At 71.6% G+C, this 55,584-nt stretch carries 57 protein-coding genes (2 of these 57 only partly in view); 27 read left to right on the top strand and 30 right to left on the bottom strand.

Annotation, left to right across the window (positions count from 1 at the left end; genetic code table 11):
• Positions 1–9, top strand: the 3' portion of a protein-coding gene (locus tag OG589_RS26480) for an SDR family NAD(P)-dependent oxidoreductase (RefSeq protein ID WP_405152130.1). It extends 747 nt beyond the left edge of the window; only the last 9 of its 756 coding nucleotides appear in the window; its start codon lies beyond the left edge, outside the window; it ends in the stop codon at positions 7–9.
• 17 nt (positions 10–26) lie between these two features.
• On the opposite strand, the gene OG589_RS26475 is transcribed toward OG589_RS26480, so the two are convergent.
• A complete protein-coding gene (locus OG589_RS26475) occupies positions 27–1,226 on the bottom strand; it encodes a serine hydrolase domain-containing protein (protein ID WP_405140487.1) in 1,200 nt (399 codons plus the stop codon).
• Positions 1,227–1,257: 31 nt separating this feature from the next.
• Between OG589_RS26475 and OG589_RS26470 the strand changes: the two genes are divergently transcribed.
• Positions 1,258–2,181: a cyclase family protein gene (locus OG589_RS26470; RefSeq protein WP_405140486.1), complete on the top strand. Its 924-nt coding sequence runs from the start codon at positions 1,258–1,260 to the stop codon at positions 2,179–2,181.
• Between the two features lie 6 nt (positions 2,182–2,187).
• Here the strand turns inward: OG589_RS26470 and OG589_RS26465 are convergent, their stop codons facing one another.
• Both OG589_RS26465 and OG589_RS26460 read right to left on the bottom strand, forming a co-directional pair.
• Positions 2,188–3,798, bottom strand: a complete 1,611-nt coding sequence (locus OG589_RS26465) for an AMP-binding protein (protein ID WP_405140485.1) — start codon at positions 3,796–3,798, stop codon at positions 2,188–2,190.
• A 19-nt stretch (positions 3,799–3,817) separates the two neighbouring features.
• Entirely contained in the window at positions 3,818–4,879 is a 1,062-nt protein-coding gene (locus tag OG589_RS26460; protein ID WP_405140484.1) for an LLM class flavin-dependent oxidoreductase, read from the bottom strand.
• Between the two features lie 121 nt (positions 4,880–5,000).
• Here OG589_RS26460 and OG589_RS26455 point away from each other — a divergent pair, with 121 nt between their 5' ends.
• Positions 5,001–5,663: a ThuA domain-containing protein gene (locus tag OG589_RS26455; RefSeq protein WP_405140483.1), complete on the top strand. Its 663-nt coding sequence runs from the start codon at positions 5,001–5,003 to the stop codon at positions 5,661–5,663.
• 76 nt (positions 5,664–5,739) lie between these two features.
• Here OG589_RS26455 and OG589_RS26450 read toward each other — a convergent pair whose 3' ends face one another.
• From OG589_RS26450 to OG589_RS26440, 3 genes are all read right to left on the bottom strand, one after another.
• On the bottom strand, positions 5,740–7,728 hold the full coding sequence (locus OG589_RS26450; protein ID WP_405140482.1) for a glycosyl hydrolase family 28-related protein: 1,989 nt from the start codon (positions 7,726–7,728) through the stop codon (positions 5,740–5,742).
• A gap of 284 nt (positions 7,729–8,012) precedes the next feature.
• Positions 8,013–8,645: a MerR family transcriptional regulator gene (locus tag OG589_RS26445; protein WP_405140481.1), complete on the bottom strand. Its 633-nt coding sequence runs from the start codon at positions 8,643–8,645 to the stop codon at positions 8,013–8,015.
• Between the two features lie 52 nt (positions 8,646–8,697).
• Positions 8,698–9,513 carry an SAM-dependent methyltransferase gene (locus OG589_RS26440; protein WP_405140480.1) on the bottom strand — a complete coding sequence of 272 codons (816 nt, stop codon included), beginning with the start codon at positions 9,511–9,513 and terminating at the stop codon, positions 8,698–8,700.
• Positions 9,514–9,839: 326 nt separating this feature from the next.
• Between OG589_RS26440 and OG589_RS26435 the strand changes: the two genes are divergently transcribed.
• A complete protein-coding gene (locus tag OG589_RS26435; RefSeq protein WP_405140479.1) occupies positions 9,840–10,934 on the top strand; it encodes a thiolase C-terminal domain-containing protein in 1,095 nt (364 codons plus the stop codon).
• A gap of 8 nt (positions 10,935–10,942) precedes the next feature.
• Here OG589_RS26435 and OG589_RS26430 read toward each other — a convergent pair whose 3' ends face one another.
• On the bottom strand, positions 10,943–11,626 hold the full coding sequence (locus tag OG589_RS26430) for a DNA alkylation repair protein (protein WP_405140478.1): 684 nt from the start codon (positions 11,624–11,626) through the stop codon (positions 10,943–10,945).
• A complete protein-coding gene (locus OG589_RS26425; protein ID WP_405140477.1) occupies positions 11,623–12,354 on the bottom strand; it encodes a TetR/AcrR family transcriptional regulator in 732 nt (243 codons plus the stop codon). The genes OG589_RS26430 and OG589_RS26425 overlap by 4 nt, the downstream gene beginning before the upstream one ends.
• A 154-nt stretch (positions 12,355–12,508) precedes the next feature.
• Between OG589_RS26425 and OG589_RS26420 the strand changes: the two genes are divergently transcribed.
• The 4 genes from OG589_RS26420 (at position 12,509) to OG589_RS26405 (ending at position 16,669) form a co-directional block, all read left to right on the top strand.
• A complete protein-coding gene (locus OG589_RS26420) occupies positions 12,509–13,660 on the top strand; it encodes an acetyl-CoA C-acetyltransferase (RefSeq protein ID WP_405140476.1) in 1,152 nt (383 codons plus the stop codon).
• A 273-nt stretch (positions 13,661–13,933) separates the two neighbouring features.
• Complete coding sequence (locus OG589_RS26415; RefSeq protein ID WP_405140475.1) at positions 13,934–15,472, top strand: glycoside hydrolase family 3 protein; 1,539 nt, start codon at positions 13,934–13,936, stop codon at positions 15,470–15,472.
• Between the two features lie 288 nt (positions 15,473–15,760).
• Positions 15,761–16,459 (top strand): pentapeptide repeat-containing protein, encoded by a 699-nt coding sequence (locus OG589_RS26410; protein ID WP_405140474.1) that lies wholly within the window; start codon positions 15,761–15,763, stop codon positions 16,457–16,459.
• A gap of 39 nt (positions 16,460–16,498) precedes the next feature.
• The gene (locus OG589_RS26405; RefSeq protein WP_405140473.1) at positions 16,499–16,669 is read left to right on the top strand and encodes a hypothetical protein; all 171 of its coding nucleotides are present in this window, start codon (positions 16,499–16,501) and stop codon (positions 16,667–16,669) included.
• A gap of 155 nt (positions 16,670–16,824) precedes the next feature.
• Here OG589_RS26405 and OG589_RS26400 read toward each other — a convergent pair whose 3' ends face one another.
• The 4 genes from OG589_RS26400 to OG589_RS26385 are packed head-to-tail and all read right to left on the bottom strand — an operon-like array spanning position 16,825 to position 20,262.
• On the bottom strand, positions 16,825–17,898 hold the full coding sequence (locus OG589_RS26400) for an NAD(P)H-dependent flavin oxidoreductase (RefSeq protein ID WP_405140472.1): 1,074 nt from the start codon (positions 17,896–17,898) through the stop codon (positions 16,825–16,827).
• A complete protein-coding gene (locus OG589_RS26395) occupies positions 17,895–18,653 on the bottom strand; it encodes a CoA-transferase subunit beta (RefSeq protein ID WP_405140471.1) in 759 nt (252 codons plus the stop codon). The genes OG589_RS26400 and OG589_RS26395 overlap by 4 nt, the downstream gene beginning before the upstream one ends.
• Positions 18,650–19,513 (bottom strand): CoA transferase subunit A, encoded by an 864-nt coding sequence (locus tag OG589_RS26390; protein ID WP_405140470.1) that lies wholly within the window; start codon positions 19,511–19,513, stop codon positions 18,650–18,652. The genes OG589_RS26395 and OG589_RS26390 overlap by 4 nt, the downstream gene beginning before the upstream one ends.
• Positions 19,510–20,262 carry an enoyl-CoA hydratase family protein gene (locus OG589_RS26385; protein WP_405140469.1) on the bottom strand — a complete coding sequence of 251 codons (753 nt, stop codon included), beginning with the start codon at positions 20,260–20,262 and terminating at the stop codon, positions 19,510–19,512. The genes OG589_RS26390 and OG589_RS26385 overlap by 4 nt, the downstream gene beginning before the upstream one ends.
• A gap of 79 nt (positions 20,263–20,341) precedes the next feature.
• Here OG589_RS26385 and OG589_RS26380 point away from each other — a divergent pair, with 79 nt between their 5' ends.
• From OG589_RS26380 to OG589_RS26350, 7 genes are all read left to right on the top strand, one after another.
• Entirely contained in the window at positions 20,342–21,115 is a 774-nt protein-coding gene (locus tag OG589_RS26380; RefSeq protein WP_405152129.1) for an SDR family oxidoreductase, read from the top strand.
• A 62-nt stretch (positions 21,116–21,177) separates the two neighbouring features.
• On the top strand, positions 21,178–22,092 hold the full coding sequence (locus tag OG589_RS26375) for an SDR family oxidoreductase (RefSeq protein ID WP_405140468.1): 915 nt from the start codon (positions 21,178–21,180) through the stop codon (positions 22,090–22,092).
• 261 nt (positions 22,093–22,353) lie between these two features.
• Positions 22,354–23,790: an MBOAT family O-acyltransferase gene (locus OG589_RS26370; RefSeq protein WP_405140467.1), complete on the top strand. Its 1,437-nt coding sequence runs from the start codon at positions 22,354–22,356 to the stop codon at positions 23,788–23,790.
• Positions 23,791–23,801: 11 nt separating this feature from the next.
• Positions 23,802–24,992 (top strand): hypothetical protein, encoded by a 1,191-nt coding sequence (locus OG589_RS26365; RefSeq protein ID WP_405140466.1) that lies wholly within the window; start codon positions 23,802–23,804, stop codon positions 24,990–24,992.
• 38 nt (positions 24,993–25,030) lie between these two features.
• On the top strand, positions 25,031–25,372 hold the full coding sequence (locus OG589_RS26360; protein WP_405140465.1) for a PadR family transcriptional regulator: 342 nt from the start codon (positions 25,031–25,033) through the stop codon (positions 25,370–25,372).
• 38 nt (positions 25,373–25,410) lie between these two features.
• The gene (locus OG589_RS26355) at positions 25,411–26,298 is read left to right on the top strand and encodes a hypothetical protein (protein WP_405140464.1); all 888 of its coding nucleotides are present in this window, start codon (positions 25,411–25,413) and stop codon (positions 26,296–26,298) included.
• 64 nt (positions 26,299–26,362) lie between these two features.
• On the top strand, positions 26,363–27,301 hold the full coding sequence (locus OG589_RS26350; protein ID WP_405140463.1) for a hypothetical protein: 939 nt from the start codon (positions 26,363–26,365) through the stop codon (positions 27,299–27,301).
• A 123-nt stretch (positions 27,302–27,424) separates the two neighbouring features.
• Here the strand turns inward: OG589_RS26350 and OG589_RS26345 are convergent, their stop codons facing one another.
• Positions 27,425–27,787 (bottom strand): hypothetical protein, encoded by a 363-nt coding sequence (locus tag OG589_RS26345; RefSeq protein ID WP_405140462.1) that lies wholly within the window; start codon positions 27,785–27,787, stop codon positions 27,425–27,427.
• Positions 27,788–27,861: 74 nt separating this feature from the next.
• Positions 27,862–29,256 (bottom strand): FAD-binding oxidoreductase, encoded by a 1,395-nt coding sequence (locus OG589_RS26340; RefSeq protein ID WP_405140461.1) that lies wholly within the window; start codon positions 29,254–29,256, stop codon positions 27,862–27,864.
• A 246-nt stretch (positions 29,257–29,502) separates the two neighbouring features.
• On the opposite strand from OG589_RS26340, the gene OG589_RS26335 reads away from it, so the two are divergent.
• Entirely contained in the window at positions 29,503–30,414 is a 912-nt protein-coding gene (locus OG589_RS26335) for a RimK family alpha-L-glutamate ligase (RefSeq protein WP_405140460.1), read from the top strand.
• Positions 30,415–30,461: 47 nt separating this feature from the next.
• On the opposite strand, the gene OG589_RS26330 is transcribed toward OG589_RS26335, so the two are convergent.
• From OG589_RS26330 to OG589_RS26305, 6 genes are all read right to left on the bottom strand, one after another.
• Positions 30,462–30,863, bottom strand: coding sequence for a type II toxin-antitoxin system VapC family toxin (locus OG589_RS26330; RefSeq protein WP_405140459.1), 402 nt, complete (start codon positions 30,861–30,863; stop codon positions 30,462–30,464).
• The gene (locus tag OG589_RS26325; RefSeq protein ID WP_405140458.1) at positions 30,860–31,093 is read right to left on the bottom strand and encodes a hypothetical protein; all 234 of its coding nucleotides are present in this window, start codon (positions 31,091–31,093) and stop codon (positions 30,860–30,862) included. The genes OG589_RS26330 and OG589_RS26325 overlap by 4 nt, the downstream gene beginning before the upstream one ends.
• A gap of 211 nt (positions 31,094–31,304) precedes the next feature.
• Positions 31,305–32,063 (bottom strand): SDR family oxidoreductase, encoded by a 759-nt coding sequence (locus OG589_RS26320; RefSeq protein ID WP_405140457.1) that lies wholly within the window; start codon positions 32,061–32,063, stop codon positions 31,305–31,307.
• 69 nt (positions 32,064–32,132) lie between these two features.
• A complete protein-coding gene (locus OG589_RS26315; protein WP_405140456.1) occupies positions 32,133–32,906 on the bottom strand; it encodes an SDR family oxidoreductase in 774 nt (257 codons plus the stop codon).
• Between the two features lie 33 nt (positions 32,907–32,939).
• The gene (locus OG589_RS26310; protein WP_405140455.1) at positions 32,940–34,094 is read right to left on the bottom strand and encodes an acyl-CoA dehydrogenase family protein; all 1,155 of its coding nucleotides are present in this window, start codon (positions 34,092–34,094) and stop codon (positions 32,940–32,942) included.
• A complete protein-coding gene (locus OG589_RS26305) occupies positions 34,091–34,543 on the bottom strand; it encodes a flavin reductase family protein (RefSeq protein WP_405152128.1) in 453 nt (150 codons plus the stop codon). Before OG589_RS26305 ends, OG589_RS26310 begins: the two co-directional genes overlap by 4 nt.
• Positions 34,544–35,217: 674 nt before the next feature.
• Between OG589_RS26305 and OG589_RS26300 the strand changes: the two genes are divergently transcribed.
• Positions 35,218–36,381: a thiolase C-terminal domain-containing protein gene (locus tag OG589_RS26300; RefSeq protein WP_405140454.1), complete on the top strand. Its 1,164-nt coding sequence runs from the start codon at positions 35,218–35,220 to the stop codon at positions 36,379–36,381.
• Position 36,382: 1 nt separating this feature from the next.
• Positions 36,383–36,769: a Zn-ribbon domain-containing OB-fold protein gene (locus OG589_RS26295; RefSeq protein WP_405140453.1), complete on the top strand. Its 387-nt coding sequence runs from the start codon at positions 36,383–36,385 to the stop codon at positions 36,767–36,769.
• Between the two features lie 120 nt (positions 36,770–36,889).
• Here OG589_RS26295 and OG589_RS26290 read toward each other — a convergent pair whose 3' ends face one another.
• The gene (locus OG589_RS26290) at positions 36,890–37,231 is read right to left on the bottom strand and encodes a hypothetical protein (protein WP_405140452.1); all 342 of its coding nucleotides are present in this window, start codon (positions 37,229–37,231) and stop codon (positions 36,890–36,892) included.
• Between the two features lie 149 nt (positions 37,232–37,380).
• Between OG589_RS26290 and OG589_RS26285 the strand changes: the two genes are divergently transcribed.
• The 4 genes from OG589_RS26285 to OG589_RS26270 all read left to right on the top strand — a co-directional run bounded on the left by OG589_RS26285 (position 37,381) and on the right by OG589_RS26270 (position 40,942).
• Positions 37,381–38,130 carry a GntR family transcriptional regulator gene (locus tag OG589_RS26285; RefSeq protein WP_363912184.1) on the top strand — a complete coding sequence of 250 codons (750 nt, stop codon included), beginning with the start codon at positions 37,381–37,383 and terminating at the stop codon, positions 38,128–38,130.
• A gap of 200 nt (positions 38,131–38,330) precedes the next feature.
• The gene (locus OG589_RS26280; protein WP_405140451.1) at positions 38,331–38,951 is read left to right on the top strand and encodes a GNAT family N-acetyltransferase; all 621 of its coding nucleotides are present in this window, start codon (positions 38,331–38,333) and stop codon (positions 38,949–38,951) included.
• Positions 38,952–39,081: 130 nt separating this feature from the next.
• The gene (locus OG589_RS26275) at positions 39,082–39,762 is read left to right on the top strand and encodes a copper homeostasis protein CutC (protein ID WP_405140450.1); all 681 of its coding nucleotides are present in this window, start codon (positions 39,082–39,084) and stop codon (positions 39,760–39,762) included.
• A gap of 1 nt (position 39,763) precedes the next feature.
• Entirely contained in the window at positions 39,764–40,942 is a 1,179-nt protein-coding gene (locus tag OG589_RS26270) for a DUF6986 family protein (RefSeq protein WP_405140449.1), read from the top strand.
• On the opposite strand, the gene OG589_RS26265 is transcribed toward OG589_RS26270, so the two are convergent.
• From OG589_RS26265 to OG589_RS26240, 6 genes are all read right to left on the bottom strand, one after another.
• Positions 40,939–42,675, bottom strand: a complete 1,737-nt coding sequence (locus OG589_RS26265) for a pyruvate dehydrogenase (protein WP_405140448.1) — start codon at positions 42,673–42,675, stop codon at positions 40,939–40,941. The two genes, OG589_RS26270 and OG589_RS26265, sit on opposite strands and share 4 nt — an antisense overlap.
• A 221-nt stretch (positions 42,676–42,896) precedes the next feature.
• On the bottom strand, positions 42,897–44,216 hold the full coding sequence (locus OG589_RS26260; protein WP_405140447.1) for an FAD-dependent oxidoreductase: 1,320 nt from the start codon (positions 44,214–44,216) through the stop codon (positions 42,897–42,899).
• Positions 44,217–44,330: 114 nt separating this feature from the next.
• Complete coding sequence (locus OG589_RS26255) at positions 44,331–45,995, bottom strand: AMP-binding protein (RefSeq protein ID WP_405140446.1); 1,665 nt, start codon at positions 45,993–45,995, stop codon at positions 44,331–44,333.
• A gap of 47 nt (positions 45,996–46,042) precedes the next feature.
• The gene (locus OG589_RS26250; protein ID WP_405140445.1) at positions 46,043–47,113 is read right to left on the bottom strand and encodes a hypothetical protein; all 1,071 of its coding nucleotides are present in this window, start codon (positions 47,111–47,113) and stop codon (positions 46,043–46,045) included.
• A complete protein-coding gene (locus tag OG589_RS26245) occupies positions 47,110–48,177 on the bottom strand; it encodes an LLM class flavin-dependent oxidoreductase (protein WP_405140444.1) in 1,068 nt (355 codons plus the stop codon). The genes OG589_RS26250 and OG589_RS26245 overlap by 4 nt, the downstream gene beginning before the upstream one ends.
• Positions 48,178–48,298: 121 nt before the next feature.
• Positions 48,299–49,372, bottom strand: coding sequence for an acyl-CoA dehydrogenase family protein (locus OG589_RS26240; protein ID WP_405140443.1), 1,074 nt, complete (start codon positions 49,370–49,372; stop codon positions 48,299–48,301).
• A gap of 134 nt (positions 49,373–49,506) precedes the next feature.
• On the opposite strand from OG589_RS26240, the gene OG589_RS26235 reads away from it, so the two are divergent.
• Complete coding sequence (locus OG589_RS26235; RefSeq protein ID WP_405140442.1) at positions 49,507–51,270, top strand: proline--tRNA ligase; 1,764 nt, start codon at positions 49,507–49,509, stop codon at positions 51,268–51,270.
• 142 nt (positions 51,271–51,412) lie between these two features.
• Here OG589_RS26235 and OG589_RS26230 read toward each other — a convergent pair whose 3' ends face one another.
• The 3 genes from OG589_RS26230 to OG589_RS26220 all read right to left on the bottom strand — a co-directional run bounded on the left by OG589_RS26230 (position 51,413) and on the right by OG589_RS26220 (position 52,672).
• Positions 51,413–51,604, bottom strand: a complete 192-nt coding sequence (locus OG589_RS26230) for a DUF4236 domain-containing protein (RefSeq protein ID WP_405140441.1) — start codon at positions 51,602–51,604, stop codon at positions 51,413–51,415.
• Between the two features lie 79 nt (positions 51,605–51,683).
• Positions 51,684–52,160 (bottom strand): ferritin-like domain-containing protein, encoded by a 477-nt coding sequence (locus OG589_RS26225; RefSeq protein WP_405140440.1) that lies wholly within the window; start codon positions 52,158–52,160, stop codon positions 51,684–51,686.
• Positions 52,157–52,672, bottom strand: a complete 516-nt coding sequence (locus OG589_RS26220) for a twin-arginine translocation signal domain-containing protein (protein WP_405140439.1) — start codon at positions 52,670–52,672, stop codon at positions 52,157–52,159. Before OG589_RS26220 ends, OG589_RS26225 begins: the two co-directional genes overlap by 4 nt.
• 185 nt (positions 52,673–52,857) lie before the next feature.
• Between OG589_RS26220 and rimP the strand changes: the two genes are divergently transcribed.
• The 4 genes from rimP to infB all read left to right on the top strand — a co-directional run.
• Positions 52,858–53,373, top strand: a complete 516-nt coding sequence (rimP, locus tag OG589_RS26215; protein ID WP_405140438.1) for a ribosome maturation factor RimP — start codon at positions 52,858–52,860, stop codon at positions 53,371–53,373.
• Between the two features lie 23 nt (positions 53,374–53,396).
• Positions 53,397–54,398: a transcription termination factor NusA gene (gene nusA, locus OG589_RS26210; RefSeq protein WP_405140437.1), complete on the top strand. Its 1,002-nt coding sequence runs from the start codon at positions 53,397–53,399 to the stop codon at positions 54,396–54,398.
• Positions 54,364–54,675, top strand: coding sequence for a YlxR family protein (locus tag OG589_RS26205; protein ID WP_392831439.1), 312 nt, complete (start codon positions 54,364–54,366; stop codon positions 54,673–54,675). The genes nusA and OG589_RS26205 overlap by 35 nt, the downstream gene beginning before the upstream one ends.
• A 151-nt stretch (positions 54,676–54,826) precedes the next feature.
• Positions 54,827–55,584, top strand: partial view of a translation initiation factor IF-2 gene (infB, locus tag OG589_RS26200; protein WP_405140436.1) — the 5' end (the start) only. 2,539 nt of this gene lie beyond the right edge of the window; only the first 758 of its 3,297 coding nucleotides appear in the window; the start codon lies at positions 54,827–54,829; its stop codon lies beyond the right edge, outside the window.

The raw sequence follows: 55,584 nt of genomic DNA, 5'->3' as shown, positions 1-55,584 counted from the left end.
ATGCAGTGAACACGCGGGCCCCCGTCTCAGGGGAGGGAGTCGTAGACGGCCTCCGCCAGGTGGTAGGCGCGGAGGCTGCCGCTGACGGTGTTCGACATCTTGTTCATGGTGTAGCCCATCGCGAGCCCGTGCCGCACGTCCCCGAGCCCGAGGAACCCGCCGAGCCCGGTGTGACCGAAGGCCGTCTCGGCGCCCCTGGCCGGGGTGAGGAAGGTCATCGCGGGGCGCATGTAGCCGAGGCCGAAGGCGCTGTCGACGAACATCACCCGGTCGGGGCCGCCGACCCGTCGCCGCACGGCGTCGGCGAGGGTCTCGGGCTTGATGATGTCGCCCGCGACCAGATCGCGGTAGAACCCGGCCAGCCCGCGCGCCGTGGTGACGACGCCCATCGCGGGCCAGCCCGCCCGCAGGATCACCGGGTGGTTGGCGCCGCCCTTCAGCCTGGCGGCGCTGGGGTTGCCCATGGCGCGGTTCATCAGGCTGTCCCTGTCGAGCGCGGCCTTCGACATCTCGTACAGCGGGTCGCCCGGCCCCTGCCCGGGCAGCTCGGCCACGGTGGCCCCGGCCGTCCCGCCGCCGGGGGTGGCTCGCGTGCCGGCGGACAGGCGGGCGGCGCGGGCGGCGACGTCGTCGGGGGCTCCCACCCACAGGTCGAGCCCGCGCGGCCCGGCGATCTCGCCGGCGACCAGCTCGCCCACGCTCTTTCCCGAGACGCGGCGGATCACCTCGCCGACCAGGAACCCGTAGGTGAGGGCGTGGTAGCCGTGGGCGGTGCCCGGCTCCCAGATGGGGGCCTGGCCGGCGAGCCGGGCGGCGATCGCGGGCTGGTCCTCGAACTCCTCGACCGGCACCTCCTGCTCGATCACAGGAAGCCCGGACTGGTGGGTGAGGAGGTGCTCGACCGTCACCCCCTGCTTGCCGTTCGCGGCGAACTCGGGCCACACCTCGGCGACGGGGCCGCGCACGTCGACCAGCCCGCGCTCGGCGAGGATGTGGAGCGCGGTGGCCGTGACCGCCTTGGTGCAGGAGTACGCCAGCGCGGGGGTGTCACGCTCCCACGGCCGTCCGGTGTGGCGGTCGGCCACGCCGTCCCACAGGTCCACGACCGGCTCGCCGTCGAGGTAGACGGCGAAGGCGGCGCCCAGCTCCTCGCCCGCGGCGAAGTGGCCTTCGAAGACCTCGCGCACCCGGGCGAACCGGGGGTCGCAGTCACCGTGAGCGGTCATTCCGGACCTCCGTAAGGAAGGAAGCGCTTGCTTGGTTACCAAGTCTGACAATTGGGGGCGCTTCGGCCCGGACGATCAGCGGGGGACCCTCAACCTGCTGACCCCCGCCGCCGTGCTGGACGCGCTCGCCACCGCGGCCACCGGCCAGGTGATCAGCCTGTCGATGCCCATCAGGGGCGCCACCTCCTCGCCCGCGCCTGCGACCGTGCCCCATCTCAGGGGACGGCCGCTGCCACAGCATTTCATGTCGGTCGACGGCGGCGACTACGCGGCAGGGGCCAGGGCGATCGGCGCCGGGCTGCGTATGGCCGACGACGCGCTGATCGTCACCCACCACGGCACCACGACCCACATGGACGCGCTGTGCCACATGTGGTCGGGCGAGGCGCTCTACAACGGGCATCCCGCCGCGCGGGTCAGGTCGTACGGCGCGGCGCGCTGCGGCATCGAGACGGTGGGGGGCGTGGTGGCCCGGGGTGTGCTCCTCGACGTGCCCCGCCACCTGGGCCTCGACCACCTGCCCGTCGACTTCCGCGTGCCGGGCGACCTGCTCGCGGAGATGGCCCCCGATGTACGGCCCGGCGACGTCGCCGTCCTGCGCACCGGGTGGCCGCTGGTGTGGGAGAGGTCCCGCGAGGAGTACTGGTCGGGGCAGCCGGGCCTGTCCGGGGACGGCGGGCGGTGGCTCGCGTCCCGCGACGTCGCGCTGGTGGCCGCGGACAACGCCGCGATCGGCGGCCTCAACGCCCGCCAGCTCGCCGACGAGGGGCTGGACGACGACCTGCACATGATCTTCCTGTGGCGGCACGGCATCCACCTCGCCGAGATGCTCTGGCTCGAAGACCTCGCGGACGCCCTCGCGGGCCAGGCGAGGCGGGACTTCGTGTTCATCGCCGCCCCGCTGAAGATCGAGGGAGGCACGGGCAGCCCCATCAACCCGCTCGCGATCCTCTGAGCCCCGCTAGGCGCCGGGGTAGGCGCCGCCGCCGTAGCGCGCGTCGAGGGCGTCGTAGTCCGGGGCGAAACCCTTCTTGGGGATGGACTCGGCGAACTCGACCGCGCTGGGCTTCTTGTACGAGGCGAGCAGGCCCCGCACGTGCTCCACCAGGGCCCCGGCGTCCGCGCGCGTGTCCGGCCTGAGCACGACGACCGCCTTCACCGCCTGCGTCCACCGGTCGTCGGGGACGCCGATCACGGCCGCGTCGGCGACCGCCGGGTGGGACCTGAGCGCGCGCTCCACCTCCGCCGGGTAGATGTTCTCGTTGCCCGACTTGATCATGCGCAGCCTCGGCCCGATGAAGGTCAGCGTGCCGTCGGGCTCCCTGCGGCCGAGGTCTCCGGTGTGATGCCAGCCGTCCCTGAACTTCCGCTCGTTCAGCTCGGGCCGGTTGAAGTACCCGGAGAAGATCGACTTGCCGCGCGCGCAGATCTCCCCGACCTCGCCCGGCGGCACCTCCTCGCCCGACTCGCCGAGCAGGCGCACCTGGACCAGCGGCGAGGGGCGGCCGGCGAGCCCGGCGGCGCCCGGGGCGAGCCCGAGGAACGTGAGCATCCCGCCGACCTCGGTCTGGCCGTACCCGCCCATCTTCGACCGGCACCACGGCGTCTCGGACACGGTGATCATGCCGTCCCACTCCGGCGAGTGGGAGACGAAGCCGAGGGACTTGAGGTCGTACTTGCCCCCGGCGTTGGCGGCCACCACGGCGTCGATCATCTGGCCGAACAGGAACGCCTGGGTGCACGCCTCGGCGTCGACGAGCCGGCACACCTCCTCGGCGTCGAAGGCGGGGGTGAAGACGTTCGTGCCGCCGGCCAGCAGGGTGGCCAGGCAGAACATCATCGTGCCCACGTGGAACAGCGGCCCGCTGTTGAGGAAGGTGAAGCCGGGCTCCATCTGCCGCACGTGCAGCAGGGACGCCGCGTGCGCGACGAGCGCGGCATGGCTGAGCAGGGCCGCGTTCGGCCGCCCGTCGAACGCGGCGGTGTACAGCGCGAGCACCGGGGCCGCGTCGCCGGACGGGCCTTCCCCCGCGCGGCCGGGCACGCCTTCCCCTGCGCGGCCGGACACGCCTTCCCCCGCGCGGCCGGGCACGCCTTCCCCCGCGCCGGCGGGGGCGCCGCTCGCGAGGAACCGCTCGTACTCCTCTCCGGAGAGCACCCACCTCGCCGCGCCGGACCGTACGGACTCGGCCGCCTCGGAGCGCTCCCACACGACGACCTTCGGGGTGAGGTCGCCGAGCACGAAGGCCAGCTCGTCGGGCGACTGCCGCCAGTTCGCGGGGCAGAAGACCGCCCCGATCCGCGCCGCCGCGAGCAGGAGTTCGAGGACGCGGTGGGAGTTCTGGCCGAGCCACAGCACCCGGTCTCCCGGGCCGGCCCCCTCGGCGGCGAGCGCGCCGGCCAGCCGTTCCACGCGCTCTTCGAGTGCCGGATAGCCGAGGCGCACCTCGCCGTCGACCACCGCGGTGACCAGCGGGCGGCTGCGGGCGTGCTCGGCGAGGACGTCCGCGAGGGTGAGACGGTGGACGTCCGCGGGGACGTCCGCCGGGGAGCTGTGGGGGACGGTGCTCATCGCGCCTCCTGAGCGTGGGTCAATCCTGGAACGCCGGCATGACCTCGGCGGCGAAGAACCGCATCACGCTCTCCATCTCTTCGATGGGGATCGGCCGGGTACTGCCGAAGTCGCACATGAGGTCGCCGAAGCCGAAGTCCTGGAGCATCCGGATCTGGCCGATCACCCGCTCGGGGTCGCCGATCACCTCAAGCTGCTCCCAGCGGAACTCGTTGCTGACCGAGCCGCCCTTGAGGTAGCGGTCCTGGTAGTACTCGAACCCCTGGGCCGCCCTGCCGGTGCGCGCGTCGATGGGCGCGCTCTTCTCGTTGAAGATGCGGGCGCGGTCGAACATCTTCTCGAACCTCGCCTGGTCCTCGCGGGCCCGCTCGGCGGTCGGCGCGACGTACACGCTGCGCGCCACGACCAGCTCGGCCGCCCCGGCGTCGTGCCCGGCGGCGCGGGCGGTCGCCCGCCACGTCTCCGCCGCCCTGGCGACCTTGTGGAACGGCGCCGCGGGGTCGGCGAGGATCGGCAGGCCGCGCCCGGCGTACATGGTCACCGTCTCGGGCGACACCGCCGCCACGTGGATCGGCGGGTGCGGCGCCTGCGCCGGCCTCGGCACCAGCGACACCTCGGCGCCGGTCCTGTAGAACTTGCCCACGTGCTGGTAGGTCTCGTTGCCCCACAGGCCGAGGATCATCTCCAGCGACTCGTTGAACCGGTCGCGCGCCTCGGCCAGGTCGACGCCGAACCCCTCGAACTCGAAGCTCTGGTAGCCGCGCCCGATGCCGAGGTCGAGCCTGCCGCCGGACAGGACGTCCACCTGCGCCGCCTCCTCGGCGACGTGGACGGGGTTGTGCAGGGGCAGCACCACGATGCCCGTGCCGAGGCGGATGCGGGTCGTGCGCGCGGCGAGGTGGGCGAGCATCGTGAACAGGTTCGGCACCACGCCGTAGTCGCGGAAGTGGTGCTCGGCCAGCCGCACCCCGTGGAATCCCAGCTCCTCGGCCAGCTCGACCAGCCTCACGTGGTAGTCGTAGACGTCCTTGAAGCTCTGGCCGTCGAACCGGTGGAAGAGGTGGAAGGTCGAGAACTTCATCGGCGGTACCCCTGGCGGTCGTCTCCACTTGCCCTGTCGTCGCACCCGCGCGCTAACCAAGCGCTCGCTTGGGCAGCGTACCAGGTTGGCGGGCGCGGCGGGTTCGTGATGAGGTGTCCCCGTGGCGACGAACCTGATCCTCTCCGGGGGCGTGGCACACGACTTCCCCGCGACCTCCGGAGCCCTCGCCGGCGTGCTGTCCGAGGTGGGCGTCGAGTCCGAGATCACCGAGGACATCGCGGGGGCGCTGGCCGACGGCCCCGATTTCTCGCTCATCACCGTCAACGCGCTGCGCTGCTGTGGCGACGGAGGATGGTCCGAGCAGGAGGGCGGGTCGTCGTTCGAGCTGCCCCCCGAGGCGCGTGCGGCGATGCTGCGGCACCTCGGCCGGGGAGGCGGGGTGCTGGCGGTGCACGCGGCGGCGATCTGCTTCGACGACTGGCCCGGGTGGCGTGGGCTGCTGGGAGCGTCGTGGACCTGGGGTGTCTCCCACCATCCGCCCCTCGGCCGGGCGGAGGTCAAGGTGCGCGGCGGCCACCCGATCGTGGACGGCCTGGGCGACTTCGACCTGGTGGACGAGGTCTACAGCGACCTCGACGTGCTCCCCGATGTGCGGCCCCTGGCGTCGTCGCTCGGGCAGCCGCTGCTGTGGGCGCGCGACGCGGGGCGGGGACGGCTGGTGTACGACGCGCTCGGCCACGACGTGCGGTCGTACGAGAACCCCGCGCACCGCGCGCTGCTCCAGCGTGCGGCCCAGTGGCTGCTGAAGCGCGACTCGGCATGACGAAGGCCGGCCGCCCGGGTCTCCCCGGACGGCCGGCCTTCGTCATGTCAGCGCAGCGACGTGTTCTGGCTGAAGATCACCAGGAGGACGGCGCCGGCGGCGCGACGACCGGCGGGCGGTCGTCACAGGTGATGGTGTTCGGCAGCTCCCACGGCGCGAGCCAGGGGCCGGTCGTGCCGCCCCCGTCGTTGCCGCCGAGGTCGGTGAGCGAGAACTCCGAGCCGGTGGGCGGGAAGTTGAACGAGCCGCAGTTGTTGACGCCGACCGCGCCGACGTTGCGGGCGTCCACGTTCTGGAAGGACGCGGACCCCTTCACGCGGGCGCTGACGACCGAGGTGCCCGTGCCGTCCACCTTGATGTCCTTGAAGTGGACGTTCGTGATCGAGTACAGGTCCTTGACCGGCCAGTCGCTGACCAGCATCATCGCGTTGTAGGTGTTGTCGAGGAAGTTGTCCCCGACCACCTGGATGTCGGCGTCGATGTTCTTCTCCAGCGCGAAGAACCAGATGGCCCCGAGGCCGATGTTCCAGTTCAGCTCGTACGTGCCGGCCCGTACCGTCGTGTTGTCGGTGATCCACAGGTGCCCGGCGAACGCCTCGGCGCCGAAGCGCGACCCGACGTGGATGGCGCTGCCCTCGCGGATCGGGTCGGCGATGAGGTTGTTCGAGACCGTGTTGTCGGTGCCGCCGTAGATCGCGATGCCGTTGGCGAGCACCGGCGTCTGCACGGTGTTGTGGTCGAAGGTGTTGCCGGCGTCGGCGGTCTTCTCCGACCACATGGCGAGGCCGTCGTCACCCGAGTTGCGGATGAAGTTGTTCGACACGACCGAGTTTGTGACGCCGGTGTGGAAGTTCAGGCCGTCGGCGATCTGGTCGACGATGACGTTGTTCGTGACCTTCAGCTTGGTCATCGGGCCGTCGAACCACAGGCCCACCTTGGTGTGGCGGATGTAGAGGCCGTCGATGGTCGAGTTGCTCATCGCCCCTCCGACGCCGTTCACCTGGTCGGTGTCGATGCGCTCGCGGACGTCGCCCTCGATCGTGAAGCCGGACAGGTGGACGTTGGAGCTGCCGCCCGCCGACGCGTCCTTGCCGTAGAAGCCGACGCCGGTGTGCACCGAGCCGTCGGGGGCCGGGGTGCTGAGGGCGACCTCGTGGCCCTTGATGATCGTGTACCAGCTGCCGGCGCCCTCGATCGTCACGTCGTCGACGATGATGTGGCGGTTCACCTGGTAGGTGCCCGGCGGGATGTAGACCTTGAGGTGGCTGCGCTTCGCGAACGCGATCGCCTTGTCGAACGCGTCGGCCGAGTCGCGCCGGCCGAGCGGGTCGGCGCCGAACGCCAGCACGTTGGCGGCGACGAGCCTGACCGTCGGCGCGCCGACGACCTGCGAGTCGAGCAGGTCGATGACCGTCCAGGCGGCGTTGCTCCCGGCGGGCACCGTGAGCCGCACCTTGTCACCCGCGCGGTAGGTCTTACCGAGCAGGAGGCGCTGCTCGTCGTAGAAGTGGTTCGGGCGGAAGGGCTTGGTGATGACCGGGGCCGGCGTCGTGGCGCTGGGCACGCAGCCGCACTCGGTGATCCACCAGTCGGGGTGCAGCAGGCCGGCGTTCGGGTCGTTCGAGAACGGATACTGGTTGTACAGCCAGGAGTACTGCGAGGTGAGGGTCATGGCCTTCTTGGCCCCGCCGTTCACCGTGACGTTGAGCGGCGCGGTGATGCCGCCGCCGCCCGGCGCGTCCGGGATGCTGTAGCGCACGTTGATCGCGTTCGCCGCGCTCGGCAGGGTGAACTCGACGTACTGTCCCGGCGTCAGCTTCACCGCCTTACGGCCGGACGCCTCCGCGGGCAGCGTGTACGCGGTGCGGTCCGGGCCGATGAGCGTGCCGTTCGTCGCGGCGTTCTCCGCCTCCTGCTCGGCGAAGTCCACTGCGGCGCCCCGGCCCGCGACGAGCGAGGAGTCGAGGGCGGCGCGCGTCACGACCGGCGTCCCGGCGGCGGCGCCCTTGCCGGCGACGGCCGTGCCGCCGAGCACGACGCTGAGACCGACGGTGGCCGCGGTCACCGCCGCAACCGCCCCCGCGGTCCTTCGCGGCGGCCTGCCTGCCCACCTCGATACAGCTCCTGTGATGCTGCGTGACATCGAATGTCCGTTTCTCTCGGGGGGTGAACACCTGAAGGCGCTCGGGAGCGGACGCCAGAGGGTGAGGTGACATTAGGACGCCCATGCCTCGTTCCACAAGGGTCCTGCGAAATAGTTTCGTAATCTTGCTCTATAGCTGCGACACTCGCTTGAATTCTTGCGCCGACTGTCATGAGTCGTTGCGGGCTTTCGCAAGATTCCGAAGGTCAGCGGCCGAGGATGCGGGCGGACTCCGACTCCTGGGCCAGCCTCCTGAGCACGTCGAACGCCTTGCCGTACAGGACTGTGCCGATCACGAGCGACTCGACGGCGGTCTCGCGGGGGCCGTCGAAGGGGATCTTGGCCATCTCGTGCTCCGAGACCAGGCGCATCATCAGGCCGGCGTAATGGCGCATGCTCTCGTCGTCCGCCGGCATGCCGAGCTGGTCGAGCCGCACGAGGATCTGCGCCAGCTCCTCGCGGGTGGGGGCCTCGGGGTGGACGCTCCATCCGAGCTCGCCGATCAGCGCGTCCACGCGCTCACGGGCCGCCAGGTGCTCCTCGTCGTCCGGCCGGGCCTCGCCCGGTGACGCCAGCGCGTAGTGGGCCGTGCCCAGCATCTCGTGGACCGGCGTCTCCTCGTCCTCGACCGCCGCCACGATCTTGCCGATCGAGGCGACGGGCAGGCGGCCGACCTCCAGGAGCGCGCGGATCAGCCTCAGCCTGCGCAGGTGCGTGTCGCCGTACTCCGCCCGGGTGGCGGAGGTCTGCTCGCCCTGGGGGAGCAGACCCTCGCGCAGGTAGTACTTGATCGTGGGGATCGGCACTCCCGACACGGCGCTGAGCTGGGAAATCCGCATGGGCGGATCGTACCGCCCATTTGGATACCTTTACTATCCAGGCCGTGTGCGCTCAGTGAGGAGGGCGGGGGACGAGGCCGACGCCGCCGAGCACGCCGGGCGCCGACTGGTCCTCCTGGAGGTCGTGGTCGGGGCGCCATGACCCGGCATGCACCAGCCCGGGCTCCACCAGTTCGAGCCCGGAGAAGTAGCCGCGGATCGTGCCCCGGTCGCGCACCTTGAGAGCACCCTTGGTCCGCGCGTAGATCTCTCCCGCCTGCGCCAGCGTCTGGTCGTCGAGCTCGCCCTTGAAGCCGTGCGAGAGCACCAGGGCGCCGCCGGGCGGGAGGGTCTCGCGCAGGTGGGTCACGATGCTCGCGGCCTCCTCGTCGTCGCCGACGAAGTGCACGATCGCGCAGAGGATGACGGCGAACGGCCTGCCGAAGTCGATCTGGGCCCGTACCAGCGGGTGCTCCATGATCCCCTTGGGGTCGCGCAGGTCGCCCTCGATGACGCTGGTCCTCGGGTTGTCGGCGAGCAGGGCGCGGGCATGGGTGAGCACGATGGGGTCGTTGTCGACGTAGACCACCCGCGAGGCGGGAGCCGCGTCGAGGGCCACCTGGTGGACGTTCTCCCGCGTCGGCAGGCCGGTGCCGATGTCGATGAACTGGTCGATCCCCAGCTCGGCGAGGAAGCGCACGGCCCTGCCGAGGAAGGCGCGGTTCTCGCGGGCGACGTGCCGGACGCTCGGCAGCACCTCGATGATCTTCTCGGCGGCCTCGCGGTCGGCGGCGAAGTTGTCCTTGCCGCCGAGGTAGTAGTCGTACATCCGGGCCACGCTGGGTGTCCTCGGGTCGATCCCGGGTGGAGCCTGCTCCTGCTCGCTCATCCGTGCCCCCGCCTCGTCATCCGGAGTCATAACGCCCGCCGACTAACGCTCTATGGCCGAATATAGACGAAAATAACGGTGATGTTGATCATGTGGCCGTATTTCTGGTTGTGTGTCAAATATCGGTCACCCGGGCGGTCCAGGGCCAACCGAGCAAGCGCTTGCCTAAGTGTGATGAGGGCGTTAGCGTGACGGGCGGTGGCTCGATCGCAGAGGACCACCGGGTGTAGCCGAACGCGGCCCGGTCCGTACGGCCGCGTCCATGGACGCCGCTCGCCGGGGCGGATCGCGCCCCGTCCCGGCGAGCGGCACGGACGAGGGGTGCCATGCAGGGGTTCGCCGGGCGGGCGGCGGTCGCGGGGGTCGGCATGACCGCCCTGACCAGGGCGTCCGGCCGTACTGAGCTCGAACTCGCGGTCGAGGCCTCGCGCGCGGCGCTCGCCGACGCGGGGATCGTCCCGGCGGACGTGGATGCGGTGCTGAGCTACCACATGAACGACTCCGTGCCGGTCGTGCGGGTGGCCAGGGCCCTGCGGATGGAGCGGATCGGCTGGCACAACGACATCAGCGGGGGCGGGACCCAGGCGGCGTCCATCCTGGGCGACGCCGCGATGCTGATTTCTAGCGGTATAGCGCGAAATATCCTGGTCTATCGGGCGCTCAACGGGCGCTCGGGCAAGCGGATGAACACCGTCTCCACCGGCCCGCAGGAGCGGTTCACCATCCCGTACGGCATGGCGGGGCCCGTCCCGATGTTCGCCCTCGCCGCCCAGCGCTACCTGCACGACACCGGGCTCACCGAGGAGCACCTGCACGCCGTCGTCGCCCAGTCCAGGGAGAACGCCGCCGCCAACCCCCGCGCCCTGCGCCGGGAGCCGCTGCCGCTCGGCGAGTACCTCGCCAGGCCGTACGTCTGCACGCCGCTGCGCACCGTCGACTGCTGCCAGGAGACCGACGGCGCCTGCGCGCTGGTCGTGCGGGACGCGCGGCACGCGCCCGAGGCGCCGCGGATCCACGCGGTCGTCCGCGGCGGCGGCCCCGGCTGCTCGGCCATGGACCGGGCGCCCGACGTCACGGCCGTCTTCTCCGCCTACGTCGCCCCCATGCTGTGGGAGGTCGCGCGCCTGTCGCCGCGCGATGTCGGCGTCGCGCTCCTCTACGACGCCTATTCCTGGCTGGTGCCAAGGCAACTGGAGGACTTCGGCCTCGTCGCGAGGGAGGACCTCGGGGCGTACCTGCTCGGGCGAGGGCACAGATCGGTCAACCCGCACGGAGGCCTGCTGTCGGAGGGCTACGTGCACGGGCTCAACAACGTGGCGCAGGCCGTGCGGGAGCTACGCGGCGGAGCGCACGAGACGGCCCTGGTGACCGGCTTCGGCGGCAGCTACGGCAGCGCCGCGCTGTTGCGGCGGGCGGCATGACGCCCGGGCTAGGCGAGCGGAAGGTTCTTCAGCGCCTCGCGGCGGCTCAGGCCGTTCAGCCCCTTGTGGTTGACGTAGCGGACGACCTCGCGGGGGTCGGTCTTGGCGTACTCGCGCAGGGCCCAGCCGATGGCCTTGCGGGCGAAGAAGTCGGTGTCGGCGAGGCTCGGTTCGATGCAGGCGTACAGCAGGCCCGCGTCGGTGCGGTCCTTGAAGGAGTTCTGGCACAGGATCGCGGTGCGCCGCCGCCACAGGTCGTCAACGCCGGCCCATTCGAGCATGAGCGGGCGCATCGTGTCGGGGTAGGCCCGCAGCAGCGACCCGATGCGGTTGACCGCCAGGTCGTCGACGTAGTCCCACCAGGCGCCTGTGACGATCATCTCCTCGTACATCGGCACGGTGTAGAGGGTCTGGAAGCCCTTGTAGTAGCGGAACGCCGCCAGCTCCATCGCGGCGTACCGCTCCTCGCGGTACTCGGCGTCGCGCCACATCGCGAGGACGGTGCGGCGCCACTCGGGCGCGCTGTCGATGCGGTGCTCGGACAGGACCCTCTTCACCGCCGCCCGCCGGGGAACGGCCTGGACGCCGAGGAAGGGCATCGTGGACTTCATGTACGCCTGCATCGCGGGGGCCTTGGCGGCGTCCGCCACCTCGGTGAGCGCGACCCGGACGGCTTTGTGGAGCGGGGTCATGCTTTGTGGCTGGTCCGTTCCCCTGTGGCGAGACCGTCGAACAGGACGGTGACGTAGTGCTCGGCGAGGCCGGCGGTGTTGAGCCTGCCGCCGGGACGGAACCAGCGCACGGCGACCCAGATGGTGTCGCGGATCATGCGGTAGGTGAGCTTGGGGTCGACGTCGGCGCGGAACTGGCCCTCGGCCTGGCCGCGCTTGATCTGCTCCACCCACATGCGCTCGACTTCGTCCTCGGCCTTGATGAGGTAGTCGAAGCGGTCGCCGGGCAGGGAGCGCAGGTAGTTCCAGTCGTTCTGCATCACGGTGATGGCGGCCCGGTGCGGCTCCAGCGTGCTGAAGCCGATGCGGACCATCTCGGACAGGATCGTGCGGGGGTCGCCGTCCTGGTCGAGAGCGGCGCGGTAACGCCCGATAAGGTCCTTGAGGAACGTGGACAGGACCTCGTCGACGATCGTCTCTTTGGAGTCGAAGTGGTGGTAGAGGCTCCCGGACAGGATGCCCGCCTCGACGGCGATCTCGCGCACGGTGGTCGCCTGGAAGCCCTTGCGCGCGAAGAGCTCGGCGGCGAGCTTAACGAGGTGGTCGCGGCGCTCGGAGGCCGGACCTGACGAGGTGGCGCGCCGTGTGCCGCCCTGGCGCTTCGCCGCCGCGGAGCCGCCCCGGGGGGGAGCCCCTCCGGTCGCCCCCGCGACCGCCGACGCGCCGCCGGAGTTCTTTCGCGTGTTCACGCCCTCCATTATGGGCCTCCGCGCAATCGCTTGTTCACCTAACGCCTGCGGTGAGTCGCCTGCTCACCCCATGTTCCCCCGTCTACCAAGCGCTTGCTACCCTTAGTGACGACCGATTTCGCACCGGGCACCTCGAGGCAAAGGACGGCCTGCCATGAGCGAGGCGTACATCGTCGGCGCCGTGCGCACCCCGGTCGGGCGGAGGAACGGCGGCCTGGCCTCGGCTCACCCCGCCGACCTCGGGGCCCACGTCATCCGCGCGCTCATGGATCGTACCGGCGCGGACCCCGCCGCGGTGGACGACGTCGTCTTCGGATGCGTGGACGCCGTCGGCCCGCAGGCCGGGGACATCGCCCGCACCTGCTGGCTCGCCGCGGGGCTGCCCGAGGAGGTCCCCGGCGTGACCGTCGACAGGCAGTGCGGCTCCTCCCAGCAGGCCGTCCACTTCGCCGCGCAGGCCGTCCAGAGCGGGAACGCCGACCTGGTCGTCGCGGGCGGCGTGCAGAACATGAGCATGGTCCCGATCTCGCAGGCGATGGTGGCGGGACAGGCGCTCGGCTTCGCCACCCCGTTCACCGGCTCCAGGGGCTGGCACGCGCGGTACGGCGCGCAGGAGGTGTCCCAGTTCCGCGGCGCCGAGATGATCGCAGAGAGGTGGGACATCTCACGGCGGGACATGGAGGAGTTCGCCCTCGAGTCCCACCAGAGAGCGCTCACCGCGATCGACGAGGGCCGGTTCGAGCGCGAGATCGTCCCCTTCGCCGGCGTGCTCGCCGACGAGGGCCCGCGCCGCGACACCACGCTCGCCAAGATGGCCTCCCTGAGGACGCTGGTCGAGGGCGGCAGGCTGACCGCCGCGGTGTCCTCGCAGATCTCCGACGCCGCCGCCGCCCTGCTGATCGCCTCCGAGGAGGCCGTACGGGCGCACGGGCTGACCCCGCGCGCCCGTATCCGTCACATGTCGGCGCGCGGCGCCGACCCGATCATGATGCTCTCCGCGCCGATCCCGGCCACGGCTCACGCTCTCAGGAAGGCCGGGATGAAGATCGGCGACATGGACATCGTGGAGATCAACGAGGCGTTCGCCTCCGTGGTGCTGGCCTGGCTGCGCGAGACCGGGGCCGACCCCGCGCGGGTCAACCCCGGCGGCGGGGCCATCGCCCTCGGCCATCCCCTCGGGGCCACGGGCGCCCGGCTGATGACCTCGCTGCTCCACGAGCTCGAACGCACCGGCGGGCGCTACGGCCTGCAGACGATGTGCGAGGGCGGCGGTCAGGCGAACGTCACCATCATCGAACGCCTCTGACTCGCGAGAGAACCGGGTGATCCCGGCCGGACGACGCCCTCCCGGGGGACGGCCGGGCCTTCTGCGCGTATGGTCGAGTCAGGTCGTGAGAGCGCTCTAAAGAGGCGAGATCCCATGGTCGCTGGGTATGGAAAATAGGAAAGTTTCCTATTAGATTGTCGGATTGTCCCAGACGGTGACCGGTGGCGAGCGCCACCACCGGATGCCGCGAGCCATACGGTCCTGCGAGCCTCCGGCGTGGTCCGCCGACGAGCCGCCAGGCGAGGAGAGTGCATGAAGCGCAGCCCCGAGCTACTGCGTCTGGCCGATTCGGTCCTCCTCCCCGGCTTCGAAGGCAGGACCCCGCCCGACTGGCTGCGCCGCCGCCTCGGCGAGGGACTGGCGGGCGTCGTGCTCTTCTCCAGGAACATCGGGACCCCTTCCCAGCTCGCCGAGCTGACCGCCGCCCTGCGCGCCGAGCGGCCGGACGCCGTCATCGGCATCGACGAGGAGACCGGCGACGTCACCCGGCTGGAGGCGCACACCGGAAGCTCCCGCCCCGGCAACTACGCGCTCGGGGTCGTGGACGACGTCTCCCTCACCGAGGAGATCGCCAGGGGGCTCGGCGCCGACCTCGCCGCCGCCGGGATCAACGTGAACTTCGCGCCCGCCGCCGACGTCAACTCCAACCCGGGCAACCCGGTCATCGGCCTGCGGTCGTTCGGGGCGGACCCGGCGCTGGTGGCGCGGCACACCGCCGCCTGGGTACGGGGGCTCCAGGCGGCGGTGGTCGCCGCCTGCGCCAAGCACTTCCCCGGCCACGGGGACACCGCGGTCGACTCCCACCACGGCCTGCCCGGGGTGGCGGCGACGCGCGAGCAGCTCCACGAGATCGAACTGCTCCCGTTCCGCGCCGCCATCGCCGAGGGCGTGCGCATGATCATGACAGGCCACCTGCTGGTCGGCGCGTACGACTCCGAGTTCCCCGCCACGCTCAGCCCCCGCATCCTCACCGGCCTGCTCAGGGACGAGATGGGCTTCGACGGCGTGACCATCACCGACGCCGTCGAGATGGCCGCGGTCGCCGAGCGGTACGGCATCGGCGGGGGAAGCGCGCGGGCCGTCGCCGCGGGCGCGGACCTGATCTGCGTCGGCGGCGAGAACTCCGATGACGCGGTGGTGGTGACGATCCGCGAGGCGATCGCCGACGCGGTGACCGGCGGGCTCCTGCCGGAGGAACGGCTCGCGGACGCCGCCCGCCGGGTCGCCGAGCTCACGGCCTGGACCTCCGGCCGTCCGCCCGCCCCGGCCGACCTCTCCGCCTCGGCCGCGCAGTCCGGGCAGGCGGCGTCGGCCGCGCACGGGGTGGTCGGTCTCGCCGCCGCGCGCCGGGCCGTACGGGTCACCAGGCGGGCCGGGGTGCTCCCGCTGGTGACCGCTCCGCACGTGGCCGAGCTGTCCCCCCGGATGAACCTCGCGATCGACAAGGACATGCCGTGGGGGGTGGGGGAGCCGCTCGGCAAGCTGCTCCCCGGCACCACGGTGGTGCGCCTCGACCAGGAGAGCGCGGGGACGTCGCTCGACGAGGCCGTCCTCGCCCCGGCCGCCGACCGCCCGCTGGTGGTGGTGGTCAGGGACGCGCACCGCCACGCCTGGCAGATGGCGGCGCTCGACCGGCTGCTGGGCGCCCGGCCCGACGCCATCGTGGTCGAGATGGGCCTGCCCGGCCGTACCGACCTGGGCGCCGTCCACATCGCCACGCACGGCGCCGCCCGCGTGTGCGGCCAGGCGGCGGCCGAGACCCTCACCGGCCTCCTGGAAGCCGGGATCTGACCGGGCCGCGGCCGGCGATGCGCGTCGCCGGCCGTGCGGGGACGTTCACCGGGAGGACGTTCCCGCGTCGCGGACGGGCGGGCCCGGGACCTGCCCGTCCCGGCCCACCCGTCCGCGAGTGGGGATCAGCGTGAGGTCCGGGCAGGACGTTGCGGGTGACCCCCTCGGCTTTCCCGCCGTCCCTGAGCGGCGCGGCGGGGGGACGCGGTCGCATCGGCGACCTGATCGGCCTCCGGGCGGCGGTGGGGTGGGCCGATTCTGTCGTAGGCGGCTGGTTGAATCGCGGGCATGGACATCGCACGGCTGGTCGCCGAGCAGCGGGAGTTCGACGGTCTCGACCTGTCGGGGGCCGCCCTGACAGACGTGCTCCAGGCCGGGCCGCTGCTGTTCCGCGACTGTGACCTGAGCGGCGCCGACCTCTCCGAGGCGAGCCTGGTGCAGGCAGTCTTCGAGAGGTGCGTGCTCGACCGCGCCGACTTCCGGCGTGCCGACCTCGACGGGGCGCGGTTCGCCGGAGGCGGGGGAGCCGGCGTGCGCTTCGGCGGCGCCGAGCTGATCGACGCCGTCTTCACCGACATCGACCTCTCCGGCGCACACTTCTTCGACACGCTGCTCACCGACGTCTCCTTCACCGGCTGCCGCATGATCGGCGCGAAGCTCACGGGCTGCCGCGGCACGGGCTACACGATCGCCGGCAGCAACCTCACCCTCGCCGACCTTTCGGGCTGCGGCTTCCGCGGCCAGGCGATCGACGGCGTCCGGTTCGACGACGCCAACCTCTCCGCCTGCGACTTCACCAAGGCCTTGCTCACCGACTGCCGCCTCATCCGCGCGCGCCTCGTGGACGCGAAGTTCGCCAAGGCCGACCTGCGCGGCGCCGACCTCGGCGAGCCCGACGACGGTGAGCTGCGCTATCTCAAGGGCGCCGTCATCAGCCACGCCCAGGCCGCCGCCCTCCTCGCCACCCGCGGCCTCACGGTCGTATGACCGACGATCGCCGCCCTGCGCGACGGGCCGGCCCGCATCGTGGTCGGTATCGGAGCGGAGTCGGCCGGCCAGTTCTGCGACCGCACGTCCACCGCGCTCGCCGCGGCGCTCGGCACCGAGCCGACCGCCTTCCCCGGCGGCCACATCGCATTCGCGGACGACCCCGGCGCGTTCCTGCCCCGGCTGCGCGCGGTGCTGCACGAGAGGTGAGGTGCCACGGGACGCGCGGTGCCGGGCGGGGGCTGAGATCTCAAGGGGTGCGCGGTGCTGGGCGGGGGCTGAGATCTCAAGGGGTGCGCGGTGCTGGACGGGAGCTGACGTACCAGGGTGTGCGGAGCCGAGGGATGCGGGGGCGGGGCTTTGGGCTAGTGGTCGTTGTCCGTTGCCGGTAGGACGGACAGCGCGTCGTGGGCCTCGGCCATGATGCGGGCGATGAGCTCCTCGCAGCTGGGGAGATCGTCGATCACGCTGACGACCTGCCCTGCGGCCATCACACCGAGGTCGGCCCTGCCGTCGACCATCGCGGCCCTGAGCAGCATCGGGGTGTTGGCGGCCTGGAGCACCTGGGCCCAGGTGAGGTCGCGCCCGTGCCTCATGCGGCGGCCCTCACGGATCATCTCGGGCCAGGTCAGGCCCGAGATCTTCTTGAACCGCGCGCCGTTGGCCACGGCCCGCGCCAGGCCCCTGAGCCGCCCGCCCCTTTCGAGCGACTCCACGAACGGCGTCCTCAGCACCCGATGGGGCACGCCGTCCACCCGGGTGGTCACCAGCGTGTCCGAGGCCCCGAGGTAGAGCTTCTTGACCTCCTCACCCACCGTCGAGTCCGAGGTGAGCAGGAACCTCGTTCCCATGGCGACGCCGGCCGCGCCGTAGGCCAGCGCCGCGACCAGGCCCCGGCCGTCGAAGAACCCCCCGGCCGCGACCACCGGCACATCCACGGCGTCGACGACCTGGGGGAGCAACAGGGTGGTCGGGACGGGCCCGGTGTGCCCGCCGCCCTCGCCGCCCTGCACGATCACGGCGTCCACCCCCCAGGCGGCGACCTTCTCGGCGTGGCGGCGGGCGCCCACGGAAGGCATCGTGACGACTCCCGCGTCCTTGAGCCGGGCGATCAGCTCCCGCCGGGGAGCGAGCGCGAAGGAGGCCACGCGCACGCCTTCCCGGATCATCACCTCGACCCGTTCGCGGGCGTCGTCCGCGTCCGATCTGATGTTGACCCCGAAGGGCGCGCCGGTGCGGTCCTTGACCGATCTGATGGCGGCGGTCATCCGCTCCACCGACATGGTGGCGGCCGCGATGATCCCGAGGCCCCCCGCGTTCGACGTCGCCGCCGCCAGCCGCGCGCCCGCGACGTACCCCATCCCGGTCTGCACGATCGGATACCGGCACCCCACCAGTTCGGTGAACGCGGTGCGCGGCGTCCATCCGGCGGGGATCACCCGGGGACCTCGCGGTCGCGCAGGGATCCCGGGTCGAGGCGCTCCCTGAGGAGGCCGAGCTCCTCGGTGGTGGGCGTGCGGGTCTCCGGCACGCCGCCTGCCGGCATGGCGAGCTCGAACCCCGTGCTCGCGACGACCTGCTCCACGGTGACGCCCGGATGGACCGAGGCCAGCCGCATCGAGCGGTCGCGGGTGGCGAAGTCCAGCACCGCGAGGTTCGTCACGACGCGGCGCAGGTCGTGGTGGCGCGAGGCCCCGGCCTCGGCCGCCCGGTCGTACCCGACGCCGCTGACCATGTCGACCTGCGGCACGAAGACGCGGGGGGAGTGGCGGGGGATCCAGTAGCTGGTCGGGTCGCACACCGTGTTGCCCGGCGCGCCCCGGACGCCGAGCAGCTGCGACCTCGGCCTGGCCCAGTCGCCGATGCACGAGATGTTGGTGTTGCCGTGCCGGTCGATCTGGCTCGCCCCCAGCATGACGTGCCTGCGTCCCTGGAGGACGAGCCAGAGATGGTCGCGGAACGGAAGCCAGCCCTCGACCACCTCAGGGTCCGCACCGAGGGGAGGGACGTCGCCGGTGAGCAGGCACACCCCGTCGTGCGTGATCAGGTCGGGCTCGAACGTCAGCCGCGCGAGGCGGGCCGCGAGGACCGTGATCGCCCCGCCGACGCCCGCGGCCAGGATCTCCCCGTCACCCCTGAACGCCTCGGCGCATGCCACCACGCAGACCTCCGCCCGCGTCGGCACGGGTGTCATCGGGCCTCCTCGCGCGCCTGTCGTACGGCGGCCTGGTACGCGGCCTCGTCGCCGGACAGGTAGCGCTCGCGGAACGACGTCCACGAGTCCTGGCCGGAGGCGGCGGTGACGTAGCTCCTCTGGAACGCCTCGTCGCGCCCGTAGTCGGGCTCGCACGTCGTGAAGTGGGCGCCGCCCGGGATCTCCGCCACGCCCGTGACCATCGACCTGCTGATCAGCAGCGACTGGACGGGGCCCTCCTTCAGCAGGTCGGCGGTGTCGACCAGCCGCTCGCAGCTCACGTAGCACCGGCCGGCCGCCTTGGCGTACAGGTCGTCGAAGTAGGGGTCGGGGCCGAGGTACTGGGCGTTGCCCCGCCGGTCCGCCCGGTTCAGGTGCAGCAGGGCCGCGTCCATCGTCAGAGCGGGCACCGCGACCAGCTCCTCGCCGTCCTCGTAGGGCGAGCGGATCGTACGCAGGCCCGGGTTGACGCGCATGACGTCCGAGCCGAGGCCCGCGCGGGTCGGCAGGAACGGCAGCCGGTGGGCCGCCGCGAGCAGGCCGAACATGAACATGCCCTCGTCGTACTCGGTGAACTCCACGGCGCCCGTCTGGCGCGCGACCCGGAAGTGCGGCTCCAGGGGGATCGAGTCGAGGGTGACGAACGGCGCCACGACCCTGCGCGCCTTGCCGTACGCGCACAGCAGCCCCACGTCGGCCCCGCCGTACGAGACCACGGTGAGGTCGCGGAGCGCCGAGCGGCAGATCGCGCGGACCAGGGCCATCGGCTTGCGCCGGGACCCCCAGCCGCCGATGCCGATCGTCATGCCGCTCTCCAGAGACCCGATGATCTCCTCGATCGACATCGTCTTGTCCCTCATCCGAGGTCCTCCCGGGTGCGGTCGGCGAAGGCGGCGCGGTGGCGGTCGCCCGCGCCCATCAGGTTGAGCTCGAACGTGAAGCCCTGCTCGAACCGGTAGCCGCGCTTCACGTCGACGGGGTCGATGCCGTTGAGCGACTCCTTGGCCCGGCGGATGACGTACGGGTCCTTGCCCGCGATCTGGCCGGCGACCTCGAACGCCGCGTCCCTCAGCTCGTCCCTTGGCACCACCTCCAGCACCGAGCCGTGCCGGTGGAGCTCGGCGGCCGTGACGTTCCGGCAGGTGTACACCATGGCCCGCATGAGGTGCTGAGGTACGAGCCTCGCCAGGTGGGTGGCCGCTCCGAGCGCTCCCCTGTCCACCTCGGGCAGCCCGAAGTAGGCGTCCTCGCTGGCCACGACGATGTCGGCGTTGCCGGCGAGGCCGATGCCGCCGCCCAGGCAGAAGCCGTGTACGGCGGCCAGCACCGGGACCTCGCACTCGTAGACGGCGGCGAAGGCCGCGTAGCAGCCGCGGTTGGCGCCGACCAGGGCCTCGTACCCGGAAGTGCGCTCCATCTCCTTGATGTCCACCCCGGCGTTGAAGCCCTTGCCCTCCGCGCGGAGCACGACGACCCTGGTGGCCGGATCGCGTCCCGCGGCGAGCACGGCGTCCGCCAGGTCGAACCAGCCCTGGACGGGCAGCGCGTTGACCGGGGGCACGTCGACCACGACCTCCGCGATCGGGCCGCCGTTCACTGTGATTCCCATCGCGCCTCACCGACCCTTGGGGCACCTAACGCTTGCTTGGTACCGTAGCACGACGGTCAGGTCAGGGGCGGTGGTGCGGATGGTGAGCTACGACTACACCGGCAGGGTGGTGCTGGTGACCGGAGGCAGCAGAGGCATCGGGGCGGGCATCGCCTCGGCCTTCCTCGGAGCCGGCGCCGAGGTGGTCGTCTGCGCCCGCAAGCCGCCCGAGCGGATGCCGCGGGAGCCGGAGGGCCTGCTGCGCGGGGGTACGGGGCCGTTCCGCCAGGCACGGTACCTCGCGGCGGACGTCCGGGACCCCGGCGACGTCGACGGCCTGTTCGGCGAGATCGAGCGGGTGTACGGGCGGCTCGACCTCGTCGTCAACAACGCGGGCGGCTCACCGGGCGCGCCGCTCGCCGGTACGTCCCCGCGCCTGCACGCCAAGATCATCGAACTCAACCTGACGGCCCCGCTGCTGGTGTCGCAGCGCGCGTACCCGCTGCTCTCGGCGTCCGCCGGCTCGATCGTGATGATCGGGAGCGTGAGCGGGGACCGTCCGTCGCCCGGCACCTCCGCGTACGGCGCGGCCAAGGCCGGGCTCCACCACCTGGCCGGATGCCTGGCGGCGGAGTGGGCGCCGGCCGTACGGGTCAACACGGTGGTGGTCGGCCTCGCCGAGACCGAGAACGCCGCGGGCCACTACGGCGGGTCCTTCGACCAGGTGGCCGCGACCGTGCCCGCCGGGCGCATGGCGAGGCCGCAGGACGTCGCGGAGGCCTGCCTGTGGCTCGGCTCCCCGGGCTTCGTGACGGGCGCGCGGGTCCACGTGCACGGCGGCGGCGAGATACCGGCTTGGCGACAACTTTCCTGATCTGGACATATATGTCGTTTCAGCGGGAAACTTTAGTGATCATTGCGGAAAAGGAATGGTGAATGAGCGGTATCTGTGCGGGGCGCGTCGTCGTGGTGACCGGAGCCGGGCGGGGCATCGGACGGGAGCACGCACTGGAGTTCGCCCGGCAGGGCGCGAAGGTCGTCGTGAACGACCTGGGTACCGGTCTTCAGGGCGCGGGCCGTTCCGGCGGCCCGGCGCAGGCCGTCGTCGAGGAGATCAGGGACCTCGGCGGCCAGGCGGTCGCCAACTGCGACGACATCGCCGACTGGGACGGCGCTGGGCGGCTGGTGAAGACCGCGCTCAGCGCCTTCGGCGGGCTCGACGTGCTGGTCAACAACGCGGGGTTCGTCCGCGACCGCATGATCGTCTCGATGACAGAGGAGGAGTGGGACGACGTCATCCGGGTCCATCTGAAGGGGCACTTCCTGCCGCTGCGGCACGCGGCCGCGTACTGGCGGGAGCGGGCGAAGGCGGGCGAGCCCGTGGACGCCCGGGTCGTCAACACCTCCTCGGGCGCCGGGCTGCTCGGCAGCGTCGGGCAGGGCAACTACGCCGCGGCCAAGGCCGGGATCGTCGCGCTCACCCACACGGCCGCCGCCGAGCTCGGCCGCTACGGCGTGACCGTCAACGCGATCGCCCCGGCCGCGCGCACGCGCATGACCGAGGAGGTCTTCGCCGGGATGATGGCACGCCCCGACTCGGGCTTCGACATCATGCATCCCGGCAACGTGGCCCCTCTTGTGGTCTGGCTCGGTTCGTCCGAGTCGGCCGAGGTGACCGGGAGGGTGTTCGAGGTGGAGGGCGGCATGATCTCCATCGCCACCGGCTGGAACCACGGTCCGGGCGTGGACAAGGGCGCCCGGTGGGAGGTGCACGAGATCGGCGAGGCCGTCGGCAAGCTCATCGCCGACGCCCCGGCCCCCGACTCGGTGTACGGCACGGCACAGGGATGAGCCCCGCCGGGCCTTCCGGCCGGCTTGGGGAGATCTTGACCATACTTCGTGAGGCGATGTATGGTCGGCGTCGCCGCCCTGACGCCTGCGCGAGACGGTCTCCGCTCTGAGCTGTCCCTGAACACCGGCGCCGGCCGGGCGTGCTCGCGGCCAACATGCTCGAATGCCGGACGGGGTGCCTCATGTCGGAAGCTCGCGCCACAGCGACCATCCTCGCGGCGAGGCCGCCCAAGGTGACGAGGGCTCATTGGCGGTAAGCCGATGTCGTTCGTCTCACCGCTGTTCCTCTGGTTCTTCATGCCGGTCACGCTGGCCGCCTACTGGTTGTCGCCGCGGCGCTGGCGCAACGGTCTGGTCGCCGTGGCCAGCCTGGTCTTCTACACCTGGGGAACTGGGGCGTACACCGCGCTGCTGCTCTCCGCGATCGTCGTCAACTACACGGCGGGGATCGCCGTGGACTCCTCGCGACTGCGGGAGCGGCCGGGGGCGCGCAGGTCGGTGTTGCTGGCGGCCGTCATGTGGGACCTCGGGATCCTGGTCGTCTGGAAGTACGCGGGGTTCGCCGCCCAGCAGATCGACGCCCTGTCGAGCGCGCTCGGGCTCGGCCACACCCCGATCGTGAGCCTCGCCCTGCCGATCGGCATCTCGTTCTTCACGTTCCACCACCTGTCCTACGTGGTGGACGTCTACCGGCACAGCAGGCCCGCGCAGAAGAGCCTGGTCCAGTTCGTCACCTACATCGCCATGTTCCCCCAGCTCGTCGCCGGGCCCATCGTCCGCTACCGCGAGATCTCCGAACAGCTCGCCGACACCGGCCGCGACCGGCTGCGCGACTTCACCTCGGGCTTCCCCCGCTTCGCTCTGGGCCTGGCCAAGAAGGTCATCGTCGCGGACACGATCGCACCGGTCGCGGACGCGGCGTTCACGCAGGCCGGTGGCGACATCGGCATGGCGACCGCCTGGGTGGGCGCCATGGCCTACACCCTCCAGATCTACTTCGACTTCTCCGGTTACTCGGACATGGCCGTCGGTCTCGGCATGATGTTCGGCTTCCGCCTCCCGGAGAACTTCGACCGGCCGTATTCGGCGTACTCCGTGACCGACTTCTGGAGGCGCTGGCACATATCCCTGTCGCGCTGGTTCCGTGACTACGTCTACATCCCCCTCGGGGGGAACCGCCACGGTGCCCTGAACACCTACCGCAACCTGTTGATCATCTTCGTGCTCTGCGGATTCTGGCACGGTGCCAACTGGACGTTCCTCGTCTGGGGCCTCTATCACGGTTGCCTCCTTGTCATCGAACGCCTGCTCGGCGGGGACCGGCAGCCCGGGACGGTCCTCGCCCTCCTCCTGCGCCGCGGCCTCACCTTCCTGCTGGTCGTCATCGGCTGGGTGTTCTTCCGGGCGGGGACCATGGCCGAGGCGCTCGGCATGCTGGGGGCGATGTTCACCGGGCCATGGGGCGAGCTGGACGAGTTCGTGCTCTTCGCGCTCGACCGCCAGCGGACGCTGATCCTCGTGCTGGCGAGCGTCGTCGTGCTGCTGCCGGGCTCGGGCGGGCTCGGCCCCCTGATCCAGAACGGCCGGGGGTGGGCGCCCGCGGCGGCACGGGCCACGGTCACGTGGGTGGCCGCGCCGTACGCCGCGCTGCTGGTCGCCGCCGGCACCTTCAGCCCTTTCCTCTACTACCAGTTCTGATCGGGGCGCCGATGACCGTGATCGACATCGAACCGGAGGTCGCGGGGCGAACGTCCCGAAGGCGCGGGCCCTGGCGGCTGGCGGCACCGCTGGCGGCCGTGGTGTTCTTCTTCGGCCCCGCGCTGGCGTTCGTCGCCGGGGACCGGGCCGCCGAGATCGAGAACCGGAAGCTGCGGGACTTTCCGGCGCTGCCGGGAACCGGCGAGTTCGTCCCCGAGTTCGAGGCCTGGGCGGTGGATCACCTGCCTCTGCGGCAGTACGCCGTGCGGGGCCGGACCATGTTGTCCGAGAGGGTGTTCGGCCAGCCGCCGTCCTCCAACACCGGCAAGAGGCCGGCCTACCCCCGGATCATCGAGGGGCGCGACGGCTGGCTCTACTTCGGGGACGACGTGGCGGAGGCCTGCCGGCCGGTCAGGCCGGTGGCCGGCATCCTCGGCCGGCTGCGCCGCCTGGCCGAGATCGTGCGGAAGTCCGGCAGGAGGTTCGTGTTCACCGTGGCGCCAGACAAGACCACCATCTACCCGGACAAGCTGCCGGAGAGTTTTCTCGGCGAGCGCTGCCTGACCAGGCGCAAGCAGGAGTTCTGGGCCGCGTTGAACGCCGCCCGCCTACCCGGGTACGTCGACCTGCGCGCACCCCTGGAGCGATTGCAACGGGAGTCCGGCAAGCCCGTCTACTGGCGTACCGACAGTCACTGGAACGAGCGCTCCGCCGCCCTGTACGGCAGGGAGCTGGCCAGGGCGCTCAAGCCCGATCTGACGCGGAACACCCGCCTGGTCGCGGCCGGACGGGACATGCGGGAGGGAGACCTGGGCCGGCTGCTGGGCACGCCCCGCTCGGAGACCGCCGACCGGTGGAAGCTGGTCCGGGACGGGGTGCGCCTGGTCCGGCGGGACGACCGGGGGGCGCCCATGTCGTACCGCGTCACCAACGCCTCCTCCCGGGCGCCGTTGTTCCAGCCGAGGACCCTGCTGATCGGTGACTCGTTCACCCGCGAGTCGGTCTCATGGATCGCGCCGTACTTTGCGGATCTGACCGTGCTGCGCAGCGACGCTCCCGCCAAGGCCGGCCCCGAGCAGGTCGCCACACAGGTCGCCGCGAGTGAGGTGGTGGTGTTCGAGATGGTGGAACGCTACTACGCGGGCGGGCACGGCGAGATGCTGGACGACGCCACGATCGCCGCACTGGAGAAGGCGCTTTAGCTTGACCATACTTCACAGACCGAAGTATGGTCACGGCCATGGCCAGGGGATCATCTTCGGTCAGCGAGCCCACCTATTTCATCCTCGCCGCGCTCCTCGACGGCCCGCTCCACGGGCACGGGATCATCAAGCACGTCCTGGGGCTGTCTGACAACCGCATCAAGCTGCCCGTGGGCACCCTTTATGGCGCGCTCGACCGGCTGGCGGGCAACGGGCTGATCGTGGTGGACCGCGAGGAGATCGTCGACGGGCGACCCAGACGCTACTTCCGGCTCACCGAGCAGGGCAGCGGCCTGGTGTCCGCCGAGGCGCAGCGGATGCAGAGGGCCGCGTCGGTGGTGACCAGTCGCGTGCTCCGTCAAGGGTCGGCCTTCACGTGAGCGTTCGCCAGCGGCCACGCTTGGCCATGGACGCCGGCGTGAGCGCCCTGGAGCGGCGTTACCGGTGGCTCCTGCTGGCCTACCCGCGTGGCTACCGCTCCGGCAACGGTGAGGAGCTCGTCGCCACGTTGCTGGACGCCGCCGCACCCGGCCGGACGTCGCCGTCATGGCGCGAAGCGGTCGCCCTGATCGCCGGCGGGCTGCGGGTGCGTGCCCTGGACGTCGCGGAGGGGCCGGCCTGGGCCGACGGGCTTCACCTGGGGGTTACGGTTCTGTCGGTCGCCAATCTGGCGGTGCTGCTGCCGTACGCGACCTCCATTCCGTGGTGGGTGGCACTCTCCGCGATCACGGTGTTCTTGGTGCTGCGGGGCCGGGTACGCCCGGCGCTGCCCCTGGTGGTGCTGATCGCGAGCAAGATGTGCGCCATCGTGCTGGGCTACCCCTGGCTGGACCAGACCCTGCTGCCCATCTTCTCCGACCCCATCTGGCATGCGCCCGCGCTCTACTCCGGTGGAGGCCCGGTCGCCCCTGTGGCCGCGTACGCGCTGGTCTTCCTCGGCCTGTCGGTGCTGGCCGTACGCGCCGCGCCGTTGCGGAGGCGAACCTGGCGCTGGTGGCTGGCGGCGCCGTCGCTCGCGGTCACCGACCCGGCCTGGCTCACCGTCACGGCCGGCTCGTTGCGGGACCTGGCCGGCATCGGCCTGGAGGTGGCGCTTCTCGCACTGGCGGTCTGGGCCGGTCATGCCGCGGCCGATCCACGCTGGGGCGTCGCGGCGGGGATCTGCCTGCTGCCGGCCGTGGTGATGTTCTCCGAGAACCTGTCCTTCTACGGCCGGCAGGAGCTTTCCCATCTGGGCATCATCGTGCTGCTCACCCTCGTGGCGGCGGCCGTGCCCATCCACGCGCGGCGGCACGCGCTGCTGTGATCGCCCGTGTCAGGCCGTCTGCTGTGATCGCCGCCAGACCGTCCCGCCCAGCCACGCACCGCCGATGACGCCGTCCGCCCACCGAAGCGAGGTCGTCCTGTCCGCAAGGTCCGCCGTCAGAGCGTCCCTCTCGCTCGCCCTGCTCGCCGTGCTCGCCGCCTGCGGTGTCCCTCCCGAGACGCGGGTCCAGACCCGGGCGGCCGGGCAGCGGGATCGGGTCCTGCTGCGAGAGGAGATACGCGCCGACTGCATGAAGGAGAAAGGTTTCAAGTTCGTCGCCTTCGTCTCCTCGTATCTCAATCCGATCCGCAGGGACACCGAAGAGGTGCGGGCCCGGGAATCCGGCGACTACCTGGCGATGCGGAGATTTCGCGAAAAATATGGATTCGGGGTATTCAGCCTTTACGCCTACCCACAGGAGTTCGGGAACCCCACCGTCAAAACGGACGCTCCCCTGAACCCCAACCTGTCGATCCAGGGGGCGCTTTCACGGACCCAGCGCGAGGCGTACAGGGCTGCTGATGACGCTTGCCATCGGCGGGCGATCAAGGAGATCACCGGTAAGGACGTGGACTCGTTCTTCGATCAGGTCGAACAGGCGAACGCCCTGATCGAGCGGCGCGTGAGCCTCGAAATCGACGGCGATCCGCGGCTCGTCCGGCTCGGTGCGGCAATGGGGAACTGCCTCAGGGGGAAAGGCTATGCCGTGGACTCCACCGAGCCCTCCGCGCTGGCCCAGCGCGGAGGCAACGTCTTCCACGCCGAGGAGAACAGCCTCGGCGAGAAGGTGCCCGACGCCCTGCGGTCGGAGGACATGCCGAAGGACGCGGTCTACGCGCCTGACCTGACGCCGGACCAGGCCAGGCCGTATCTCGCCAGAGAGATCAGGGCAGCCCTCGACGACCTGGAATGCGGTAAGCGTTTCTACCCCTCGCACGAGCCCGCGTACGGGAAGATCCAGCGAGAGGCGTACCTGGAGTTCGGTCTCTACGAGGGACTGTGAGGCCACTCCGGCACCAGGCCACGGCGACGGTGGCGAGGTGGGAGCCCCAGGAGAGGTGGTGGCATGGGGCTCCTGTCGACGGGCGTATGTTCGGGACGAGCGAGCTGACCGGGTCGCCGGTCGTCAGTAGAAGGCGTAGCACTCCACTTCGGCCCGGCGGTAGGACAGGCCGCTGTCGATGGACTCTCGTACGCACTGCTGCTCGCGGTCATTGAGCTTCAGCACGCCGCACACGGTCACGCCGGAGTAGGTCCGGCAGTCCAGGTCGGTGGCTGGGCGCGGGCCCACCTCGTACTTCTCCTCGACCCGCGCGCGGCATTCCTCCTGCTCCTTGGTGGTGTCGGCGTATCGGCACTGACGGATGAGAATGCGGTATTGATCCTTGCTGACGGACTTCTTCTCTTCTTGGACCGGCGGCCCCCCGGCCGCGACCGTACCGAACATCGTCATCGTGGCGAGCACGACGACTGTCGTGATCCTTTTCATGACTTCCCCCAGTCATGACCTTCTTACCCGCTGTGAGTCCTTTCCAAGAACCCTCGGGACAAATCGGGCGCTCCTCAGGCCGGCATGGGGTGGTTGCCGCGGAACACCCCGAGCGGGTCGTGGTGGCGCTTGGCGTCGCGCAGCCTCGCCAGCACGTCACCCGGGAACGCCGAGACGGCGCTCTCCTCGTGCGCGAGGAAGTTGAAGGGCTTGGTGCCGGTGGTGTGCAGGGCCAGCGCCAGGCGCAGCTCCTCCTGCCGGGCCCTGACGGCCTGCGCGGCCTCGGGCGTCGGCGTGATCCCGAGCGCCCCCACCAGGTACGGCTCGCGGATGTTCCCGCAGGCCCCGGCGTCCGGCGCGAGCCGCGACAGCGCGCCGCCGAGGTGACGGATCTGCACCGACGCCAGCGGCGCGCCGCTTCCCGGCGCCGAGGCCGAGAGGAACGCCGAGGCGGCGGCGTCGTCCAACCTGCCGAGAAGCTCGGCGCGCATCATCGAGGGGGAGGGAAGCGTCGGCTCCGCGCAGATGCCGCCCAGGTCGCGCACCGCGACCTCCCCCCGCGTGTCGGCGATGACCCCGGGAACGCGGTCGAACCTGTCCAGCAGCCCGCGACCCTCGGCGCTCTCGCCCAGGAACGTGACGTCGACCACGACCGCCGACAGGCCGCGCAGCGGCTCGGGCAGCTCGGGGAAGGGCGGGAACTGCATGACCGCGTACCACACGCTCAGCTCCTCGGGCGCCTCCGCGGTGATGTCGCGGAAGGCGGCGAGGACGTCGGCGGCACGGTCGGCCGGCCAGATGATACGGCCGCCGTACAGCTTGGGTGCCGGGAACAGGTCGAACTCCATGGCGGTGACCAGGGCGAAGTCGCCGCCGCCACCCCGCAGGGCCCAGAACAGCTCGGCGTCGGACTCGGCGGTGACCCGCTTCGCCGCGCCCTCGGCGTCGACCACGTCGAACGCGCGCACGCTGTTGGCCGCGAGCCCGTGCCGCCTGCCGAACCAGCTCAGGCCGCCGCCGAGGGTGTACCCCGTGACGCTGACCACGGGCGAGCTGCCGGCGAGGCCCGTGAGCCCGTGCTTGCCGGCGTCCGCGAGCACCTCGCCCCAGGATGCCCCCGCCTCCACCCGGGCCAGCCTCCGCTCCGGCCAGACCCGCACGCCGCCCATCCGTCCCGTACGGACCAGGATCTCCCCGTCGAGGCCGTCCGAGGCGCCGTGGCCGCTGGGCTGGACGGCGACGCCGAAACCGTGCCGCCTGGCGTAGCAGACCACCTCGGCGGCGTCGGCCGCGTCCTCGACCTCCACGACGGCGCCGACCCGCTGGTCGACCGTGAGGTTCCAGGCCCGCCGCGCGTCGTCGAACCCCTCGTCCCCGGGTACGGACACCCGGCCGCGCACCACGCGGCGGAGACCAGCGGCCTGCGCGCCGTGGTCGCTTGTGCCGAGCCCATTGTCCTGCGAAGTCATGATTTCTCCTCATATTGGGGTCCGATCGGGCGTCCTATCGCGCCTGCGGGCCCCGAATCCTCATGGGTGTGTACGGGATACGGTCCACCACCCCGTTTGGGGAGAACTTGGGACTGACTGGTCAGCAGCTTGCGGCCTTCGTTTTCCTGGTGAAAGCAGCACGCCGCCGCCGAACGCCGCCGGTCTCCATCCGACATGTCCGTACGATGCTCACGGTGCTGACTGTCGAGAATGGAATGGAGTGCCGTGAAGATCGCGTATGTCACCTATGACGGTCCGGACGACGACCGGGAGGTGCTGCTCGCCGCGTGGAGCCGGGCGGGCATCGAAGGCACGGCGGTGCGCTGGGAGGACCCGGCCGCCGACTGGGCCGCCTACGACGCCGCCGTGGTCCGCTCGACCTGGAACTACATCGACCGCCGCCAGGAGTTCGTGGACTGGGCGTACCGGGCGGAGACCGCGACGCGCCTGCTGAACCCCGCCGCGGTGCTGGAGCGCAACACCGACAAGACCTACCTGCGGGACTTCCAGCGGCTCGGGATCCCCATCGTGCCGACCCACTGGGTGACCGCGAACGACGAGGCCGGCCTTCCCGAGCGGGATGACCAGACCGGCCTTCCCGAGCCGGACGGCCATGCCGGCCTCCGCGCGTGGGACGACGAGACCGGCTTTCCCGGGTGGGACGACTACGTCGTCAAGCCGGCCGTCTCGGCCGGGGCGCGTGACACCATCCGCACGGCCGACGCCGCCGAGGCCAGGACGCACGCCGGGCGGATCGTCGCGGGCGGCAAGGTCGCGCTGGTGCAGCCGTACCTCGACATGGTGGAGAGCGAGGGCGAGACCTCACTGATCTTCTTCGGTGGCACGTTCAGCCACGCCGTACGCCGCAACGCCATGCTGGCCAAGGGGACCGACGCCCCCCGCGCCAACCACATCGGCGCTGACCTCCGCGACCCCGCCCCCGACCAGCTCGAACTCGCCGAACGGGTGCTGGAGACGATCCCCGAGAAACTGCTGTACGCCCGGGTTGACCTCGTGCGCCTCCCCGACGGCACCCCCGCACTGATCGAACTGGAACTCACCGAGCCCTACTTCTACCTGGCCTACGCCCCCGGCGCCCCCGACCGCTTCACCACCGCCCTCCGCGACCTCCTCTGAACATGGCAAGGCTCGCGCACCGTCGACGGGGCGCGAGCCAAGCCATGTCACATGTCGCCGCTACGCAAGATGCGCACTTCCACGCCGGCCTTCTCGGCCACCTTCATCTTCGCGTCCGTAGTGATCAGTGGCGCGTTGAGAACCTTTGCCAGAACGACGTACGCGGCGTCGTACGTGGTGAAGTTATCTCGGAGATCGAGGATCTGCGGGAGAAATCTGGTCATGCGGTAACGCCTGACATCAACACCCTGGAAGTCTGCGATTGCGGTATCGAGGCGGGAATGTTCAAGCTTGCGGCCCAGTATCCGACCTCGGAGAGCGCTGGCGACCTCGAAATCCAGAAGAGCTGGGGCGTGTAGCGGCTGGCCTGAGATCGCCGCCACGAGTTCGGGGTTGACGGGATCGGCTACGAGGACGTCCACCATCGCGGAGGACTCGATCACGATCACGACGCGTCGCGAACGCGTCTGATTTGTTCGACGATCTCGTCGGTGGTCGGGCCACCGCTGCGGTCGCGTTGAGCAATGCGCTGGAAGATTTCCGCGTTGCTGGGCCGCGTGGCGAGGCGTTCGAGCTCGGCGCGCAGGTAAGCGCTCAGGGTGAGACCCTCCGCCAAGGCCTGGGCCTCAAGGGCGCTCACGATGGCTTCGGGCACATCTGGTATCTCTACCGTCGCCATGTGACGACTGTATGTCTCTACACGCAGTGCGGACAAGGGGGGACGTCACCTTCCGTGTTGTGGCGATTACTTCAGGCGACAGCTTCTCATGGGCGCGGCCCGCGACGCTCGGGAAATCGGGGGGCACGGGCGGCCTCCACGTGGGCGCTGCTACGGGAGGACGACCGTCGATGTTGGTGGTTCGGGCCGCGTAGGTGGGCTCGGGAGCGGGTCAGGTTGTGGAGATGCCGCCGTCGACGGGGATGAGGGCTCCGGTGAGGTACGCCCCCGCGCGGGACGACAGGAAGATGGCCGCGCCCGCCATGTCGTCGGGCCGCCCGATGCGGCCGAGCGGGACGTGGGTCTCGATCGTGGCGCGCATCTGGGGGTCGTCCAGCGCGTAGGCCATCATCTTGGACTCGAAGGGGCCGGGGGCGATCGCGTTGACCGTGATGAACTCGGAGGCCAGGGTGTGGGCGAGGTGCCGGGTCAGCATGTGGACGCCGGCCTTGGCGGCCGAGTACGCGTAGTTCTCCACGATGGGCACCCGGAGGCCGTCGACGGACCCGATGTTGATCACCCGCGCCGGGTCGTCGGCGGAGGCCGCCGCGCGCAGCAGCGGCAGGAACCGCTGGGTGAGGTAGAAGACCCCTTTGACGTTGATGCCCCACAGCTTGTCGAAGGCGTGCTCCGGGTACTCCTCCAGCGGTGCGCCCCAGGTGGCCCCCGCGTTGTTCACGAGGACGTCCAGCCGGTGCTCGCGCGCGGTCACGGCCGACACCAGCGTCTCGATGCCCTCGGGGGTCGAAAGGTCGGCGGGCACGGCCACGCAGCCCAGCTCGGCGGCGGTCTTCTCCACCTCGGCGGCCTTGCGCGAGGAGATGTACACCGTGGCCCCGGCCGCCACGAAGCCCGAGGCGATCATCTTCCCGATGCCCCGCGAACCGCCCGTGACGACGACCGTCTTGCCTTCGACCGAGAACAGAGTCATGCCACCCGATGATGCCGTACGGCGTCCGCGCCGTCCATACCGACCGGTCGGTTCGCGGGCGTGCCGGCGTCAGGGGTGCTGGCTGGAGACCGAGACCACCTCGCCGGTCATGTAGGACGAGTAGTCGCCGGCCAGGAAGACGATGACGTTGGCGACCTCCCACGGCTCGGCCGGCCTCCCGAACGCCTCCTTGGCCGCCAGCTCGGCGAGCAGCTCGTCACTGGTCACCTTGGCGAGGAACGGATGCATGGCCAGCGACGGCGCCACGGCGTTGACCCGTATGCCGTGCCCGGCCGCCTCCAGCGCCGCGCACCGGGTGAGGGCCATCACCCCGGCCTTGGCCGCGGCGTAGTGCGACTGGCCCTTCTGCGCCCGCCACCCGATGACCGAGGCGTTGTTGACGATCACGCCGCGGCCCTGCGGGATCATGTGCCTGAGCGCGGCACGGGTGCAGCGCATCGTGCCGTTGAGCGTGACGTCGATGACCGTGTCCCACTGCTCGTCGGTCATGTCCACGAGGTCGGCCGTGCCGCCGAGGCCGGCGTTGTTGACCACGACGTCGATGCGCCCGTGCGCGTCCATGGCCGCGTCGAACAGCGCGAGGACCTGCGCCTCCGAGGTGACGTCGCACGGCACGGCGAGGGGTTTCACGCCGGTCGGCCCGGTGAGCGACGCGGCGGCCTCGGCGAGCCTGCGCTCGTGCCGGTCGGAGATGACGATCGTGGCGCCCTCCTCCGCGCAGCGCCTGGCCGTGGCGTACCCGATGCCCGCCCCGGCGGCGGCCGTCACCAGCGTGACCTTCCCGTCCAGCAGGCCGTGCGCGCGTGGGTAGGCGGGGGTCATGGCGAGCTCCTGTCGGGATGGCGCCTGCTCGGGTCAGCGGTCCTTCGGCAGGCCGAGGGTACGTTCGGCGATGATGTCGCGCTGGATCTCGCTCGAACCGGCATAGATGGTGTCGGCGCGGCTGAAGAGGTAGAGCCGCTGCAGGTCGTTGAGTTCGTACGGCCCACCGCTCGCCACCAGGCCTTCCCGGCCCTGCACGGCCTGCGCCAGCTCGCCCAGCCTGCGGTGCCACTCCGACCAGTAGAGCTTGGCGATCGAGACCTCGGGCCCCGGCTCGCCCGCCGACAGGGACGTCATCGTGCGCAGGGCGTTGAACCGCATGATCTCCAGCTCCAGCCACGACCGCACGAGCCGGTCGCGCAGCACCGGGTCCTCCGACGCCCCGGTGCGCTGGGCGGTCTCGATCACCGCCTCCAGCTCGCGCCTGAAGCCGATCTGCTGACCGAGCGTCGAGGCGCCGCGCTCGAACCCGAGCGTCGCCATGGCGACCCGCCAGCCCTCCCCGGGCGCGCCCAGGATGTTCGCGGCGTCCGTGCGGGCGCCGTCGAAGAACACCTCGTTGAACTCGCTCGTGCCCGTCATCTGCACGATGGGACGGACCTCGACGCCCGGCTGGTCCATGGGCACCAGCAGGTACGACAGGCCGCGGTGCCGCAGGGAGCCCGGCTCGGTCCGCGCCAGGACGAAGCACCAGCCGGCCAGGTGCGCGAGCGACGTCCACACCTTCTGCCCGGTGACGACCCACTCGCCGCCCTCAAGGGTGGCGCGGGTCCGCACGCCCGCCAGGTCGGAGCCGGCGTCCGGCTCGGAGTAGCCCTGGCACCACAGCTCCTCGCCCGACCGGATGCGCGGCAGGAACCCGCGCTTCTGCTCCTCGGTGCCGAACCGCAGGATGGTCGGCCCGATCAGGCCCTCGCCGATGTGTCCCACCCGGGCGGGGGCGTCCGCCCTGGCGTACTCCTCGTGGAAGATCACCTGCTGGTCAAGGGGCGCGTCCCGCCCCCCGTACTCCTTCGGCCAGCCGAGGCAGGTCCACCGGGCGGCGCCCAGGTGGCGCTCCCAGGCCATGCGCAGCTCGTGGCCCTCGTGCTCCCGGCCGGGCCCGCCGAGCCCCCGGGCGCCGGCGAACTCGCCGGTCAGGTTCTCCTCCAGCCAGGTACGGACCTCCTGCCGGAAGCCGTCGCTCATGCGTCGAACCGGCCGTAGCCGCCGCGGAAGAACACCAGGGGCCCGCGGTCGGCGTAGGCGTCCAGGTCGTGGACGCGGGCCACGACGATCAGGTGGTCCCCCGCGAGGTGCTCCGCCTCGACCGAGCAGTCGATCCAGGCCAGCGCGCCGTCGAGGACGGGGCTCCCGCCTGGCGAGGAGGTCCAGGTGAGGCCGGCGAACTTGTCCCCGCCCCTGGCGGCGAGCTGCCTGCTGACCGGCTCGTGGTGCTCGGCGAGGACGTTCACGCAGAGCCGCCCCGCCGACCTGAGCCTCGGCCAGCTCGTGCTGGTGTGCGCGACGCAGAAGGCCACCAGCGGAGGGTCGAGCGACACCGAGGTGAAGGAGTTGGCCGCCATGCCGCACGGCTCACCGGTCACCGGGTCGAGCGCGGTGATCGCGACCACGCCGGTGGCGAACCTGCCGAGCACGTTCCTGAAGTGCTGCCCGCCGGGCCCGCCGGCGGGTCGCCCGTTCGGCGGCGAGGCGGGCGCGGCCGGGGTGGGGCGCCCGTTGGCGCCGGGCGCCGCGCCGGACGGGGAGCCGGGACGTACGGGAGGGAGGGGCGGGAGGGGAGGCGGGGGAGCGGGCGTGCCGTCGCGCACCGTGGAGGGGTGCCCGTGGGCCGCGGCGGCGCCGTGCGGCACGACCAGCCGGGCCGCGTGGGTGCTCATCGTCGTGCTCGCCTCCTTGGGTGGCGCCTGGCTCTCCCAGGAAGTGCTCGACGGGGAGGACGTGAGGGGGACGGTCTCCTCCATCGTATCCCTTACTTTACCAAGCGCTTGCTTGGACGATAGGAGAGGGGATGTCGCGATGTCAAGCCGGCCAGGTCTTTCCGCATGTCAGTCGGCCTCCTCAACCTTGTGTCCCCCGGTCCGCCGTGGGCGGTGGCGTGATCAGAGTGCAACCTCAACCGCGGTTGAAGTCAAGGCCGTCTCGCGCGGGAGATCGTTGACATCCCCGGCGGGACGCACCTAGCCTCGAAGCCGTACAAGCGCTTGCTCAACTGCGGACGCTCGGGAGGCGGCGTGCTCACAACGGCCCGGCCCCCGGTGAAGCCGGGCGGTGAGGGGCGGGCCGGGAGCGCCTTCCGGGAGCCGGTGAGATGAGCGGGCTGCGCGACCGCACCGCCCTGGCGGGGGTGGGATACACCGCGTTCTCCAAGAACTCCTGGGTCAGCACGCTGACGCTGGCCTGCGAGGCCGTCCTCGCCGCGCTGGACGACGCGGGGCTCACCGCCGGCGACGTGGACGGCATCGCCACCCACCGCGTCGGCGACTCCGCCGCCCCGTCGCTCGTCGGACCGGCGCTCGGCATCGACGCGCCGGCGTGGTACCTCGACCAGTTCGGCGGGGGCAGCGTCTCCCACAGCGTGGTCGGCCAGGCGGCCCTCGCCGTCGCGGCGGGCGTCGCGCGGACCGTGGTCTGCTACCGGGCCATCAACGCCCGCTCGGAGTTCCGCATGGGCGGTACGGGCCGGGCGGCGCCGGCCGGCCCTGAGGCGCAGTACCAGGTGCCCTACGGGTACACCGCCCCGCCGCAGCAGTACGCGATGTACGCCCGCGCCCACATGCTGAAATATGGCACTAAAGCTGAGCATTTCGGGCAGTTGGCGGTCACGCAGCGGGCGAACGCGGCCAAGAACCCGCGCGCCCTGATGCGCACGCCCATCACCATGGACGACTACCTCGCCGCCCGATGGATCGCCGAGCCGTTCCGCCTGCTGGACTGCTGCCTGGAGACCGACGGGGCGTGCGCCGTCGTCGTCACCACGGCCGAGCGCGCCAGGGACCTGCGCCGCCCGCCGGTGCTGATCTCGGCCGCGGCCTGGGGAGGCGGCGACTCCTTCCTGTCCGCCGGCGACACCCCCGCCGACCCGACCGTCACCAGCGCCGCCGAGCTGGCGCCCCGCCTGTACCGGATGGCCGGCGCGGGCCCCGAGGACATCGACGTGGCCGAGCTGTACGACTGCTTCACCTACTCGGTGATCGTCCAGCTGGAGGACTACGGCTTCTGCGCCAAGGGGGAGGGCGGGCCGTTCGTGGCCTCCGGGGCGACGGCGCTCGACGGCTCGCTCCCGGTGAACACCCACGGCGGATTCCTGTCGGAGGGCTACGTCCACGGGATGAACCACATCGCGGAGGCCGTCTCGCAGCTCAGGGGCGACGCGGGCGACCGCCAGGCGCAGGGCGCGGAGGTGGCGCTGTCCACCGCCCAGCCCGGCTACATCCTGCCCGCGACCTCCGCGCTGATCCTGCGGAGGGGCTGACATGATCAAGCCGGTGCCCGACCGGGACTCCGCCGAGTGGTGGGAGCGCGTCGCCGGGCGCGAGTTCGTGATCCAGGCCTGCGAGGGCTGTGGCACCCTGCGCTTCCCGGCCCGCGCGTACTGCCCCCGCTGCCGCGGCCGTGAGTGGAGCTGGCGCCAGGTGAGCCCCACCGGGCGCGTCCTGAGCTGGATCGTCAACCACCAGCCGTTCCTGCCCGACGTGCCGACGCCGTACACGGTGGTCATGGTGCGTCTCGCCGACGCCCCGGGCTGCGTGATGGTCGGCGGCTGGCACCACCACGCGGAGCCGGTGGCGGACCAGCTCGTACGGGCGTCCTACACCTACGTGGACGAGCGGCTCTCGCTGATCAACTGGCAGCCCGCGTAAAGGCCGTGGACGGCGTGGTAACGGAAGCGTGTCCTGGCGGGCGTGGGGGACCCGCCAGGACACGTTCCGCCCCGGCGCGACTTCCAGGACCCCGGCGAGGGTTGGGGTCCTGGCCGTCGTTCATCGCACGGAGTCTGTGGGAGGCCGGTCGCCGGACTGGTCGTCCCAGTCCTGTGGCGCTTCGTCGCCCGGCCTTCTGAGATGGCGTTTGAGCAGCTGGGCCGCACCGACCGGATCGGCCGCGGGGTGGGTGACGGTGAGGCCGTCCTCGTTCCAGACGAACGAGCCCTTCCTGCACCAGACCGTCAGCTCCGTCGTCACCGAGAGCACGGACATCCCTTTTCCGCTGCTCTGGTACGTGTGGGTGAACCCCTCCCGATGCAGCGCGTAGCGCAGTAGACGCGTCGCCTCGCGGGGATCGTGCCAAGGCAGATACGGCGTGCCCGCTCTTACCGCCAGCACAGGCCCTCACTCCCTCGCCGACCCTTTGATGGATTTGTACCAACGTTTGGATAATGCGGTGTGGAGACGCTTGGGTCAAGGGGTTGTTTGCTGTCAGATCGAGATCGTCTAGATTCGTAGGTACAAAAGGACGCAACCGTAGGTGAGATTTGGCACGGTCGACGCTGTACCAGCAGGTGGCCGGCGAGCTGCGCAGGGCCATCTATTCCGGCGAGCTCGGGCCCGGCGCCCAGCTGCCGACGGAGATGGACCTCATGGACAGCCATGAGGTCAGCCGAAACACGGTACGGCTCGCTCTGGCCGAGCTGGAGAACGAAGGCCTGATCACCCGGATGCGCCGCCGCGGCAGCTTCGTCCGTGACCGCAGGGCGCTGCTCATGCGCCCCCAGGACGAGCTGGGCGCCTCGCCAGGGGTGCTGCGCAGGGAAGCCTTCGCCGAGGCCGTCACCAAGGAGGGCCGCAAGCCGGGGCAGGAGATCGAGGTCTCCATCGTGGAGCCTCCCGAGGAGATCGCGGCCAGGCTGGAGCTCGACGAGCACTCGGTCGCCGTGGTGCGGCGCCGCCTGCGCTACGTGGACGACCAGCCGTACAACACCAACGACTCCTACTTCCCGCACGCGCTCGTCAGCGACTCCGAGATCGCCCGTCCGTCGGACATCACGCGCGGAGCCAACCGCGTGCTGGAGGAGCTCGGTCACCGGCAGGTCCGGGTTGTGGATGACATATCCGCACGAATGCCGACTCCTGAGGAATCCTCCCGTCTGCAACTCGAACCTGGTACCCCTGTTGTCGTATATGTCCGAGTTGGTTATGACCGTGAGGACACCCCGGTCCGAGTCGCCGTGTCGGTCCTGCCCGCCGACAAGCATCTGATCAGGTACGAGCTCGAACTGAGCTGACCTCGCGCGCGCCGCCGCGGTGGCGGCGCGATCGCGACGTCCCGCCTTCGGCGCGGGCCGGGGCCGCCATCGCGGCCGACCACGCCCGCCGGCCCTGCGGCCATCGCCGCGCGCACCGGCCTTCACTGATAAAGCCGTGCGCCCCCCGTCGAGCACGCTACGTGTTCAGGGCGTCACCGAAGGCGACGAAAGGATGATCCATGTACTCCGACACCCTCCACCTCGGAGCTTCCCTCACCCTCCGCAACGCCACCCCCGACGATCTGCCCGGCGTCCTCGCGCTGCTGGCCGAGACGGCGGGCTGGCTCCACGGCCGGGGCATCCGGCAGTGGCCGGTCGCGGGCTTCCCCGCCGCCCGTATCGAGCCGCTGATCGCCGAGGGCACCCTGTGGGTGCTGGACGACGAGGACGACCGCGGGACCCTGGCGGGGGAAACGCTTTCCGCCCCGGCGGCGACCCTCGCGCTGGACGACCACGCCGACCCCGAGTTCTGGCGGCGCGGCGACCACCCGGAGACCGGCCTGTACGTCCACAAGCTGGCCGTCGGGCGGGGCTACTCGGGGCAGGGCCTCGGCGAGACCCTGCTCGACTGGGCGGCGTTGCGCGTGGCGGCGGCCGGGCGCCGGTGGCTGCGGCTCGACTGCTCCAAGGACAACCCGGGGCTCCAGGGCTACTACCAGAAGCTCGGATTCCGGCATGTCCGCACGGTCGACCTCCCGCACCGGGCCTCGGGCGCGCTGTTCCAGAGGGCCGCCGACCTGGCCTCTCCCGCGCTTCCGCGTGCGCGCAGGCGGAAGCCCTCGCATGCGCATTCCAGGTGATGTCAGGTCATAACTACGCCCTTGCCTGCCGGGAGAGATCATGAACTAGCCGTCCAACCCCGGACAGGTGAGGGCCTGTGGGTGGTAGCGGTCCAACTCGGGACAGGTGGGTCCGATAACCTCAGGACCCATGACCGGATCGCTGCTCGAGGTGATCGCGCTGGACGTGCGCGACGCCGTGGCCGCAGAGGAGGGCGGCGCGGACCGCCTGGAGATCGTGGCCGACATGTCCGTCGGCGGGCTGACCCCCGCTCCGGAGACCGTCGCGGCGATCGCCAAGCAGTCCGCGCTGCCCCAAATGGTGATGCTCCGCTCCAACGGGGGATTCACCGCGACACCCGAGGAGCTCGCAGGTCTGGAGCGGGACGCCCGCACCCTGGCGGACGCCGGCGCGGCCGGGTTCGTCTTCGGATTCCTCGACGAGCAGGGCGCCGTCGACCTGGCGGCCACCGAGGCGCTCATCCACGCCGTCACCCCCCTGCCCTGGACCTTCCACCGCGCCGTGGACAACGCCGCCGACGTCCAGGCCGGCTGGCGGGCCGTGCGGCTGCTGCCGAACCTCGCCACCGTGCTCACCTCGGGCGAGGTGTCCGGCATCGCGGCGGGGCTGCCGGTGCTGCGGTCGCGGGCCGAGGCGGGCGACGCGCCCCTGATCCTCGCCGGAGGCGGGCTCAAGCCGCATCTCGTGCCCCCGTTACTCGACTACGGCGTGCGGGCCTTCCACGTCGGCAGCGCCGTACGGGCGTCGTGGTCCGACCCTGTGGACACCCAGCTGGTCCGGCGGTGGCGCGACCTGGTGGACACGATCTGACATGCGCCTCACCCTCGGCGACCACGACGTCCCCGGCTCCGCCGCGGCGCTCGGCGAGCAGGCGGAGCGCTACCCCGGCCCCGCGGGCTCCTGGCAGCCCGTGCACACCGTGTACGTGCCCGCCGACCGCTTCGGCCGCGAGACCGTGCGGGCGTGGGGAGACGCGGCCCTGGGGCTCCTGGAGAGCCATCTGCCGGGCGACGCCGAGCTGTCGCGGGTGTTCGGGCCGCTGCCCGGCGGCCTGGCCGCAGAGGTGCGCCGCAGGGTCGCGCGCAAGCTGGCCGCCGAGCCCGTCGAGGACCTGCGCGTCGACTTCGAGGACGGGTACGGGGTGCGCCCCGGCGCGGAGGAGGACGCCCACGCCGACGGCGCGGCCGAGGCGGTCGCCGCGATGCGGTCCTCCGGCACGCTGCCGCGCCGCTGGGGCATCCGGGTCAAGTCGTTCGCCGACGGCGACCCGGCGCGCGCCCTGCGCACGCTCGACGGCTTCCTCACCGGGGTGGTCGAGCGCGTCGGCTCGCTCCCCGAGGGCTTCACGGTCACCTTCCCGAAGGTGCTGATGGAGGCCTACCTCGGGCAGTTCGCCGGCCGCCTTCCCCTCCTGGAGGAGGGGTTAGGGCTGGCCACGGGCACGTTGCGGTTCGAGATGCAGGTGGAGGCGCCGCAGACCGTGATGTTCCTCATGCGCTCGCCCGGCCTGGTGCCCTCGCTGGGCGGGCGGCTGTCGGCGGCGCACTTCGGGGTGTTCGACTACACCGCCGCCTGCGGCCTGCCGCCGGACGAGCAGCGGCTGGACCATCCGGTCTGCGACCACGCCCGCGAGGTCATGCGCACCGCGCTGGCGGGCACGGGGGTCGAGCTGTCGGACGGCTCGCTGGCCGCCTCGCCCGCCTCGGACTCGACGCAGGACGTGCACGCGCTCTGGCGGGCCCACGCCGGGATGGTGCGCCACTCGCTGCGCCATGGGTTCTACCAGGGGTGGGACATGCATCCCTCGCACCTCGTCAGCCGCTACGCCACCGTCTACGCCTTCCACCTGGCCAACCGGGACGCCTACGCGGAGCGCGTACAGGCGTGGGAGGCGCGCAGGGACGCGGGCGGCGGCGTGATGGACGAGCCCGCCACGGTCAAGACCCTCTCCACCGCCCTGCACCGCGCCACCCTCGCCCTCGGCGACTAGGGGCGCGGGATGCTGCGCAGGTTCGCGCGGGCCATCTCGACCATCTTGCCGACCCCGCCGCTGACGACGATCTTGCCGGCCGCGAGCGCGAAGCCCTTGATCTGCGCGGGCGTGATGCGCGGCGGCATGGCGATGATGTTGGGGTCGGTGACCAGGTCCACCAGGTACGGGCCACGGGACGACAGGGCGTGCGCGAGGCCGTCGCGGACCTCCGAGGGCTTCTCGACGCGTGTCGACGGGATGCCGGCCGCCGCCGCGATCGCCGCGTAGTCCACGGGCGCGTGGTCGGTCTGGTAGTCGGGGAACCCCTCCACCAGCATCTCCAGCTTGACCATGCCGAGCGAGGAGTTGTTGTAGACGACGATCTTCACGGGCAGGTCGTGCAGGCGCACGGTGAGCAGCTCGCCCATCAGCATGCCGAGGCCGCCGTCCCCCGACATCGAGATCACCTGGCGGCCGGGATAGGCGAGTTGCGCGCCGATGGCGTGCGGCAGCGCGTTGGCCATGCTGCCGTGCAGGAAGGAGCCGATGACCCGCCGCCTGCCGTTCGGCGTCAGGTAGCGCGCCGCCCACACGTTGCACATGCCGGTGTCCACGGTGAACACCGCGTCCTCGGCCGCCAGGTCGTCCAGGATCGCGGTGGCGTACTCGGGGTGGATCGGCACGTGGTGGTCGACGTCCCTGGTGTAGGCGTCGACGACGCGTTCGAGGCTGCGGGCGTGCTCGCGGAGCATGCGGTCGAGGAAGCTCCTGTCGGTCTTCTGGTGCAGCAGGGGGAGCACGGTGCGCAGCGTCTCGCCGACGTCGCCGTGCACGGCGACGTCCAGGGGCGTGCGGCGGCCGAGCTTGGTGGCGTCGTGGTCGACCTGCGCGGTGTGCCCCTGGGGCAGGAAGTTGTCGTAGGGGAAGTCCGTGCCCAGCAGCACGACCAGGTCGGCCTCGTTCAGCGCGTCGTAGCAGGCGCCGTACCCGAGCAGGCCGTTCATGCCGACGTCGTAGGGGTTGGCGTACTGGATCCACTCCTTGCCGCGCAGGCTGTGCCCGATCGGGGCGTGCACCCGCGCGGCCAGCGCCATGACCTCCTCGTGGGCTTTCTGGCAGCCCGCGCCGCAGAACAGGGCGACCCGTTGCGCGGCGTTCAGGGCGTAGGCCAGCGCCCGCACGTGGGAGGGCGGCGGCGCCACGACGCCCCTCTCGGTGACGAGCGTGCTCGTGCCCGTCGGGCGCGCGGTGGGCAGGGCGGCGATGTCGCCGGGAAGCACCACCACCGACACCCCGCCGAGCGCCTCGGCGTACTGCATGGCGATGCGCAGCACCCTCGGCATCTGCTCGGGCCTGCTGATCATCTCGCAGTAGTGGCTGCAGTCGACGAACACCCGCTCGGGATGGGTCTCCTGGAAGAACCCGGTGCCGATCTCCGTCGAGGGGATGTGCGAGGCCAGGGCCACCACGGGCGCCCCTGTGCGGTGGGCGTCGTACAGCCCCTGGATCAGGTGGGTGTTGCCGGGTCCGCAGCTGCCGGCGCAGGCGGCGATCCTCCCGGTGAGCTGGGCCTCGGCCGCGGCGGCGAACGCCCCGGCCTCCTCGTTGCGCACGTGCACCCAGTCGATGCCGTCGGCCCGGCGGATCGCGTCCACGACCGGGTTGAGGCTGTCGCCCACGACGCCGTACACGCGCTGCACGCCGCCCTGCCGCAGCACCTTGACGAACTGCTCGGCGACCGTGTCACTCATGATCGGGCCTTCGCGGCGGCCCTGCGGGCGTGCGGATATGTCTGAGTGGTCATCGAGCGGTCCCCCCGGTCCGGTCGGCGGCCCCGGCCGTGGCACGGAGTCGCCGTCTCGGGGGTACTCCTTCCGCGCCGCACGCCGCGCAAACGTCACCCCCGGCCGTTCGCGGTCACGCGCGCGAACGGCCGGGCGGGGTCCGCCGGAGGGCGTACGGACGGGCCGGGTCAGGCGGAGGGCGTACGGCCGCAGGCGGCGAGCATCGCGGGACGGCCGACGAGCTTGACGTGCTCACCCCGGCCGAGGGACGTGGCGAGCGAGGCCTCCGCCGCCTCGATGGCGAGCCACTGGCCGTAGGTCACGGGGCTCACGCCGCGCGCCGCCAGCAGGTCGTCCAGCCTGGACGCCGGGGCGGGGCGGCCGGGGCGCGAGGCCAGGTCGGCGAGCAGCGTGCGCACGGTCTCCGCCGCGTCGGACTTGTTGGTGCCGATGACGCCGGTCGGCCCGCGCTTGAGCCAGCCCGCGACGTACTGCCCCTCGGACACCCGCCCCGCGACGTTCGGCACGGTCATCGTCGCGTCGTCGAACGGCACGCCGGGCAGGGGGACGCTCTGGTAGCCCACCGAGCGCAGCACCATGCCGGCCGGGATGGTCTCGAACCGCCCGGTGCCGACCACCCGCCCGTCGACCAGCGCCGTGCGCTCCAGCCTGAGCGCCTCGACCCGGGAGGTGCCGAGGATCTCCACGGGGCGCAGCCAGAAGCGCACGTCCAGCCGGCGCGGACGGCCCGTGGGCGCGTGGGCGCACCAGGACCGCAGGACCTCGACGTTGCCGCGGACCTGACGCGACAGCTCGCTCACGTCGTTCGTGCCGCCCTCCTCGGGGCGGACCAGGACGTCGCAGCTCGGAAGCTCGCCGAGCTCCCTCAGCTCCTTGAGGGTGAACTTGGCGTGCTCGGGGCCGCGCCTGCCGATCATGTGGATGCCGGTCACCTGGCTCTTCGCCAGGCGGTCGAGCACCTCCTGCGGCACGTCGGTGGAGCGCAGCTCGTCGGCGGTCTTGGCCAGGATCCTGACCACGTCGACGGCGACGTTGCCGACGCCGATCACGGCCACCTCGGTGCTGTCGAGCGAGAAGGCGTCGGGCGGCATGTCGGGGTGGCCGCAGTACCAGTTGACGAAGTCGGTCGCCGCCACGCTGCCGGGCAGGTGCTCGCCGGGGATGCCGAGATGCCGGTCGACCATCGCGCCCGTGCAGTAGACCACCGCGTCGTAGCTCGCGGCGAGGTCGGCGACGGAGACGTCGGATCCGAGCTCGACGCCGCCGAGGAAGCGCACCGAGGGCAGCTCCAGCACCCGCCGCAGGTAGCCGGCGATCGACTTGATGGAGGTGTGGTCAGGCGCGACGCCATATCTGACCAGGCCGTACGGTGTGGGCAGCCGGTCGAGCACGTCGATCTCGACGGGCTCGCCCGCCTGCTTCGTCAGTGCCTCGGCCGTGTAGATCCCGGCGGGACCAGATCCCACGATCGCCACGCGGAGCGACATGTGGCCTCCTTAGCGGGACTCTACGGCCCCACATCGTCATGGAGCAGATTGTCGCGGAACGCGGTCGTCCCGGCCAGACTCGCGCGCCGGAGGTATCGAGTTAATCCAGTTCCGTTACCCCCGGGCCTCCTCGGCGGCCCGGGCGCGGAGCAGTCGCTTGTCGGTCTTCCCGTTGGCGTTGACGGGAAGCGCGTCCACGACGATCACCTGGCGGGGCACCTTGTAGCTCGCCATGTTCCCTCGTGCCCAGCTTATGATCTCGGCGGGGTCGATCGCGCTGCCGGGACGTGGCACCACGTACGCGCGGCCCGCCTCGCCCGAGCGCTCGTCCGGCACGCCGACGACGGCCGCCTGGGCGAGGTCGCCGTGGTGCAGCAGCAGGCTCTCGACCTCGGCGGGCGAGACGTTGAACCCGTTGACGATGAACAGCTCCTTCTTGCGGTCGACCACCGAGAGGTTCCCCTGGGCGTCCAGTGTGCCTATGTCGCCCGTGCGCAGCCAGCCGTTCTCGATCACCTCGGCCGTCCTGCCCGGCTCGCCCCAGTAGCCGCGCATCACGCCGTAGCCGCGCTGGAGGATCTCTCCGCGCTCACCCGCGGCCACCGGCTTGCCGTCGTCGTTCACGATCTTGACCTCGATGCCGGGCACCGGCCGGCCGGTGGAGGCGGCGATCACCTCGACGGGGTCGCCGGCCCGCGTCATCGACACGACCGTGCCCTCCATCAGGCCGTAGGCGTTGATCACGCGTTCCAGGCCCGCCTCCAGCAGCAGCCGGCGGACCAGCTCGGCGGGCACGGCGGCGGCGCCGCAGATCGCCACGCGGACGGAGTGCCCGGCGAAGTCCATCTCGTCCAGGAGGCGGTGGAACAGCGGCGGAGCCCCGGCCAGCACGGTGATGCGCCCGTCGTGGACGAGCTCTCGCAGCACGGCGGGGGTGAACGCCTTGACCGGCAGGAGGGTGGCGCCGCGCATCACCCCGGCGAGCAGGCCGGCGTTCAGGCCGAAGCCGTGCGCGAACGGCGCGATGACCGGGTAGCGGTCGCCCTCCCTGAGCGTGACGATCTCGGCCCAGTCCCAGTAGCCGCGCACGATCTGGCCGTGGTCCAGCATCACGCCCTTCGGCGTGCCCGTGGTGCCCGACGTGGACATGATCTCGCAGAGGTCGTCCGGCCGTACGGCGAGCGCCCTCTCCTCGGCGGTGTCGTCGGAGATCCACTCCCCGGCGGCGAGCACGCGGGAAGGACGCAGCATGCCGGGACGGCCCACCCCCTCGGGGGTGATCGCGTGGAGCAGCTCGGGAAGCCCGGAGAAGGGCCGCCCGGCGCCGGGCTCGGCGTCCTCGCCGTTCTCCCCCCGCCCGGTCTGCCTGGGCGGCCCGGCGGCCGAGGCGAGGAGGTCGGCGAACGGGGGAGCGCCGTCGAGGTTGTGGCCCATGATCAGCACGCTGGCGCCCGTCCTGCGCAGCACCTCGGCGGCCTCGATGCCCTTGTAGCGGGAGGACAGCGGCACGATCACCGCGCCGGCGTCCCAGATGCCGTACGCGCCGACCGCCCAGTGCACGTCGTTGGGCCCCCAGATGGCCACCCGGTCGCCAAGCTCGACGCCGAGCGCGATCAGCCCCTTGGCGACCACGGCCGCGCGGGCGCGCAGCTCGGCGAGCGACAGCCGCACGTCACCGTCGATGATCACCGTGAGGCCGGGGTGGCGGGCCGCCTGGTCGCGCAGCATGCGCGGTATCGTCCCCCAGCCCGGCACGGTGCCCTCGCCGCCTGGAACCATGGTCGCGCCTCCCGCGTTCGTGAGCCTGCCTCAACGCCCGTCCAGTGCTAGTGAGCCATGGCGGTGCGGTCTCTGCCGAGATGGTGACCGCGGGCGTCGGTGACCGTGCCCGGGGCGGCCTTCTCGGCCACCTCGGCCGCGACCTCCACGCCCAGTTTGATCGGGGTGAGCGCGGAAAGCGACTGCTCGATCCTGGACCTCCACATCGGATTCCCGACCAGGCTCGCGCGGCCGAAGGTCACCCTCAGCGTCGCGGAGTCGAGCGTGCCCTGGCGGGAGACCGCGAGCTCCCAGGTCGACACGCCGTCGATCCTGGATAGAGCCCTCTCGATGCGGGGAAGCGACAGCCACACGCCTCTGACCAGCACGTGGTCGCCGACCGTGTGGGACGGCGCGGGGATCTCGGCCGCGCCGCCGAGGCGGGCGACCTGCCCGGTGCGGACGACCGCGCCGCCGAGGGCTGGATGGCCGGACGGCGTGACGACGAGCTCGGCGAGGCCGTCCGTCCCCTCGAAGGGCGAGTCCCCGTCCAGTGAGGCGAGCCCCAGCAGCCCGTCGGCCAGAGGGGTCAGCGGAGCGGCGTCCGAGCCGCGCCAGGCCAGCGCGCCGCCGCTGTAGGGGTTCGCGTAGACCTCGGTCACGGACGCCTCGAACTCGCCGGCCAGGTGGCCGAGGGTGCGCGGGGAGGCGATCTCGCCGGTGAGCACCAGGTGCCGCAGGCCGAGGTCCAGGGGGTCGAGCAGGAACTCCAGGTGCAGCCGGGCGAGGAGGTCCATCGCCCCGGTGGGGGTGATCACCAGCGTGGTGGCCCCGAGCGACCTCAGCGCGTGGTGCAGGCGCATCCGGCCGCGCGGCCCGACCGAGGCGGACGCCGCCGCCACCTCGGCCCCGGCGGCGGCCCACAGTGCTCCCGCGGGCTCGCCCAGCGCCACGACCACCCGGTCGCGGCCGCCGACGCCCGCGGCCCGCAGCGCCCGCGCCGTGAGGCCGTCCGCCCCGAGGTCACCGGGGTCCAGCGGCCACGCGCTCGACGCGTCCGGCGCGACCTGCAGCAGGCCGGTGGCGCCACCGGCGGCCGCTCCCAGGTCGTCCCTGGTCAGCCAGCGGGTCGTCGTCAACGCATGACCTCCCCCATGAACAGCTCGATCGAGTCGCGTACGCGGTCGTGGGCGAGGCCGCCCACCTGGGCCTGGAGGATCAGGTCGGTGGCCCCGGCCTCGGCGATCCTCGCGACGGCCTTGCGGGAGCCCTCCACGTCGTCCACGACCACCATGAGGTGCTCGCGCAGCGTCGCCATCGCGTCGTCGGGCGGCAGCCCGGCGGCGAGCTGCCCGAGGACCTTGTGGGTGGCGTGCCGGGCGTCGTAGTAGTCGGGCGGGGTCACCAGGTTGACCTGCCGCCGGATGTACCACAGGACGGGGTCGGCGGCGGTCTCGATGGCCTCCTCGCGCGTCGGCGCCACATGCCAGGGGATCATCAGCGCGATCCTGCGGGTGGCGGGGTCGAAGCCGTTGTCGGCCAGGCATTCCTTGTACCTGGCGATGTCCGCGGCGACGTCGTCGATGCCCTTGAGCATGGTCATGCCGAGCAGGTTGTACCCGTGCCTGGCCGCCGCGAGGTAGCCCTCCAGGGAGGTCGAGGCGACCCAGACCGGAGGGTGCGGCACCTGGGTGGGCCGGGGGTAGACCGCCACGTCGGGGATCTCGAAGAACTCGTTGGAGCGGCTGACCGGCTCGCCGTCGGCGTTCCAGATCGCGAGCACCGCCTCCAGGGAGTCCTCCCAGATCCTGCGGGACTGCTCGAACGGCCGCTGGAAGGCCTGGTACTCCAGCGGCGACGCGCCCCGTCCCGTGCCGAACTCGACGCGGCCGTTGCTGAGGACGTCCAGGGTGGCGACCCGCTCCGCCGTGCGGATGGGCGACTGGAAGGGCAGCAGCACCACGCCGAGCCCGAGGTGGATCCGCTCGGTGCGCTGGGAGATGGCGGCGAGCACCAGGTCGGGGGCCGACGAGTGGGAGAAGCCCCGGGTGAAGTGGTGCTCCACGAACCACGCGGTGTCGCATCCCAGGCGGTCCCCGAGCACGACCTGGTCGATCACGTTCTCGAACGTCTGCCGTTCCACCTCGCGGGTGCGCCCGCGGACCTCCAGTTCGTATCCCAGGCTGATCCGTAGGGACGTCATCCGCGCCTCCGTTCCACCACTCGACCGACCGAATTCAACCAAGCGCTCGCTTGGCGAGATTACCAGCCGCGACGAGCCGCAACAAGCAGTGTCCCCTTGGGCGGGGAGCGCGCCGGGCGGGTCAGTGGGTGCGGGGGACCCGTGTCGCGACGCGCCGCGCGGCGGCCGGCGACGCGGGGAAGACCGACGCGGCGAGGCGCGCGCGGTGGGCCTGCGGCGGACCGAAGAGCTGGGCGTCGGAGGTGGCGCGCTTGAAGGACAGGTGGGCGTCGTGCTCCCAGGTGACCCCGAGGCCGCCGTGGATCTGGATGTTCTCGCCCGCCGCCGCCAGGTAGGCCTCGGTGCAGTACGACCCCGCGATGGCCGCGCGCACGGGCAGCTCCTCCTCGGTCGCGCGGGCGGCGGCGTACGCGGCGGACCTCGCCGACTCCACCACGAGCAGCATGTCGGCCAGCCTGTGCTTGATCGCCTGGAAGGAGCCGATCGGGCGGCCGAACTGGTGGCGTTTCCCCGCGTAGGCCACGGCGGCGGCGAGGCAGCGCGCCGCGCCGCCCGCCTGCTCGGCGGCGAGCCCGGCCACGCCGAGGTCGCGCACCCGGGCGGAGGGGCGGGCGTCCCCGAGCCGCCGTACCGGGACGCCGTCGAAGACCAGCTCGGCGAGCGGGCGGGTGCGGTCGACGGTGGCGTGCGGCCTGCGCGCCGTCGGCCGCGCCTCCACGAGCGAGCGCCCCACGTAGGCCAGGACGATCTCCCCGTCGAGCGCGTACGGGACGGTGCCGTGCAGGCGCTCCCCTTCGAGCCGCAGGACGGCCTCGCCGGGCAGCACCACCGTCGCGGTAGCGGACCCGTCGGCGATGCGCGGCAGCAGGCGGCGCTTCGCCTCCTCGTCGCCGCACGCCTTGACCGCCTCGGCCGCGAGCACGGCGGTGGACAGGTAGGGGAGGGGCGACAGCGACCTGCCGAGCTCCTCGCAGACGACCGCCACCTCCGCCATGCCGCATCCGGCCCCGCCGTACTGCTCGGGGATCGCGAGCCCGGCGACCCCGAGCTCGCCCGCGAACCTCCTCCACAGCGCGCGGGGGTCCCCGGCGCGCGCTTCGGGGGAGCCGGTGAAGGCCAGGGCGGGCGGGCACGCGTCGCGCAGGAAGTCGCGTACCGTGACGCGTAGCTCGCGCTGCTCCTCCGTGAGGTCCACCCCGGCAGCTTAACAAGCGATTGCTTGGCAAAATGGTGAGGTGACCGGCGGCCGCCCCGGGGTTAAACCGGGCGACGCCCGCGCGAGACTCGATAGCCTGTATACCTGCCAATCCCCGCGACCGAGGAGTAGCCGTGCTGCTGCGTATGTCCACCCTGTTCCTGCGCACCCTGCGTGAGGATCCGGCGGACGCGGAAGTGCCGAGCCACAAGCTGCTCGTCCGCGCCGGCTATGTCCGCCGCGTCGCCCCGGGTATCTACTCGTGGCTGCCCCTCGGCAAGATCGTCATGGAGAACGTCGCCCGCGTCGTGCGCGAGGAGATGAACGCCATGGGCGGCCAGGAGGTCCTGTTCCCCGCGCTGCTGCCCCGCGACTACTACGAGGCCACCGGCCGCTGGACCGAGTACGGCGACACGCTGTTCCGGCTGAAGGACCGCAAGGGCGCCGACTACCTGCTCGGGCCCACCCACGAGGAGATGTTCACCGACATGGTCAAGGGGGAGTACTCCTCCTATAAGGACTATCCGGTAATCCTCTACCAAATCCAGACGAAGTACCGCGACGAGGCACGTCCCCGGGCCGGCATCCTGCGTGGCCGCGAGTTCATCATGAAGGACTCCTACTCCTTCGACCTCGACGACGACGGCCTCAAGCGCTCGTACGAGCTGCACCGCGAGGCCTACATCAAGCTGTTCGACCGGCTCGGCATCGACTACAAGATCGTCTTCGCGGTGTCGGGGGCCATGGGCGGCTCGGCCTCCGAGGAGTTCCTCGCCCCTTGCGCCACCGGCGAGGACACGTTCGTGGCCTGCCACAACTGCGGCTACTCCGCCAACGCCGAGGCCGTCGTCACGCCCGCGCCCCCGGCCGTGACCGCCGGGCACCCCGCCCTGGAGGTGCTCGACACCCCCGACACCCCGACCATCGACTCGCTGGTCTCCCTGGTCAACGAGCGGTACGGCCTCGGCGTGACCGCGGCCGACACCCTCAAGAACGTCGTGGTCAAGGTGCGCACCCCGGGTTCCGAGGAGTTCGAGACGCTGATCGTCGGCCTGCCCGGCGACCGCGAGGTGGACTTCAAGCGACTGGAGGCCGCGCTCGCCCCTGGCATCCCCGAGATCTTCGAGGCGGGCGACTTCGCCAAGCACCCCGGCCTGGTCCGCGGCTACATCGGTCCCCAGGTGCTCAAGGAGCTGGGCATCCGCTACCTGGTCGATCCCCGCGTCGTCGCGGGCTCCGCCTGGGTCACCGGGGCCAACGAGCAGGGCAGGCACGCCGCGCACGTCGTCGCGGGCCGCGACTTCGAGGCCGACGGCACGATCGAGGCCGCCGAGGTGCGCGCGGGCGACTCCTGCCCCCGGTGCGCCCACCCGCTCTCCATCGACCGCGGCATCGAGATCGGCCACATCTTCCAGCTCGGCCGCAAGTACGCCGACGTGGCCGGCCTCGACGCGCTCGGCCCCGACGGCAAGCCCATCCGCATCACCATGGGCTCGTACGGCGTGGGCGTCTCGCGTGCCGTGGCCGTGATCGCGGAGCAGAAGTACGACGAGCTGGGCCTGGTCTGGCCCCGCGAGGTGGCGCCCGCCGACGTGCACGTGGTCGGCACCGGCAAGGACAACCAGGTCGAGGTGGCGCTGGGGCTCGCCGAGGAGCTGGAGGCCAAGGGCCTGCGCGTCCTCGTCGACGACCGCGCTGGGGTGTCGCCGGGCGTGAAGTTCAAGGACGCCGAGCTGCTGGGCGTCCCGACGATCCTGATCGTCGGCCGCGGGCTGGCTCAGGGAGTCGTGGAGCTGCGCGACCGCAGGACCGGCGTCAAGGAGGAGGTCCCGCTGGCCGAGGCCGTCGGCAGCGTGCTGGCCGCGGTGTCCTCCGAGCCCCGGTCCGAGCGCCTCTGACCTTCCGGGCTCCCAAGAGCGTCCCCAGAGCATGGTGAGGGGGGCTCGCCGCCTCTCGGCCCGGGGTGGCGAGCCCCCCTGTGACGTGCCGTTCCAGGCTCAGTCTGTACGGCACGCGCTCTCGTCGCCCGCTGGCCGCCGTCTAGTCGCGGCCGCTGCCGATCGTCTTGCGCCAGTGGAAGCCGCCCGGCAGGTTGACGGTGACGGTGCGCCGCCCGTCGGCGCTCTTCGTGACACGGAAGCCACGTCCGCCGTAGCTGTGCCCGACACCGCTTCGCGAAAGGTTGAGCCTGAACGGCCCCATCTTGATCGACTTACGGTAACTCCAGCCCATGTGTCCCTCCGTGCTCTTCCGATGGGCGAGCAACTACCCCGGACACCAGGTGCAAACGTGGTCGTATGGACGAAATCGCCTACTGGTCAAGGGAAACCGGCGGTGACGTGCTCGGCCTCCCCATCGGAGAGGGGCCGGGATCGGGCGCCGGCCAGCCGGGCAGGGCGGCGATCGTCGGGCGCCAGCCGTACCCCCTGACCGCGCACTCCTGCATGGCCATGGCGGCGAGCCGCCGCAGCGCGGAGTCGTTTACGGCGGTCAGCTCGAGGTAGGCCGCGGTGACGCGGTCCTCCACCAGCGCGGCCAGGCGGGCCGCGTCGGTGGCCGCGGCGACCGGGAAGGGCAGCTCGTACGCCGCGCCGGACTCCGAGGGCGTGCCGCCCCTGGCCGTGATCAGCCCGCGGATCTGGTCGCGCCTGGCGCGGTGGGCGTTGAAGCCGGCGGACGCGGCCGCCCGCTGGCCGCCGCTGGTGCGGGCCCCCACGACGCCGTAGGCGTACACGGCGGCGTGCTCGGCGTCGAGCACCTTGTTGAGGCCCTGGAGCGCGTCGGTCACGAGGCCCTCGCAAGTGCCACGGCGTGGGTGGCCTCGCAGGCCCCGATGGAGGCGAGGAGCTGCGCCAGGGCGGGGGAGACGCTCCCGATCTGGCGCGGCCGGGCGGCAGCCGCCTTGCGCTCCAGCTCGCGCAGCCTGGCGACCGAGACCTTGGCCGCGGCGGGCGCGGAGGCCGGCGGGGAGGACGGGGGCGCCGGGGTGGGCGAGGCGGGGGTCGGCGCCGGGCTCGGGGGCAGGCGGCGCCGCAGCTCCGCCAGGTGGGCCTCGTGGCGCTGCTGGAAGGGCCCGAGCACGGAGGCCGGCCTGCCGCCCGCGAGCACGGCCTGCCGGTAGAGCGCCACCATCTGCTCCTTGTCGGCGATGACGCCGGTGAGCAACACGGTCTCGGGGTCGGGCGGCTTGGGCGCCGGCGGCGCGGCCTCGGGCGCCGAGCAACCGGCGACGGCCATGGCGACCGCGCCGGCGGCGGTGCCACGCAACACCGCGCGCCGGGTCAGGGCACGCTGACGCACGGTGTGGCCTCCCGTGGATGACGGCTTTTCCTGGCTTGGCACATAGCATCGTACGGCGCGTCACCGGGTGGGTAACCGAGTGACGCTCTTTCCGCGCCCCGGTGTCGATAGGCTGGTGAACCGTTGGGCGAGGTACGCCTTCGGCTTTCTTACAAGATGGCCGATAATTCAACTGGGAGGTCAGCATGGGCGCCGACGCTCGACGTGACCGCCTGATAAAGCTTCTGGAGCCCGTCGCCGCGGCGGAGGGTCTCGACCTTGAGGACGTCACGGTCACCCCCGCGGGCAAGCGGCGGCTCCTGCGCGTCATCGTGGACGGCGACGACGGCGTGAGCCTCGACAAGGTCGCCGACATCAGCCAGGCGGTGTCGCAGGCGCTCGACGACAGCGACGTCATGGGCGGCAGCCCGTACGTGCTGGAGGTGTCCTCCCCCGGGGTCGACCGCCCGCTGACCGAGCCTCGGCACTGGCGCCGCGCCAAGGGGCGCCTGGTGAAGGCCGACCTGCGCGACGGCACCTCGCTGGAGGGCCGCGTCCTGGCCGTCGGCGACGCGGGCGTCGAGCTTTCTGCCGCGCCGGAGCCACGCCTGCTGGCGTGGGACGAGCTGGGCAAGGGCCGGGTGCAGGTGGAGTTCCGCCGGCTCGACGACGAAGACGTGCTTGACCATGAAGAAGACGCCGACGACGGCGACGAGGGCTAGGGGGGAGCCTTGTGGACATTGACATGAGCGTCCTGCGCAGCCTGGAGCGGGAGAAGGACATCTCCTTCGACCTGGTCGTCAAGGCCATCGAGGATGCGTTGCTGATCGCGTACTTCCGCACCGAGGGGGCCTCCTCCAAGGCGCGGGCGGAGCTCGACAAGGTCTCCGGGCACGTGATGATCTACGCCGCTGAGCTCGACGACGAGGGCCAGGTCATCAGGGAGTACGACGACACCCCCGGCAACTTCAGCCGCATCGCCGCGACCACGGCGAAACAGGTGATCCTCCAGCAGCTGAGGGACGCCGAAGACGAGATCAACTTCGGCGAGTTCGCCAGCCGCGAGGGCGAGCTGGTCGCCGGGGTCATCCAGCAGGGCAAGGACCCCCGGGTGGTGCTGGTCGACCTCGGCAAGATCGAGGCGATCCTGCCGCACAACGAGCAGGTCCCCGGCGAGGAGTACATCCACGGCGAGCGGCTGCGCTGCTACGTGGTCCAGGTGAAGAAGGGGCACAAGGGGCCGTCGGTCACGCTGTCCCGCACCCACCCGAACCTCGTGAAGAAGCTCTTCGCCCTGGAGGTCCCCGAGATCGCCGACGGCACCGTGGAGATCGCCGCGATCGCCCGCGAGGCCGGTCACCGCACCAAGATCGCGGTGCGTTCCCGCAGGGGCGGCGTCAACGCCAAGGGCGCCTGCATCGGCCCGATGGGGTCGCGTGTGCGCAACGTGATGACCGAGCTGCACGGCGAGAAGATCGACATCATCGACTGGTCTGACGATCCAGCCGAGTTCGTCGGGAATGCCCTGTCGCCTGCGCGGGTTTCCCATGTGGAGGTCATCGATCTGGAGGGCCGCGTGGCGCGGGTCACCGTGCCTGACTACCAGCTCTCCCTCGCGATCGGCAAAGAGGGGCAGAACGCCCGTCTCGCCGCTCGCCTCACCGGATGGCGCATCGACATCCGTCCCGATACCCAGGCGACGGCGACGGGGGATGCGGTCGGTCCTGCCGATGCCTCCACAAGGTAAGCTTGAATACGGTGGCCGGGCGGCCCCGCTGAGAACGTGTGTGGGCTGCCGGGTTCGCACGGTAAAGTCCGAGCTGCTCCGCCTGGTGGTGGTCGAGGGCGAGATCGTTCCCGACCAGCGAGGACGGCTGCAGGGCCGTGGTGCGTATGTGCATCCGGCACTGAGCTGCCTGGAGCTCGCCGAACGTCGCCGGGTGTTTCCGCGCTCGTTTCGCGTCGCGGGACCGCTCGATATGGCGTGCCTGCGAGCTTCACTCGCGGGGCTTGACGTCGAGTAGGACCGGGTGAATGGTTACCAACTGTCATGTAGGACGCCGAGTCGATGGGCGGGTCAGATAGCGATGAGCGCCTGATGAGCATGCGGCGATGAGTACGTCTAGGTAGCGACGGTCCGGCGGCACAGCCTCCCGGGCCGAGTTAGGGAGTGCAGTGGCGAAGGTCCGAGTCTACGAGCTCGCCAAGGAGTTCGGAGTCGAGAGCAAGGTCGTGATGGCCAAGCTCCAAGAAATGGGCGAGTTCGTTCGATCGGCGTCTTCAACGATAGAAGCGCCGGTGGTCCGCAAGCTCACGGAGGCCCTGAAGGGGTCCTCCGATTCCAGGGGCGGCGACAGGTCGTCCAGGGCGCCGTCGAAGGCGTCTCCCCGGCCGGCGCAGAGCCAGGCCGGCAACGGTGCGTCGGCACCTGGTCAGCAGGCTCCGAGGCCGGGCCCCAGCCCGAGGCCCGGGCCGCGACCTGGTCCCGCGAACGTCGCGCCGCGTCCGCCCGTTCCGATGCCCCATGTCAGCCAGCCTCCGCAGGAGGCTCCCCGCCCGGTCGCACCGCGTCCCGAGGCCGCTCGCGCCGAGGCCGCCCCTGAGGTGGCCCGTCCCGAAGCGGCCCGTCCGGCCGCCGCGCGTCCCGAGGTCCCGCGTTCCGAGGCGCCCCGGTTCGAGGCTCCTCGCACCGACGCTCCTCGTCAGGACGCTCCTCGTTCCGAGGCTCCCCGTTCCGACGCGTCGCGTCCGGCGGCGCCGGGCTCGCGGCCCGGTGCCGGCGCGAGGCCCGGTCCCCGGCCCGGTCCGGCCCAGCGTCCCGCGGCGTCCGCGGCCCCAGGCGGCGGCGCGCCGGGTGGCGCTCCGGCGGGTCCGCGCTCCGGCGCTCCGGCGTCCGGCGGCGCTCCTCGCCCCGGAGGCCCGAAGCCGGGTCC

The sequence above is a fragment of the Sphaerisporangium sp. NBC_01403 genome (assembly GCF_045040145.1).
Taxonomy (GTDB): domain Bacteria; phylum Actinomycetota; class Actinomycetes; order Streptosporangiales; family Streptosporangiaceae; genus Sphaerisporangium; species Sphaerisporangium viridialbum.
Note: the sequence above shows the minus strand (reverse complement) of the source record. Positions and strands in the feature narration are given on the sequence as shown.

Coding starts and splice junctions, on each gene's coding strand:
- OG589_RS26380 (WP_405152129.1), top strand. CDS start 20,342: ATGGTGAGCTACGACTACACCGGCAGGGTGGTGCTGGTGACCGGAGGC.
- OG589_RS26300 (WP_405140454.1), top strand. CDS start 35,218: ATGAGCGGGCTGCGCGACCGCACCGCCCTGGCGGGGGTGGGATACACC.
- OG589_RS26445 (WP_405140481.1), bottom strand. CDS start 8,645: ATGCGGATTTCCCAGCTCAGCGCCGTGTCGGGAGTGCCGATCCCCACG.
- nusA (WP_405140437.1), top strand. CDS start 53,397: ATGAGCGTCCTGCGCAGCCTGGAGCGGGAGAAGGACATCTCCTTCGAC.
- OG589_RS26275 (WP_405140450.1), top strand. CDS start 39,082: ATGACCGGATCGCTGCTCGAGGTGATCGCGCTGGACGTGCGCGACGCC.
- OG589_RS26260 (WP_405140447.1), bottom strand. CDS start 44,216: ATGTCGCTCCGCGTGGCGATCGTGGGATCTGGTCCCGCCGGGATCTAC.
- OG589_RS26375 (WP_405140468.1), top strand. CDS start 21,178: ATGAGCGGTATCTGTGCGGGGCGCGTCGTCGTGGTGACCGGAGCCGGG.
- OG589_RS26390 (WP_405140470.1), bottom strand. CDS start 19,513: ATGAGGGACAAGACGATGTCGATCGAGGAGATCATCGGGTCTCTGGAG.
- OG589_RS26315 (WP_405140456.1), bottom strand. CDS start 32,906: ATGACCCCCGCCTACCCACGCGCGCACGGCCTGCTGGACGGGAAGGTC.
- OG589_RS26310 (WP_405140455.1), bottom strand. CDS start 34,094: ATGAGCGACGGCTTCCGGCAGGAGGTCCGTACCTGGCTGGAGGAGAAC.
- OG589_RS26265 (WP_405140448.1), bottom strand. CDS start 42,675: ATGAGTGACACGGTCGCCGAGCAGTTCGTCAAGGTGCTGCGGCAGGGC.
- OG589_RS26205 (WP_392831439.1), top strand. CDS start 54,364: ATGCGGTCGGTCCTGCCGATGCCTCCACAAGGTAAGCTTGAATACGGT.
- OG589_RS26325 (WP_405140458.1), bottom strand. CDS start 31,093: ATGGCGACGGTAGAGATACCAGATGTGCCCGAAGCCATCGTGAGCGCC.
- OG589_RS26255 (WP_405140446.1), bottom strand. CDS start 45,995: ATGGTTCCAGGCGGCGAGGGCACCGTGCCGGGCTGGGGGACGATACCG.
- OG589_RS26340 (WP_405140461.1), bottom strand. CDS start 29,256: ATGACTTCGCAGGACAATGGGCTCGGCACAAGCGACCACGGCGCGCAG.
- OG589_RS26270 (WP_405140449.1), top strand. CDS start 39,764: ATGCGCCTCACCCTCGGCGACCACGACGTCCCCGGCTCCGCCGCGGCG.
- OG589_RS26295 (WP_405140453.1), top strand. CDS start 36,383: ATGATCAAGCCGGTGCCCGACCGGGACTCCGCCGAGTGGTGGGAGCGC.
- OG589_RS26435 (WP_405140479.1), top strand. CDS start 9,840: ATGCAGGGGTTCGCCGGGCGGGCGGCGGTCGCGGGGGTCGGCATGACC.
- OG589_RS26320 (WP_405140457.1), bottom strand. CDS start 32,063: ATGACTCTGTTCTCGGTCGAAGGCAAGACGGTCGTCGTCACGGGCGGT.
- OG589_RS26420 (WP_405140476.1), top strand. CDS start 12,509: ATGAGCGAGGCGTACATCGTCGGCGCCGTGCGCACCCCGGTCGGGCGG.
- rimP (WP_405140438.1), top strand. CDS start 52,858: ATGGGCGCCGACGCTCGACGTGACCGCCTGATAAAGCTTCTGGAGCCC.
- OG589_RS26345 (WP_405140462.1), bottom strand. CDS start 27,787: ATGAAAAGGATCACGACAGTCGTCGTGCTCGCCACGATGACGATGTTC.
- OG589_RS26430 (WP_405140478.1), bottom strand. CDS start 11,626: ATGACCCCGCTCCACAAAGCCGTCCGGGTCGCGCTCACCGAGGTGGCG.
- OG589_RS26475 (WP_405140487.1), bottom strand. CDS start 1,226: ATGACCGCTCACGGTGACTGCGACCCCCGGTTCGCCCGGGTGCGCGAG.
- OG589_RS26385 (WP_405140469.1), bottom strand. CDS start 20,262: ATGGGAATCACAGTGAACGGCGGCCCGATCGCGGAGGTCGTGGTCGAC.
- OG589_RS26465 (WP_405140485.1), bottom strand. CDS start 3,798: ATGAGCACCGTCCCCCACAGCTCCCCGGCGGACGTCCCCGCGGACGTC.
- OG589_RS26410 (WP_405140474.1), top strand. CDS start 15,761: ATGGACATCGCACGGCTGGTCGCCGAGCAGCGGGAGTTCGACGGTCTC.
- OG589_RS26230 (WP_405140441.1), bottom strand. CDS start 51,604: ATGGGCTGGAGTTACCGTAAGTCGATCAAGATGGGGCCGTTCAGGCTC.
- OG589_RS26350 (WP_405140463.1), top strand. CDS start 26,363: ATGACGCCGTCCGCCCACCGAAGCGAGGTCGTCCTGTCCGCAAGGTCC.
- OG589_RS26440 (WP_405140480.1), bottom strand. CDS start 9,513: ATGAGCGAGCAGGAGCAGGCTCCACCCGGGATCGACCCGAGGACACCC.
- OG589_RS26395 (WP_405140471.1), bottom strand. CDS start 18,653: ATGACACCCGTGCCGACGCGGGCGGAGGTCTGCGTGGTGGCATGCGCC.
- OG589_RS26460 (WP_405140484.1), bottom strand. CDS start 4,879: ATGAAGTTCTCGACCTTCCACCTCTTCCACCGGTTCGACGGCCAGAGC.
- OG589_RS26280 (WP_405140451.1), top strand. CDS start 38,331: ATGTACTCCGACACCCTCCACCTCGGAGCTTCCCTCACCCTCCGCAAC.
- OG589_RS26245 (WP_405140444.1), bottom strand. CDS start 48,177: ATGACGTCCCTACGGATCAGCCTGGGATACGAACTGGAGGTCCGCGGG.
- OG589_RS26360 (WP_405140465.1), top strand. CDS start 25,031: ATGGCCAGGGGATCATCTTCGGTCAGCGAGCCCACCTATTTCATCCTC.
- OG589_RS26365 (WP_405140466.1), top strand. CDS start 23,802: ATGACCGTGATCGACATCGAACCGGAGGTCGCGGGGCGAACGTCCCGA.
- OG589_RS26370 (WP_405140467.1), top strand. CDS start 22,354: ATGTCGTTCGTCTCACCGCTGTTCCTCTGGTTCTTCATGCCGGTCACG.
- OG589_RS26415 (WP_405140475.1), top strand. CDS start 13,934: ATGAAGCGCAGCCCCGAGCTACTGCGTCTGGCCGATTCGGTCCTCCTC.